This is a genomic window from Pseudomonas sp. GW458-11-26-14-LB4, from assembly GCF_059423925.1.
The window spans coordinates 171,587-225,492 of sequence record NZ_JBWKYU010000010.1; the positions used below are offsets into that span (position 1 = coordinate 171,587).

The 53,906-nt window shown below is 57.8% G+C and carries 60 protein-coding genes and 1 tRNA gene (2 of these 61 running past the window's edge); 40 read left to right on the plus strand and 21 right to left on the minus strand.

Features of this window, described 5'->3' with window-relative positions; all coding sequences use genetic code 11:
* The 4 genes from AC07XZ_RS15570 to AC07XZ_RS15585 form a co-directional block, all read right to left on the minus strand.
* A protein-coding gene (locus tag AC07XZ_RS15570) for a hypothetical protein (protein ID WP_102688273.1) crosses the window boundary here: on the minus strand, positions 1-236 show its 5' portion. The gene continues 3,448 nt to the left of window position 1, outside the view; the window shows 236 of its 3,684 coding nt (coding positions 1-236); it begins with the start codon at positions 234-236; the stop codon falls past the left edge of the window.
* A gap of 199 nt (positions 237-435) precedes the next feature.
* Entirely contained in the window at positions 436-1,065 is a 630-nt protein-coding gene (locus AC07XZ_RS15575) for a LysE family translocator (protein WP_007960020.1), read from the minus strand.
* Positions 1,066-1,152: 87 nt separating this feature from the next.
* Positions 1,153-2,502: an NCS2 family permease gene (locus tag AC07XZ_RS15580; protein WP_007960018.1), complete on the minus strand. Its 1,350-nt coding sequence runs from the start codon at positions 2,500-2,502 to the stop codon at positions 1,153-1,155.
* 196 nt (positions 2,503-2,698) lie between these two features.
* A complete protein-coding gene (locus AC07XZ_RS15585) occupies positions 2,699-3,142 on the minus strand; it encodes a MarR family winged helix-turn-helix transcriptional regulator (protein WP_102688274.1) in 444 nt (147 codons plus the stop codon).
* Between the two features lie 82 nt (positions 3,143-3,224).
* Here AC07XZ_RS15585 and AC07XZ_RS15590 point away from each other — a divergent pair, with 82 nt between their 5' ends.
* Entirely contained in the window at positions 3,225-4,391 is a 1,167-nt protein-coding gene (locus tag AC07XZ_RS15590) for an aminotransferase-like domain-containing protein (RefSeq protein WP_102688275.1), read from the plus strand.
* Positions 4,392-4,422: 31 nt separating this feature from the next.
* Here AC07XZ_RS15590 and AC07XZ_RS15595 read toward each other — a convergent pair whose 3' ends face one another.
* The 5 genes from AC07XZ_RS15595 to AC07XZ_RS15615 all read right to left on the minus strand — a co-directional run bounded on the left by AC07XZ_RS15595 (position 4,423) and on the right by AC07XZ_RS15615 (position 7,193).
* Positions 4,423-4,794, minus strand: a complete 372-nt coding sequence (locus tag AC07XZ_RS15595; RefSeq protein WP_102688276.1) for a glutaredoxin family protein — start codon at positions 4,792-4,794, stop codon at positions 4,423-4,425.
* Between the two features lie 101 nt (positions 4,795-4,895).
* Entirely contained in the window at positions 4,896-5,441 is a 546-nt protein-coding gene (gene folE / locus AC07XZ_RS15600; RefSeq protein ID WP_003204506.1) for a GTP cyclohydrolase I FolE, read from the minus strand.
* Positions 5,442-5,518: 77 nt separating this feature from the next.
* On the minus strand, positions 5,519-6,076 hold the full coding sequence (locus AC07XZ_RS15605; protein ID WP_085748499.1) for a Smr/MutS family protein: 558 nt from the start codon (positions 6,074-6,076) through the stop codon (positions 5,519-5,521).
* A gap of 74 nt (positions 6,077-6,150) precedes the next feature.
* Complete coding sequence (locus AC07XZ_RS15610) at positions 6,151-6,471, minus strand: hypothetical protein (RefSeq protein ID WP_007960009.1); 321 nt, start codon at positions 6,469-6,471, stop codon at positions 6,151-6,153.
* Positions 6,472-6,602: 131 nt separating this feature from the next.
* Positions 6,603-7,193, minus strand: coding sequence for a cysteine hydrolase family protein (locus AC07XZ_RS15615; protein WP_011333204.1), 591 nt, complete (start codon positions 7,191-7,193; stop codon positions 6,603-6,605).
* Between the two features lie 239 nt (positions 7,194-7,432).
* Here AC07XZ_RS15615 and prmB point away from each other — a divergent pair, with 239 nt between their 5' ends.
* Positions 7,433-8,341, plus strand: coding sequence for a 50S ribosomal protein L3 N(5)-glutamine methyltransferase (prmB, locus tag AC07XZ_RS15620; protein ID WP_007960007.1), 909 nt, complete (start codon positions 7,433-7,435; stop codon positions 8,339-8,341).
* Between the two features lie 108 nt (positions 8,342-8,449).
* Here the strand turns inward: prmB and AC07XZ_RS15625 are convergent, their stop codons facing one another.
* Together AC07XZ_RS15625 and AC07XZ_RS15630 are read right to left on the minus strand one after the other, a co-directional pair.
* A complete protein-coding gene (locus AC07XZ_RS15625) occupies positions 8,450-9,241 on the minus strand; it encodes a hypothetical protein (RefSeq protein WP_102688277.1) in 792 nt (263 codons plus the stop codon).
* A gap of 96 nt (positions 9,242-9,337) precedes the next feature.
* Entirely contained in the window at positions 9,338-10,291 is a 954-nt protein-coding gene (locus AC07XZ_RS15630) for an alpha/beta hydrolase (RefSeq protein WP_102688278.1), read from the minus strand.
* Positions 10,292-10,421: 130 nt separating this feature from the next.
* On the opposite strand from AC07XZ_RS15630, the gene aroC reads away from it, so the two are divergent.
* The 5 genes from aroC (at position 10,422) to mtnC (ending at position 14,638) form a co-directional block, all read left to right on the plus strand.
* Entirely contained in the window at positions 10,422-11,513 is a 1,092-nt protein-coding gene (aroC, locus tag AC07XZ_RS15635) for a chorismate synthase (RefSeq protein ID WP_011333207.1), read from the plus strand.
* A gap of 31 nt (positions 11,514-11,544) precedes the next feature.
* On the plus strand, positions 11,545-12,690 hold the full coding sequence (locus AC07XZ_RS15640; RefSeq protein ID WP_011333208.1) for an MFS transporter: 1,146 nt from the start codon (positions 11,545-11,547) through the stop codon (positions 12,688-12,690).
* On the plus strand, positions 12,687-13,313 hold the full coding sequence (locus tag AC07XZ_RS15645; protein WP_007959997.1) for a methylthioribulose 1-phosphate dehydratase: 627 nt from the start codon (positions 12,687-12,689) through the stop codon (positions 13,311-13,313). Before AC07XZ_RS15640 ends, AC07XZ_RS15645 begins: the two co-directional genes overlap by 4 nt.
* Positions 13,314-13,404: 91 nt before the next feature.
* A complete protein-coding gene (locus AC07XZ_RS15650) occupies positions 13,405-13,950 on the plus strand; it encodes a 1,2-dihydroxy-3-keto-5-methylthiopentene dioxygenase (RefSeq protein ID WP_039770173.1) in 546 nt (181 codons plus the stop codon).
* A 4-nt stretch (positions 13,951-13,954) separates the two neighbouring features.
* A complete protein-coding gene (gene mtnC, locus AC07XZ_RS15655; RefSeq protein WP_102688279.1) occupies positions 13,955-14,638 on the plus strand; it encodes an acireductone synthase in 684 nt (227 codons plus the stop codon).
* Between the two features lie 78 nt (positions 14,639-14,716).
* Here the strand turns inward: mtnC and AC07XZ_RS15660 are convergent, their stop codons facing one another.
* The gene (locus AC07XZ_RS15660) at positions 14,717-14,995 is read right to left on the minus strand and encodes a DUF3509 domain-containing protein (RefSeq protein ID WP_039769924.1); all 279 of its coding nucleotides are present in this window, start codon (positions 14,993-14,995) and stop codon (positions 14,717-14,719) included.
* Between the two features lie 390 nt (positions 14,996-15,385).
* Here AC07XZ_RS15660 and AC07XZ_RS15665 point away from each other — a divergent pair, with 390 nt between their 5' ends.
* The 10 genes from AC07XZ_RS15665 to AC07XZ_RS15710 all read left to right on the plus strand — a co-directional run bounded on the left by AC07XZ_RS15665 (position 15,386) and on the right by AC07XZ_RS15710 (position 24,338).
* On the plus strand, positions 15,386-17,224 hold the full coding sequence (locus tag AC07XZ_RS15665; protein WP_102688280.1) for a long-chain-acyl-CoA synthetase: 1,839 nt from the start codon (positions 15,386-15,388) through the stop codon (positions 17,222-17,224).
* A 97-nt stretch (positions 17,225-17,321) separates the two neighbouring features.
* A complete protein-coding gene (locus AC07XZ_RS15670) occupies positions 17,322-17,840 on the plus strand; it encodes an ankyrin repeat domain-containing protein (protein ID WP_011333214.1) in 519 nt (172 codons plus the stop codon).
* 90 nt (positions 17,841-17,930) lie between these two features.
* A complete protein-coding gene (locus AC07XZ_RS15675) occupies positions 17,931-18,461 on the plus strand; it encodes a hypothetical protein (RefSeq protein ID WP_011333215.1) in 531 nt (176 codons plus the stop codon).
* A 71-nt stretch (positions 18,462-18,532) separates the two neighbouring features.
* On the plus strand, positions 18,533-18,724 hold the full coding sequence (locus tag AC07XZ_RS15680; protein ID WP_007959984.1) for a PLDc N-terminal domain-containing protein: 192 nt from the start codon (positions 18,533-18,535) through the stop codon (positions 18,722-18,724).
* Positions 18,725-18,857: 133 nt separating this feature from the next.
* Complete coding sequence (gene speE, locus AC07XZ_RS15685) at positions 18,858-19,733, plus strand: polyamine aminopropyltransferase (RefSeq protein ID WP_007959983.1); 876 nt, start codon at positions 18,858-18,860, stop codon at positions 19,731-19,733.
* A gap of 156 nt (positions 19,734-19,889) precedes the next feature.
* Positions 19,890-20,123 carry a hypothetical protein gene (locus AC07XZ_RS15690; protein WP_007959980.1) on the plus strand — a complete coding sequence of 78 codons (234 nt, stop codon included), beginning with the start codon at positions 19,890-19,892 and terminating at the stop codon, positions 20,121-20,123.
* A 210-nt stretch (positions 20,124-20,333) separates the two neighbouring features.
* Positions 20,334-20,681: a ribonuclease E inhibitor RraB gene (locus AC07XZ_RS15695; RefSeq protein WP_007959978.1), complete on the plus strand. Its 348-nt coding sequence runs from the start codon at positions 20,334-20,336 to the stop codon at positions 20,679-20,681.
* A 478-nt stretch (positions 20,682-21,159) separates the two neighbouring features.
* Entirely contained in the window at positions 21,160-22,569 is a 1,410-nt protein-coding gene (locus AC07XZ_RS15700) for a circularly permuted type 2 ATP-grasp protein (RefSeq protein WP_085748507.1), read from the plus strand.
* Positions 22,570-22,581: 12 nt separating this feature from the next.
* Positions 22,582-23,532 (plus strand): alpha-E domain-containing protein, encoded by a 951-nt coding sequence (locus tag AC07XZ_RS15705; RefSeq protein ID WP_007959974.1) that lies wholly within the window; start codon positions 22,582-22,584, stop codon positions 23,530-23,532.
* Entirely contained in the window at positions 23,529-24,338 is an 810-nt protein-coding gene (locus tag AC07XZ_RS15710) for a transglutaminase family protein (protein WP_007959971.1), read from the plus strand. Before AC07XZ_RS15705 ends, AC07XZ_RS15710 begins: the two co-directional genes overlap by 4 nt.
* Before the next feature lie 14 nt (positions 24,339-24,352).
* Here AC07XZ_RS15710 and AC07XZ_RS15715 read toward each other — a convergent pair whose 3' ends face one another.
* A complete protein-coding gene (locus AC07XZ_RS15715; RefSeq protein ID WP_102688281.1) occupies positions 24,353-25,138 on the minus strand; it encodes a c-type cytochrome in 786 nt (261 codons plus the stop codon).
* Positions 25,139-25,762: 624 nt separating this feature from the next.
* Here AC07XZ_RS15715 and AC07XZ_RS15720 point away from each other — a divergent pair.
* The 3 genes from AC07XZ_RS15720 (at position 25,763) to AC07XZ_RS15730 (ending at position 29,948) form a co-directional block, all read left to right on the plus strand.
* Entirely contained in the window at positions 25,763-26,968 is a 1,206-nt protein-coding gene (locus AC07XZ_RS15720) for an acetyl-CoA C-acetyltransferase (RefSeq protein ID WP_085748509.1), read from the plus strand.
* Between the two features lie 17 nt (positions 26,969-26,985).
* Entirely contained in the window at positions 26,986-29,130 is a 2,145-nt protein-coding gene (locus AC07XZ_RS15725; RefSeq protein WP_102688282.1) for a 3-hydroxyacyl-CoA dehydrogenase NAD-binding domain-containing protein, read from the plus strand.
* 95 nt (positions 29,131-29,225) lie between these two features.
* Positions 29,226-29,948 (plus strand): amidotransferase, encoded by a 723-nt coding sequence (locus tag AC07XZ_RS15730; RefSeq protein ID WP_102688283.1) that lies wholly within the window; start codon positions 29,226-29,228, stop codon positions 29,946-29,948.
* Positions 29,949-29,987: 39 nt separating this feature from the next.
* Here AC07XZ_RS15730 and AC07XZ_RS15735 read toward each other — a convergent pair whose 3' ends face one another.
* The 3 genes from AC07XZ_RS15735 to AC07XZ_RS15745 all read right to left on the minus strand — a co-directional run bounded on the left by AC07XZ_RS15735 (position 29,988) and on the right by AC07XZ_RS15745 (position 32,722).
* Positions 29,988-30,959, minus strand: coding sequence for a magnesium and cobalt transport protein CorA (locus tag AC07XZ_RS15735; protein ID WP_085748511.1), 972 nt, complete (start codon positions 30,957-30,959; stop codon positions 29,988-29,990).
* Between the two features lie 134 nt (positions 30,960-31,093).
* Positions 31,094-31,816, minus strand: a complete 723-nt coding sequence (locus AC07XZ_RS15740) for a 1-acylglycerol-3-phosphate O-acyltransferase (protein ID WP_102688302.1) — start codon at positions 31,814-31,816, stop codon at positions 31,094-31,096.
* 216 nt (positions 31,817-32,032) lie between these two features.
* Positions 32,033-32,722, minus strand: a complete 690-nt coding sequence (locus tag AC07XZ_RS15745; protein ID WP_011333225.1) for a crotonase/enoyl-CoA hydratase family protein — start codon at positions 32,720-32,722, stop codon at positions 32,033-32,035.
* A gap of 307 nt (positions 32,723-33,029) precedes the next feature.
* Here AC07XZ_RS15745 and AC07XZ_RS15750 point away from each other — a divergent pair.
* The 8 genes from AC07XZ_RS15750 (at position 33,030) to AC07XZ_RS15785 (ending at position 39,259) form a co-directional block, all read left to right on the plus strand.
* A tRNA-Ser gene (locus tag AC07XZ_RS15750) sits at positions 33,030-33,119 on the plus strand.
* Between the two features lie 938 nt (positions 33,120-34,057).
* A complete protein-coding gene (locus AC07XZ_RS15755; protein ID WP_102688284.1) occupies positions 34,058-34,561 on the plus strand; it encodes a hypothetical protein in 504 nt (167 codons plus the stop codon).
* Positions 34,561-34,830 carry a hypothetical protein gene (locus AC07XZ_RS15760; protein ID WP_146024035.1) on the plus strand — a complete coding sequence of 90 codons (270 nt, stop codon included), beginning with the start codon at positions 34,561-34,563 and terminating at the stop codon, positions 34,828-34,830. Before AC07XZ_RS15755 ends, AC07XZ_RS15760 begins: the two co-directional genes overlap by 1 nt.
* Positions 34,827-35,198 (plus strand): hypothetical protein, encoded by a 372-nt coding sequence (locus tag AC07XZ_RS15765; protein ID WP_146024036.1) that lies wholly within the window; start codon positions 34,827-34,829, stop codon positions 35,196-35,198. Before AC07XZ_RS15760 ends, AC07XZ_RS15765 begins: the two co-directional genes overlap by 4 nt.
* Entirely contained in the window at positions 35,195-37,432 is a 2,238-nt protein-coding gene (locus AC07XZ_RS15770; RefSeq protein ID WP_146024037.1) for a tape measure protein, read from the plus strand. Before AC07XZ_RS15765 ends, AC07XZ_RS15770 begins: the two co-directional genes overlap by 4 nt.
* 2 nt (positions 37,433-37,434) lie before the next feature.
* A complete protein-coding gene (locus tag AC07XZ_RS15775; RefSeq protein WP_146024038.1) occupies positions 37,435-37,734 on the plus strand; it encodes a hypothetical protein in 300 nt (99 codons plus the stop codon).
* A gap of 699 nt (positions 37,735-38,433) precedes the next feature.
* Complete coding sequence (locus tag AC07XZ_RS15780; RefSeq protein WP_158247734.1) at positions 38,434-38,601, plus strand: hypothetical protein; 168 nt, start codon at positions 38,434-38,436, stop codon at positions 38,599-38,601.
* Between the two features lie 19 nt (positions 38,602-38,620).
* Complete coding sequence (locus tag AC07XZ_RS15785) at positions 38,621-39,259, plus strand: helix-turn-helix domain-containing protein (RefSeq protein ID WP_102688287.1); 639 nt, start codon at positions 38,621-38,623, stop codon at positions 39,257-39,259.
* A 71-nt stretch (positions 39,260-39,330) separates the two neighbouring features.
* Here the strand turns inward: AC07XZ_RS15785 and AC07XZ_RS15790 are convergent, their stop codons facing one another.
* Positions 39,331-39,624, minus strand: a complete 294-nt coding sequence (locus AC07XZ_RS15790; protein ID WP_102688288.1) for a hypothetical protein — start codon at positions 39,622-39,624, stop codon at positions 39,331-39,333.
* 167 nt (positions 39,625-39,791) lie between these two features.
* Between AC07XZ_RS15790 and AC07XZ_RS15795 the strand changes: the two genes are divergently transcribed.
* The 6 genes from AC07XZ_RS15795 to AC07XZ_RS15820 all read left to right on the plus strand — a co-directional run bounded on the left by AC07XZ_RS15795 (position 39,792) and on the right by AC07XZ_RS15820 (position 43,670).
* Positions 39,792-40,097, plus strand: a complete 306-nt coding sequence (locus tag AC07XZ_RS15795) for a hypothetical protein (RefSeq protein ID WP_102719559.1) — start codon at positions 39,792-39,794, stop codon at positions 40,095-40,097.
* Between the two features lie 273 nt (positions 40,098-40,370).
* Positions 40,371-40,694 (plus strand): hypothetical protein, encoded by a 324-nt coding sequence (locus AC07XZ_RS15800; RefSeq protein ID WP_102688290.1) that lies wholly within the window; start codon positions 40,371-40,373, stop codon positions 40,692-40,694.
* Positions 40,695-40,983: 289 nt separating this feature from the next.
* Positions 40,984-41,187 carry a hypothetical protein gene (locus tag AC07XZ_RS15805; protein WP_102688291.1) on the plus strand — a complete coding sequence of 68 codons (204 nt, stop codon included), beginning with the start codon at positions 40,984-40,986 and terminating at the stop codon, positions 41,185-41,187.
* 32 nt (positions 41,188-41,219) lie between these two features.
* A complete protein-coding gene (locus tag AC07XZ_RS15810) occupies positions 41,220-41,435 on the plus strand; it encodes a hypothetical protein (protein ID WP_102688292.1) in 216 nt (71 codons plus the stop codon).
* Between the two features lie 54 nt (positions 41,436-41,489).
* Positions 41,490-42,044, plus strand: a complete 555-nt coding sequence (locus tag AC07XZ_RS15815; protein ID WP_102688293.1) for a tyrosine-type recombinase/integrase — start codon at positions 41,490-41,492, stop codon at positions 42,042-42,044.
* Between the two features lie 1,233 nt (positions 42,045-43,277).
* Complete coding sequence (locus AC07XZ_RS15820; RefSeq protein WP_102688294.1) at positions 43,278-43,670, plus strand: hypothetical protein; 393 nt, start codon at positions 43,278-43,280, stop codon at positions 43,668-43,670.
* Between the two features lie 123 nt (positions 43,671-43,793).
* Here the strand turns inward: AC07XZ_RS15820 and AC07XZ_RS15825 are convergent, their stop codons facing one another.
* Positions 43,794-45,272 (minus strand): site-specific integrase, encoded by a 1,479-nt coding sequence (locus AC07XZ_RS15825; protein ID WP_102688295.1) that lies wholly within the window; start codon positions 45,270-45,272, stop codon positions 43,794-43,796.
* A gap of 288 nt (positions 45,273-45,560) precedes the next feature.
* On the opposite strand from AC07XZ_RS15825, the gene AC07XZ_RS15830 reads away from it, so the two are divergent.
* Positions 45,561-45,881, plus strand: a complete 321-nt coding sequence (locus AC07XZ_RS15830) for a YbjQ family protein (RefSeq protein WP_007959944.1) — start codon at positions 45,561-45,563, stop codon at positions 45,879-45,881.
* A 53-nt stretch (positions 45,882-45,934) separates the two neighbouring features.
* Here the strand turns inward: AC07XZ_RS15830 and AC07XZ_RS15835 are convergent, their stop codons facing one another.
* Positions 45,935-46,213 carry a hypothetical protein gene (locus AC07XZ_RS15835; protein ID WP_102688296.1) on the minus strand — a complete coding sequence of 93 codons (279 nt, stop codon included), beginning with the start codon at positions 46,211-46,213 and terminating at the stop codon, positions 45,935-45,937.
* Positions 46,214-46,455: 242 nt separating this feature from the next.
* On the opposite strand from AC07XZ_RS15835, the gene AC07XZ_RS15840 reads away from it, so the two are divergent.
* From AC07XZ_RS15840 to AC07XZ_RS15855, 4 genes are all read left to right on the plus strand, one after another.
* Positions 46,456-46,644 (plus strand): hypothetical protein, encoded by a 189-nt coding sequence (locus AC07XZ_RS15840; protein ID WP_102688297.1) that lies wholly within the window; start codon positions 46,456-46,458, stop codon positions 46,642-46,644.
* A gap of 310 nt (positions 46,645-46,954) precedes the next feature.
* Complete coding sequence (locus AC07XZ_RS15845; RefSeq protein ID WP_011333227.1) at positions 46,955-47,323, plus strand: hypothetical protein; 369 nt, start codon at positions 46,955-46,957, stop codon at positions 47,321-47,323.
* A 137-nt stretch (positions 47,324-47,460) separates the two neighbouring features.
* Positions 47,461-47,889, plus strand: coding sequence for a glycine zipper domain-containing protein (locus tag AC07XZ_RS15850; RefSeq protein ID WP_102688298.1), 429 nt, complete (start codon positions 47,461-47,463; stop codon positions 47,887-47,889).
* 123 nt (positions 47,890-48,012) lie between these two features.
* The gene (locus AC07XZ_RS15855; protein WP_173892825.1) at positions 48,013-48,174 is read left to right on the plus strand and encodes a hypothetical protein; all 162 of its coding nucleotides are present in this window, start codon (positions 48,013-48,015) and stop codon (positions 48,172-48,174) included.
* A gap of 146 nt (positions 48,175-48,320) precedes the next feature.
* Here the strand turns inward: AC07XZ_RS15855 and AC07XZ_RS15860 are convergent, their stop codons facing one another.
* Both AC07XZ_RS15860 and AC07XZ_RS15865 read right to left on the minus strand, forming a co-directional pair.
* Positions 48,321-48,701 carry a UCP019853 family protein gene (locus AC07XZ_RS15860; protein WP_102688299.1) on the minus strand — a complete coding sequence of 127 codons (381 nt, stop codon included), beginning with the start codon at positions 48,699-48,701 and terminating at the stop codon, positions 48,321-48,323.
* On the minus strand, positions 48,694-53,481 hold the full coding sequence (locus AC07XZ_RS15865) for an RHS repeat-associated core domain-containing protein (RefSeq protein WP_494990245.1): 4,788 nt from the start codon (positions 53,479-53,481) through the stop codon (positions 48,694-48,696). The genes AC07XZ_RS15860 and AC07XZ_RS15865 overlap by 8 nt, the downstream gene beginning before the upstream one ends.
* A gap of 249 nt (positions 53,482-53,730) precedes the next feature.
* On the opposite strand from AC07XZ_RS15865, the gene AC07XZ_RS15870 reads away from it, so the two are divergent.
* Positions 53,731-53,906, plus strand: partial view of an HAD-IA family hydrolase gene (locus AC07XZ_RS15870; protein ID WP_085747921.1) — the start only. 520 nt of this gene lie beyond the right edge of the window; only the first 176 of its 696 coding nucleotides appear in the window; the start codon lies at positions 53,731-53,733; its stop codon lies off the right edge, out of view.

Sequence of the window (53,906 nt, forward strand, 5' to 3'; positions counted from 1 at the left end):
CCCAATGTGTCCAGCGCTCTGCGGCTAATGGAGTATTCGCCTATCAGCAGCGGGCCGAAGACTTGGTCCACGGTTTTAAGCTGCGCTCTTTTGTTTTTGAGCGCAGGAGAGAGCGGGCGGGAATTGTCGTCGTCATAGTCGATCGTTGAAGGTTGCCGTTCATTGGCGACAAGTTGCATGTCGGCAATGTCTGCGTCGTTATATTCGATCGAGGACGGGTGAATAAGCGTGGCCATTTGAACATCCTTGTTCTGAGATGAGGTTGTGCTGCGCCGTCATCTTAGGAAAAGGGTTCAAACGAAGTACATCGGCGGGGTGTTGCGGTGTGTTGCGTTTTGGAAGCGGAAGTTGCTGCCAGTTTCGATGCAGGACGTGAGTGTCGAAACTGGCAGTCAGATTCAAATCATCTGAGACTCAGAACATTGTCTGCAAGTATCAGTGCCCGCTGAGCAGCGATGCGGCACCGGCACCGCCGAACAATCCGGCGCTGATGCGGTTGAACCAGCTCTGGCCCTTGCCACTGCGCAGGTAACGCGCTGCACCATGGGCACCGAGGCCGTAGGTCAATTTGCACAGCAGATCGAGCAGCGTCCAGGTGGCGATCATCACCAGCAGTTGCGGCAGGAACGGTTGCTCGGCGCTGAGGAATTGCGGCAGAAACGCGGCGAAAAACAAAATGTCTTTAGGATTGCTTGCGCCAAGCACGAAGGCCCGGCTGAACAATGCGCGGAACTTAGGAACCGGTGCGGCCTGAGGCACTTCGGCCCCCACCGACGGCTGGCGCGATTGCTGCCAGCTCTGCCAGGCGAGGTAGAACAGGTAAATCGCGCCGACGATCTTCAGGGCGCTGAACAGTTTTTCGGACGCCAGCAGCAGGGCGCCCAGCCCCAGCGCCGAGGCACTGAGCAGGCAGATCGAGGCGAACACGCCACCGAGAAACGCCGGGTACGAACGACGCAGACCGTAATTCAGACTGTTGCTGATCATCAGCAACGACAGTGGCCCCGGAATCAGGATCACCACCAGCGCAGCGCCGCTGAACAGCAGCCAGGTTTCCAGACTCATCACTTGCTCCTTTTTATCGTTATCAAGAATGTGCAAAAGCCCCACCCGGTGGGGTGAGGCTGTTTTGAAGCGTGAACCGCGCAGCGCTTACAGGAAGATGAACTTGGCGATGAAGATCGCGCAGAGCACCCACAGGCTGACGGAGATCTCTTTGTATTTACCGGTGCCGGCCTTCAGCGCGACATAGGTAATGAAGCCCAGCGCGATACCGTCGGCGACCGAGAAGGTCAGCGGCATCATGATCGCGGTGACGATCGCCGGAATGCTGTCGGTCGCTTCGTCCCATTCGATGTGCGCCATGCCGCCCATCATCAGCATCGCTACGTAAATCAGCGCGCCGGCGGTGGCATAGGCGGGAATCATGCCGGCCAGCGGTGCAAAGAACATCGCGGCTATAAATAGCACACCCACGGTGACTGCGGTAAGACCAGTCCGACCACCAGCCGCTACACCGGCGGCACTTTCCACGTAACTGGTGACCGGCGGAACGCCGACCACTGCGCCGAAAACGCTGGAGGCGGAGTCGGCTTTCATGGCGCGGGACAGGTTTTCGATGCGGCCGTCAGCGTTCACCAGGTTGGCGCGCTGGGCGACGCCCATCAGGGTGCCGGCGGTGTCGAACATGTGCACGAAGAGGAAGGCCAGGACCACGCTGATCATGCTGACGTTGAACACGCCGGCGACGTTCATGGCCATGAACGTCGGCGCCAGGCTTGGCGGGGCGGACATGATGCCCTCGTAGTGCACCAGACCAATCCCCCAGCCAGCCAGGGTCACGGTGATGATGCTGATGAGGATCGCGCCGAACACTTTGTGATAGCTGAGGATCGCGATCATCAGGAAGCAGATGGCGGCAAGCAGCGGACCGGGTTCACGCAGCGAGCCGAGTTTGATCAGGGTGGCCGGGCTATCGACGACGATGCCGGCGGTTTTGAGGCCGATCAGCCCGAGGAACAGACCCACACCGGCGCCCATCGCATAGCGCAGGCTGACCGGAATGCTGTTGAGCAGCCATTCGCGAATCCGCGAAAAGGTCAGGATCATGAACAGCACGCCCGAGACGAACACCGCACCGAGCGCGGTTTCCCAGTTGTAGCCCATGGTGCCGACCACGGTGTAGGTGAAAAACGCGTTGAGGCCCATGCCCGGCGCCAGGCCTACCGGCCAGTTGGCGTAGAGGCCCATCAGCAGGCAGCCCAGCGCGGCGGCGATACAGGTGGCAACGAAGGCTGCACCGTGATCGATCCCGGCATCGGCCATGATGTTCGGGTTGACGAAAATGATGTAAGCCATGGTGATGAAGGTTGTCAGACCGGCAATCAGCTCGGTCTTCACCGTGGTGCCATGCAAGCTGAGTTTAAAGATGCGCTCCAGCAGGCCATTGCGTAACGGCGGCGAGAGTTCCAGCGTCGATGCTTCGGATTTGCGGCTTTCCACAGCGAGTACTCCTCAAGAGTTTTATTGTTATTTCCAGGACCGGACCCATGAGGGGTGGCAGCGGCCCTTTGAGGCATACGCGAATTTGTTGACCATGCGGTCAGGAACTCGCACGCTGTGGATTATGCTTTTGTGTACAAATAAAGCAAATATTGTTTTTGGTTTTGTAGACGAAAAGACTGGTGATCGAGCTATATCACTCGGTTGGGCGGTTGGTTCCCAGCGCCAGATTCACCGCCAGCCAGCCGTTGACCGCCGTTTCGCCCGCTTCGGCAAAGACGCGCTCAAGCAATTTCACCTGCTCGCGGCGCAATGCCTGTTCAAATTTCGCGCCTTCAGCGGTCAGCTCCAGCAGGCGTTTACGCTTGTCGGTCTCGGACGCCACGCTGTCCACCAAGTGCATTTCCTGCAATTGCCGCAACGGCATGTTCAGCGCCTGCTTGCTGACGCCGAGTAGCGCGAGCAATTCCTTGACGCTCAGGTTCGGATAGCGAGCGATGAAAAACACGATGCGTTGATGCACGCGGGACAAGCCGCGACGCTCGAGCATTTCATCGGCCTTGGCGGTGAACGCCTGGTAACCGAAGAAAAACGCTTCCATGGCTTGTTGCTGGCTGGCGCAGTTTTTAAGGTCAAGCATATTGACGTTTCCAGAGAGGGTGTCGTAATTTCAGTCAACAAGTTTGACTCATTTTTTCCATGCCTCGCTAGCGGTGACTTCCATGGCTTTTTCCGAACGTGTCTCGCGCCTCAAAAGTTCTCTGATCCGTGAAATCCTTGCCGCGGCCCAGCGCCCGGAGGTCATGTCATTCGCCGGTGGTTTACCGGCCGAAGCGATGCTGCCGAAAGTTGAATGGGCTGAGATGCCGCTTTCTCTCGGCCAGTACGGCATGAGTGAAGGCGAGCCAGCACTGCGCGAAGCGCTGGCGGCAGAGGCGAGGGCGCTGGGTTTGCCGTGTGAGGCGAGTCAGGTGCTGGTGGTCAGTGGCTCCCAGCAAACCCTCGATCTGGCGGCCAAGCTGTACATCGACAAGGGCACCGAAATCCTGCTCGAAGCGCCGACCTATCTGGCGGCCTTGCAGATCTTCCAGTTGTTCGGCGCCGATTGCCTGACCGTGCCGCTGGAGGCTGACGGCCCGAACCTTGCGCAGTTGCGTCAACGCCTGGAGCAGCATCGTCCGGCGTTCATCTATTTGATTCCGACCTTCCAGAACCCGTCCGCCGTGCGCTACAGCGAAGCCAAGCGCGAAGCCGTTGCGGCATTGCTCGACGAATTCGGCGTGACCCTGATCGAAGATGAGCCTTATCGCGAGCTGACCTTCGATGGCGGCAGTGCCCAGCCGATTGCCGGACGCCTGAAGAAATCCAGCTGGATCTACACCGGCACCGTGTCGAAAACCCTGCTACCGGGTCTGCGCGTCGGCTACCTGATCGCCAGCCCGGATCTTTTCCCGCATCTGCTCAAGCTCAAACAATCGGCGGATCTGCACACCAACCGCATCGGTCAGTGGCAGGCGTTGCAGTGGATTGGCAGTGAGAAATATCAGCAGCACTTGAGTGAATTGCGTGGCTTCTACCGTCAGCGTCGCGATGCATTTCAATCAGCGCTGGAAACTCACTTCGGCGATCTGGCGGACTGGAACACACCCCAGGGCGGGCTGTTTTTCTGGCTGACCCTGAAGCAACCGCTGGACGCCCGCACCTTGCTGAACACCGCGCTGGCCAATGATGTGGCGTTCATGCCGGGCGAACCGTTCTTCCCCGAGCCGGATCGCAACCCCGGCCACCTGCGCCTGAACTTCAGCCACATCGATCCGGCCCGACTGGACGAAGGGCTCAAACGTCTAGCGGCGGTGGTGCGCCAGGCACAGGCCGCGCAGGCAGCATGAAAAAACCGGCCTTCAGGCCGGTTTTTTTGATTCAGACCGCTGCGAACCGCTTGTTCAGATATTCGATGATCGTGTTGGACTCATACATCCAGGTGGTCTGGCCGTTCTCTTCGATGCGCAGGCACGGCACCTTGATCCTGCCGCCCTGTTCCAGCAGGGTCTGGCGATCCTGCTCGTTGTTTTTCGCATCCTTCAGGGCCACCGGAACATTCAGGCGACGCAGGCTGCGGCGGGTCTTCACGCAGAACGGGCAGGCGTGGAACTGATACAGGGTCAGGTCCTTTGCGGCGGCATCAACCTGAGCCTGGGCAGCGGCGGGGCGCTGTTTCTTGCCCGGGCGGGTGAGGAAATCAACGAAGATGATCAGTTGGCCGAGGCCGACACGAAGCGCTTTGACGAACACGTTACAAGCCTCACAGGGACATTGAAGAAGGCGCGCAGCTTACCCGATTTTTCACGGACGAAAAAAACCGGCGATCAACGCCGGTTTTTTTGTGTCACGCATTACTTGATCAGGCTGAGAAACTCGCTGCGGGTCGCCGCGTTTTCGCGGAACTCACCGAGCATCACCGAAGTGATCATCGACGAATTCTGTTTCTCGACACCGCGCATCATCATGCACATGTGCTTGGCCTCGATCACCACGGCAACGCCCAGCGCGCCGGTGACCTGCTGGACCGCATCGGCGATCTGGCGGCTGAGGTTTTCCTGGATCTGCAGGCGGCGGGCGTACATGTCGACGATCCGCGCGACCTTCGACAGGCCCAGCACTTTGCCGCTCGGGATGTACGCGACGTGGGCCTTGCCGATGAACGGCAGCAGGTGGTGTTCGCACAACGAGTAGAGCTCGATGTCCTTGACCAGCACCATTTCGCTGTTGTCGGAGCTGAACAGGGCACCGTTGGTGACCTCTTCGAGCGTCTGTTCATAACCGCGGCAGAGGTACTGCATGGCTTTGGCGGCACGCTTTGGCGTGTCGAGCAGGCCCTCGCGGGAGACGTCCTCGCCCAATTGGCCGAGAATCGCGGTGTAATTCTGTTCCAGGGACATGAAACTACCTGTGGGGATTTTCGCAAAGGGCAAGGGTACGGTGGCGGACACGACCCTGCAAGTTCGGTGTGACGGGATTATTCGTCGCGGCCTTCCATCATGGTGCGTTTGAGCATCACGTAAACCGCGCCGGCGCCACCGTGTTTCGCCTGGCACGAGCAGAAACCGAGTACTTGCGCATGCTGGCGCAGCCAGGTGTTGACGTGGCTTTTGATCATCGGCCGCTTGCCGTCCAGACGCACGGCCTTGCCGTGGGTGACGCGCACGCAGCGGATTTCGAATCTGGTCGCTTCGGCGAGAAAGGCCCAAAGGGTTTCGCGGGCTTTTTCCACGCTCATGCCGTGCAGGTCGAGGCTGCCTTCGAACGGAATCTGCCCGATCTTGAGCTTGCGCATCTGGCTTTCCTGCACCCCGTCGCGGGCCCATATCAGCTCGTCTTCGGGACCGACGTCGATCACGAACTGATCGGACAGGCCGTCAACGGTAGTGGTGTCGGTGCGCACGGTGGCGGACTGGCGCAGCTTGGCGATCCGGTCACGGTCAGCCTTGGGTTTGCCGGTGTCGGCGCGGTCGTGCTTGATCGGCTTGACGCCTTGGATCGCACTTTTGAACAGGGAAAAATCGTCGTCTTGCATGTCAGCCTCCGCGAAGGGCGGCCAGTTTACCCAAACAGACACAAAACGGCCCGGCAAAAAGCCAGGCCTTCGATTCAATCGTGTTTTTTCATCAGATGCGGGGACATGTTCAGCTCCCGCGATTGCCGTGCGCGACGCCGGCAACGACGCCACAGGGCCACGCCGAAATACAGGAACAACAGGCCGACCGCGAGAATGATCGCCGAGCCGAGCGGTGTTGCATTCAGATCGCCGAGCGCCGGCGGGCGCCCCAGCAGGCTGGCGGCCCCGGCCATCGCCAGCAGCACGCCGAACGTGGCCAGAATGGCCGCGATCGCCGCGCCGAATCGAAATCGCCAGTTGCTTTGGCCTTTGGGCCGCAAGCGGCGTGCGTCAAATCCATCGGATAACTTCATTCCGACCTTCCTCAATGGGTATCGGCCCTTCGACCGGGAGTTGACCGGGTTGTTCCTGAGGCTAGGGTAATTGAAGCAAATGCGAGGTTTTTGCAGATGAGCGGCGAGCTGAGCCGCTCATTTACGGTCGATCAGATCAGGTCCTGAGTCAGCGCGAGGGTGGCGAAGTTGTCGGCCATGATCGCCATTTCCGCTTCCTGTACCTGTTCGGCGCTGAGTACGCGGCCCTTGAACGGCAGATCGCGGGTGGCGCAGGCGTCTTCGACCAGGGTGCAGCGGAAACCCAGGTTCTTCGCCGCGCGCACGGTGGTGCTGACGCTGGAGTGGCTCATGAAACCGCAGACGATCAGGTCCAGCGAGCCGATGGTTTGCAGACGATCGTAGAGTTCGGTGCCGTGGAAGGCGCTCGGCAGCAGTTTGCCGATGATGGTTTCATCGCCCTGGGGTTCCAGGCCGGGGATGAACTCGCCGCGTTCGCCCTGCGGGTCGAACAGACCGCCGACGGTGCCGAGGTGGCGCACATGCACGATCGGTCGGCCGGCTGCGCGGGCGGCGGCAACCAGTTGTTTGATGTTCGCGACAGCCGCGTCCATGCCGCTCAGGGCCAGCGGGCCGCTGAGGTACTCTTTCTGGGCATCGATGATGACCACGGTGGCATGGCTCAACGTGGCCGCTGCGTAACCGCGACCGCTGAGTTGAAACATCGTTTTTGGAACGGACATTCTGGGGCTCCTTCGGGTGGGGCTTTTGCGACATTGTCCTCTGGCTGAGCGGTTCTGTGAATCGCTACCATCGTAGACACCGTCGTTGCTGGCCTGCAGCCTTGTCAAGTTACACGATCTGTTCAATAGCCGAGGGGAAAATCGGAAGCGTCCTACCGTCGCCCCGGAATCTTTCCTGCGTCGTCGCGGCGCGTTTTGGCTGCTAGAATCGCCAGTCGTTTTTTCTGGAGTTCTGCCCCGTGATCACTTCCCGACTTCGTACCCTGCGCGACCACATCCGTTGGGCCGTCAGCCGCTTCCATGGGGAGGATCTGTTTTTCGGCCATGGCACCGACAATGCCTGGGACGAAGCCCGGCAGCTAGTGCTCGGTGCCTTGCACCTGCCATGGGAAATCGCCGACAGCTATCTGGATTGCGCGCTGGAGGACGATGAGCTGGTCAATCTTCAGCGCCTACTCAAACGCCGCATCGAAGAACGCATTCCGACCGCTTACCTGCTGGGCGAAGCCTGGTTCTGCGGCATGTCGTTCATCGTCGATGAGCGCGTGCTGATCCCGCGTTCGCCGATTGGCGAGCTGATCGAAAACCGTTTTGCCCCATGGATCGGTGACGAACCTGCGCGCATTCTCGACCTGTGCACCGGCTCCGGCTGCATCGGCATCGCCTGCGCCTACGAGTTCCAGAACGCCGAAGTGGTGCTGGCGGATCTGTCGTTCGAAGCGCTGGAAGTGGCGAACCAGAACATCGAGCGTCATGGCGTCGATGAGCGTGTGTTCACTGTGCAGGGCGATGGTTTTGATGGTCTGCCGGGTCAACGTTTCGACCTGATCGTGTCGAACCCGCCCTACGTCGATGCGGAAGATTTCGCCGACATGCCGGACGAATACCAGCACGAGCCGGAACTGGGCCTGGCCTGCGGCGATGACGGTTTGAATCTGGTGCGCCGGATGCTCGCCGAAGCGGCGGATCATCTGACCGAGAAGGGTTTGCTGATTGTCGAGGTGGGCAACAGCCAGGTCCACGTCGAGGCGCTGTACCCGGAAGTCGATTTTGCCTGGCTGGAGTTCGAGCGCGGCGGGCATGGCGTGTTCATGCTGACCGCCGAACAGTGCCGCGCCCATCAGGCACTGTTCGCCTCCCGCGTCTGACTGACGTCGATCGTTCCCACGTCGAGGCGTCGAACCGTCTGCGTGGGAATGCAGCCCGGGACGCTCCGCGTCCCATCCGAGTCAAACGCGGAGTGTGGGAAAGATCAGTCAGCGGTGCGTTGCAATCCAGATCAGCAACCCGGCCTGAAACACCGCAAACGCCACCAGGCAAGTAATGGTGAAACGCAAACCGGCGTCTTCACGCTTGAACTTGCTGACCTTGTCTTCCTGCTTCTTCAGCTTCACTTCCTGCTCGGCCAGATTCTGCTCAGCCTGCTGCAACATCTGCGCGGCTTCAAGAATTTCGACGATCTGCAGCTTTTCGCTGTTCCAGTCGCCCAGCAAATCGCCGACCTGCACTTCCTTGACGCTGCCCTTCAAATGCTGGGCGTCGGCGTAAACCACATCAAAGCCGTGCACTCGCAGAAAGTGATCGCGGCGCAGGCGAGTGTCTTCGTTCAGCGCGTCCTTGTTGTTCAAGTCCATGCCGTCGACGGTGTAGGTGGGCCAGCGCTTTTTCGCCCAGCTGATGCCCTGGGCAGCCATGAAACGGCCGATGCCACGGTTCATCGGTTCGATCTGCAAACCGCTGTCCGGACCGAAGTGCACGCGTTTGGTCGTGTGATCGACCCACACGTCCAGATGATTCTGTTCTTTACGCACGCGCTGAGCGGGCAACTTGATCGCCATGCGCATCAGGCTGTGTTCTTTGCCGTTGCGCTCGGCGTAACCGAATTCAACGAAGCGCAGCGGCCGCCCGCCGGTGTTGCGGTCGGTCTGCAACGGCGCCAGGCGGAGCATCTTGTGGTGCTCGACGTGGACATCCGCCCATGGCAGCTCGACCGCTGGCGGTGCGTCTTTTTCAGCGGTGGTGTCGGGTGAAGTCTGGGTATCAGTCATAACGGCGAGATCCTGTCCAAGCTGCTTGCCGCCAGCCAGTACGCTGGCGACAAAGGCTTATCGGCCGTTTTTCAAAGTCCTAGAGGGTAAAAGAGCTTAACGGGTGCGAAGTCCGTCAATAAATTCAAGAACGCGTGTCCCCAGTTCAGCCGCCAGGGGCAAATTCGGGTCCTTGTAGGAGGCCAGTTGCCGCTTCACGTCGTTGGGCACGATGCGCAACACGTGGTTCATGCCTTCGATCAGCGCCAGTTGCGCGTCCGGTTTGGCGGCCTTGAGCAATTTCGCATCATCGACCTGAACCTGAATGTCGTTGCTGCCTTGCACGATCAGCGCCGGCATTTTCAGCTGGGCGAAGGCCGCCGCCGGATCCTGACGGAACAGCGAAATCAGGTACGGCTGCACACTCGGACGGAAGATCACCTGCAACGGCGCCGGCACATTGTCGTCGGTGCGCCCGGCCTTGAGGCTGTCGAGCAGTTCGTTGCTGCGCAGCATCAGCGGGGGAGGGAGGCTGCGGGCCAGTTGCCGACGCAGCACCTGATCGATCGGTCGGGCCGTGCCGGAGAGCGAGATGACCGCCGCCGCGTCGACCTTTGGCGCCGCCAGGCTGGCAATCAGCGCGCCTTCGCTGTGGCCGAGCAGGATCAACGGGCCGAAGCGCGGATCGGCTTTCAGCTTCTGGCCCCAGGCCACGGCGTCCGCCACGTAGGCTTCCACCGACAGGTTTCGCTCGTCCGGAGTTGCCGCCAGGCTGGCCGCCACCCCGCGCTTGTCGAAACGCACACTGGCGACGTTGTGTTTGGCCAGCACCCAGGCCAGTCGCTTTAGGCTGTCATTGCGCCCGCCATCGGGGTTGTTTCCGTCACGATCGGTAGGACCCGAGCCGGAAAGGATCAGGACAACCGGCACGGGGCTGTCGGATTTCGGCAGCAACAGCGAGCCGAAAAGTTCGCCATTGTCGGTAGTCAACGTGACCGGTCGTTGCAGGACAGTTGCCTGGACGAAGCCGGTAAACAGGGAAAGGCTCAAGATCAAAACTCGCAGCATCATCACGCCATCATTTGCCAAGGTGCCGGTTGGACTCACCCACACCGCTAAGGTTCGAGGATGAACTACTCGGTTAGCCTGCGTATACTGGCGCGCATCACGAATTTGGGTTCGATTTCACGGAGCGTCCTGCATGTCCGGCAATACCTACGGCAAGCTGTTCACTGTCACCACCGCGGGCGAAAGCCATGGTCCGGCGTTGGTCGCCATTGTCGACGGCTGCCCGCCGGGCCTGGAGATTTCCCTTGAGGACCTGCAACGCGACCTCGATCGTCGCAAGCCGGGCACCAGCCGCCACACCACCCAGCGCCAGGAAGCCGACGAAGTCGAAATCCTTTCCGGCGTGTTCGAGGGCCGCACCACCGGCTGCTCCATCGGCCTGCTGATCCGCAACACCGACCAGAAGTCCAAGGACTACTCGGCGATCAAGGATCTGTTCCGCCCGGCCCACGCCGACTACACCTACCACCACAAATACGGCGAGCGCGATTATCGCGGCGGCGGTCGCAGCTCGGCGCGGGAAACCGCCATGCGCGTCGCGGCCGGCGCCATCGCCAAGAAGTACCTGGCCAGCCAGGGCATTGTCATTCGCGGCTACATGAGCCAGCTCGGCCCGATCGAGATCCCGTTCAAGACCTGGGAATCGGTCGAGCAGAACGCCTTCTTCAGCCCGGACCCGGACAAGGTGCCGGAGCTGGAAGCCTACATGGACCAGCTGCGTCGCGATCAGGATTCCGTCGGGGCGAAGATCACCGTGGTTGCCGAAGGTGTGATGCCGGGCCTGGGCGAGCCGATCTTCGACCGTCTCGACGCCGAACTGGCCCACGCACTGATGAGCATCAACGCGGTCAAAGGCGTGGAAATCGGCGCCGGTTTCGCCTGCGTTGCCCAGCGCGGCACCGAACACCGTGATGAGCTGACTCCGGAAGGTTTCCTCAGCAACAACGCCGGCGGCATTCTCGGCGGGATCTCTTCGGGTCAGCCGATCGTCGCGCACCTGGCGTTGAAGCCGACCTCGAGCATCACCACCCCGGGCCGTTCGATCGACATTGACGGCAACCCTGTCGATGTCATTACCAAGGGCCGTCACGACCCATGTGTCGGTATCCGCGCTACGCCGATTGCCGAGGCGATGATGGCCATCGTGCTGATGGATCACCTGCTGCGTCACCGTGGCCAGAACGCCGATGTGCGCGTGAGCACCCCGGTGCTGGGTCAGCTTTGATGGGTGATCTCAAAGCCGCCGCGGTCTGACCGTGGCGGCGCTCCCGTACTGGCGGCTGTCCAGTTTCTATCTGTTCTATTTCGCCTTGCTCGGTTCGACGGCGCCGTTTCTGGCGCTGTACTTCGATCACCTCGGATTCAGCGCCGCGCGCATCGGCGAGCTGGTGGCGATCCCGATGCTGATGCGCTGCGTGGCGCCGAACATCTGGGGCTGGCTCGGCGATTACACCGGCAGGCGCCTGGCCATCGTGCGCTTCGGCGCGGTGTGTACGCTGCTGACGTTCTCATTGATTTTCGTCAGCAAGACCTACGCCTGGCTGGCGATGGTCATGGCGTTGCATGCGTTCTTCTGGCACGCCGTGCTGCCGCAGTTTGAAGTCATCACCCTCGCGCATCTGCAAGGCCAGACCTCCCGCTACAGTCAGATTCGGCTGTGGGGTTCCATCGGTTTCATCATCACTGTGGTCGCCCTCGGTCGCCTGTTCGAATGGCTCAGCCTCGACATCTACCCGGCGGCGCTGGTGTTGATCATGGCCGGCATCGTGCTCAGCAGTCTGTGGGTGCCGAACGCTCAGCCGCCTCAGGGCAACCGGCCGACAGGCGAGGGCTTTCTCAAGCAATTGCGCAATCCTGGGGTGCTGGCATTCTACGGTTGCGTGGCGCTGATGCAGATGAGCCACGGGCCGTATTACACGTTTTTGACTCTGCACCTTGAGCGACTGGGTTACAGCCGTGGCGTGATCGGCATGCTCTGGGCGGTCGGCGTGGTGGCGGAAGTGCTGATGTTCATGGCCATGAGCCGGATCCTCGCGCGTTTTTCCCTGCGGCGGGTGCTGATGGCGAGTTTTCTGCTGGCGGCGTTGCGCTGGTTGCTGCTAGGTTCGTTCGCCGAGTTCCTCTGGGTCTTGCTGTTTGCCCAAGTGCTGCACGCGGCGACCTTCGGCAGCTTTCATGCGGCTGCCATCGCGTTCGTGCAACGTAGCTTCGGCGCGCGCCAGCAAGGGCAGGGCCAGGCGTTGTATGCCGCGCTGGCCGGCACCGGCGGTGCGCTCGGCGCGTTGTATTCCGGTTACAGCTGGAATGCCCTCGGCGCGACATTGACCTTTAGTATTGCCAGTCTCGCAGCGCTCGCCGCTGCCGTTATCATTGCCATTCGAATGCAAGAGGACAGGCCATGAGCCTTACCCGTGAACAGCTTGCCCAGCAAATTGTCGACGCCGGGCGTTTTCTTTATGGTCGCGGCTGGTCGCCGGCCACCAGCAGCAATTACTCGACGCGTCTGTCGCCGAGCGAAGCGCTGCTGACCGTGTCCGGCAAGCACAAGGGCCAGTTGGGCCTGGACGACGTGCTCGCCACCGACCTGTCCGGCAACAGTCTTGAGCCCGGCAAAAAGCCGTCCGCCGAAACCTTGTTGCATACCCAGCTCTACAGCTGGCGCCCGGAGATCGGCGCGGTGTTGCACACTCACTCGGTGAACGCCACGGTGCTGTCGCGACTGACGCCGCAAGACTTCATCGAGTTCGAAGACTACGAACTGCAAAAAGCTTTCAGCGGCATCTCGACCCACGAATCCCGGGTGCGCGTGCCGATCTTCGACAACGATCAGGACATTGCGCGCCTCGCCGCCAAGGTGCAGCCTTGGCTCGACGCCCATCCCGATTGCGTCGGTTATCTGATTCGCGGCCACGGCCTCTACACCTGGGGCGCGCAGATGAGCGACGCGTTGCGTCAGATCGAGGCCTTTGAATTCCTGTTTGAATGCGAGTTGAAGACCCGCAGCGTCATGAACCGCCAAGGCTGACTTCACCAGAACCAGCCCCTTTGCCTGATGAATGCAGTGCCCGACCGGTCTCGAAGAACCGGACGGCAAGGCCGATACCGAGGAATGCCCCATGAGCAGCCTGTCCGTCTATCACGTTTCCAGCCCCGAGATTCCGAACAAGGTGCTGACCCATTTCGAAGACATCGCTTCGACCCTGGCCGAGCAGGGCGTGCGCTTCGACCGCTGGCAAGCCGCCGCAAAGATCCAGCCCGGCGCGAGCCAGGAAGAAGTGATCGGTGCCTATAAAGAGCAGATCGACAAACTGATGACCGAGCGCGGTTACATTACGGTCGATGTGATCAGCCTCAACAGTGACCATCCGCAAAAAGCCGAATTGCGCGCCAAGTTCCTCGAAGAACATCGCCATGGTGAAGACGAAGTGCGTTTCTTCGTCGCCGGTCGTGGCCTGTTTACCTTGCACATCGACGATTACGTCTACGCCGTACTGTGCGAGAAGAACGACCTGATTTCGGTGCCGGCCGGCACCAAACACTGGTTCGACATGGGCGAGAATCCGCACTTTGTGGCGATCCGCCTGTTCAACAACCCTGAAGGCTGGGTCGCCAACTTCACCGGCGAAGACATCGCCGGCCGCTTCCCGCGTCTGGAGGACTGAGCCGATGTCGATCAAGGTCATTCTCACCGACATCGAAGGCACCACCAGCGCAGTGAGTTTTGTGTTCGACGTGCTGTTCCCGTATGCGGCGAAGCACCTGCCAGACTTCGTTCGCCAGAACGCCCAGCGTGCCGACGTTGCCGAGCAACTGGACGCCGTGCGCCGCGACAGCAACGAACCGCAGGCTGATGTCGAGCGAGTCGTGGAAATTCTGCTGGCCTGGATCGCCGAAGACCGCAAGGCCACGCCGCTGAAAGCGTTGCAGGGCATGGTCTGGGAGCAGGGTTATCAGGCCGGGCAGTTGAAAGGCCATGTTTACCCGGACGCCGTTGAAGCGCTCCAGCGCTGGCATCAGGCCGGTCATCAACTGTTTGTATATTCGTCCGGTTCGATTCAGGCGCAAAAGCTGATTTTCGGCTGCTCGGAAGCAGGGGATCTGACGCCGCTGTTCAGTGGCTACTTCGACACGACGTCGGGCCCCAAGCGCGAGGCGCAGTCGTACAGCAATATCCAGCAGGCCATCGGTGTCGAACCGCAGGAAATCCTGTTCCTCTCGGACATCGTCCAGGAGCTCGACGCCGCCCAGTCAGCCGGCTTGCAAACCTGCGGCCTGGCCCGTGAAGGCGGGGAACTGGCAGGGCATGTGACCGTCGACAGCTTCACCGGGATTGAGCCGGAAGCGTTCTGAGTTCACACAATCGACGCGCAAAAAAAACAGGCCGTGAAGCGAAAGCTCCACGGCCTGTCTGTTTATACGGTGTTCGAATTACATCGAGTGATAGGTCGGCAGGGCAAAACGCTGCTGGCTTTGCAGCATGCCGATCTGTGGCAGCTCGCTGGCCTGTTCCGCCAGATCACGACGGATCGCGCTGATCGCCCACGACAGTTGATCACCGGTATGCAGTTGCTGATACGTGAGCGCACGCTTGAACACTTTGCCGTCGGCACTCTTCAGCGTCAGCAGGATCCCGCCATCGGGACGGGGCTGGGTGGTGACGGCGAAGTTGGAAAACAGGGAGGTAAATTTTTCTTGGATCAGGTTCATGTCTTTCAGCTCCGTATGCACTTGAATGGCAAGCATGTATAGGGAGTTGCAGCGATTGTGCCAGTATTTGAGTTTCTAAAAATCCTTATAAATCAGTAATTTATAAAATCTGATGGTTTTGGCTGTCGTGCAATCTGCATGAATGGCCATCGTGCATCCTGCATTTTGCGGGATCATTGTCGATTCGATTGAACCAATACCCTTGGCTGTAATCATGTGGCGTTTAGTAGTGCCGGGACGGATACAAAACATTGCAAAAACCGCGTGTACAGCCCGCGAAGCCCTGACGTATTTTCGGCCTCGACCCTCGCTCGAGAAGCGCCGGTTGTCTCACCCGATTGCCCGACAATAAAAATCCGGCCTGCACGTCAAGGTCGAACGGGAGCTGCCATGCACCAAGCGCCGAGCGACACGATTACCTGGGGCATGATGCTCCGCAAACTGCCGATGATTGCCAAAGCCATTCCACGGGTGGTGAAAGGCATGAAGGTGGCCAACGTCACGGATCCGACCCAAACCTGTGGCCTGGGCTGGACATTCGAGCAAGCGACCCTGCGCAATCCCGAGGGCCCCGCGCTGCTGTCGGGCGAGGTGGTGCTGAGTTATTCACAGGTCAACCAGTGGGCCAACCGCATCGCCCACTATCTGATCGGGCAGGGCATCGGCAAGGGCGATGTGGTGGCGGTGTTCATCGAGAACCGTCCGGAACTGCTGGTGACGATTCTGGCGCTGGCCAAAGTCGGCGCCGTCAGCGCGCTGCTCAATACCTCGCAGACCCGCGATACGCTGATCCACAGCATCAATCTGGTGACCCCGGCGGCGATTGTTGTCGGTGATGAGTTGCTGCCGGCATTTGCGGCGGTACGCGAGCAAGTAGCGATCCCGGCAGCGCGCGCCTGGTTCGTCGCCGATCAGGATACCTTCAGCCATCCGGGCATCGCGCCCGAGGGCTACATCAACCTGATCAGCGCCAGTGCCGACGCCTCGGGCGACAACCCGGCCAGCAGCCGGCAGATTTTCTTCGACGACCCGTGCTTCTACATCTACACCTCCGGCACCACCGGTTTGCCCAAGGCCGGGGTGTTCAAGCACGGCCGCTGGATGCGCAGTTCGGCGAGCTTCGGCATGATCGCCCTCGACATGCGCCCGGACGACATCGTCTATTGCACCTTGCCGCTGTACCACGCCACCGGGCTTTGCGTGTGCTGGGGTTCGGCGGTCAATGGCGCGTCGGGTTTCGCGATTCGCCGCAAGTTCAGCGCCCGGCAGTTCTGGAGCGATGTGCGTCGCTATCGCGCAACCACCATCGGTTACGTCGGCGAGTTGTGCCGGTATCTGGTGGATCAGCCGCTCAGTGCCGACGACAGTCGTCATGATGTGCGAAAGATGATCGGCAACGGCCTGCGGCCCGGTGCGTGGGCCGAGTTCAAGACCCGCTTCGGCGTGGATCACATCTGCGAGCTGTACGCCGCCAGCGACGGCAATATCGGCTTCACCAACATCCTCAATTTCGACAACACCATCGGTTTCTCGCTGATGGCCTGGGAGTTGGTGGCCTACGACCAGGGCAGCGGCGAGCCGATTCGCGGTGACGACGGGTTCATGCGCAAGGTCGACCGGGGTGAGCGGGGGCTGTTGCTGGCGCGGATCGACGATAAGGCGCCGCTGGACGGCTACACCGATCCGCAGAAAACCGCCAAGGTCGTTCTGCAGGACGTGTTCACCAAGGGCGACCGCTTCTTCAACACCGGCGATCTGCTGCGCAACATCGGTTTCGGCCACGCACAGTTTGTCGACCGCCTCGGCGACACCTACCGCTGGAAGGGCGAAAACGTCTCGACCACCGAGGTCGAGAACCTGCTGCTCCAACATCCGCACATTTCCGAAGCCGTGGCCTATGGCGTGGAAATCCCCAACACCAACGGTCGCGCCGGGATGGCGGCGATCACCCCGGCCGAGTCTTTGGCGACCCTGGATTTCGCCGAACTGCTGGCCTTCACCCGCGAACGCCTGCCGGCCTACGCGGTGCCGCTGTTCCTGCGGGTCAAGGTGAAAATGGAAACCACCGGCACCTTCAAATACCAGAAGACCCGCCTGAAAAACGAAGGTTTCGACCCCGGCCAGACGGGGGATGACCCGATTTATGCCTGGCTGCCGGGAACCGAAACCTACGTGCAGGTGACGAATGAAATCCTTGTCGACATCCGGGCAGGCAAGTATCGCTATTGATATTGGCTATCGGTCATCTTGGAAAAAAGGGGATGACAGCTATCGCCGCGCTCGGGAAACTGTCGGCTTTCCGAACGACCGAAAGTGGAGTTGCCCCATGTCCGACCAAAGCCGCCAGATGACCCCCGAGGAAGCAGCCGAATTCACTGAACAGGTGTTCAACAAGGCGCGCGAGGGCGACGCGGTGATGCTCGATCGCCTGATCACTGCCGGTCTGCCGGTGAACCTGACCAACAGCAAGGGCGACACCCTGCTAATGCTTGCCAGCTACTACGGGCATGTGGATGCGGTGCAAGTGTTGCTCAAGCACAAGGCCGACCCGGAACAACGCAACGGCAACGGCCAGAGCCCGATTGCCGGCGCGGCGTTCAAGGGTGATCTGGCCGTAGTCAAGGCTTTGGTCGAGGGCGGTGCGCAGATTGAGGGCGCATCCTTCGATGGCCGCACGGCGCTGATGATGGCGGCGATGTTCAACCGGGTTGAAATCGTCGATTACCTGATCGACCAGGGCGCCGACCCGAAAGCCAAGGATGCCAATGGCATCACCGCGCTGGACGCGGCCCGCACCATGGGCGCCGTGGACACCACCGCGCAGCTGGAAAAACTGCTGGGCTGAGGCCGCTGGCCGGAACCCGATCTGTGGCGAAGGCGAGAATGCGCTATCCTTCGCGCCCTCAAAATTCCCTTCGCCACAGGATCCGCCCCCATGAAAGCCGCACTCGCCGAACTCATCAGCAAAATCAGCTCCGGCTGCATGGGCGAAGACGAGATCCTGAAAGTCGCGGATGAAGCGGCGCAGGCTTACGCCGATGCCGACGCATTTCTGACCGCCAACCCGGACATCAACTACGACGATACTTTCCCGATTCCGCTGGGCGAATGGGTGGTGGTCGGCAGCCTGCCGGAGACCGTACTGTTTCAGGCGGACACCTACGTTGACCTGTTCGCACAGATCGTGGCTTCGTTCGGCCCGGGCGTCGAGTTCAACCTCAAGCCCAAGCAACTGGCCAAGACCGAGGCGCTGACCGCGCTCAACCGCATCCAGGTGCAGATGAGCAGCCTGAACAAGGAAAACGGTGGTTACACGCTGATGAACTTCAGCCAGCTGCTCGACGACGAGCTGCAAGTGGTGCTGGTCTACGGCAACGACGTGCCGCGCGTACTGGAACTGTGCGCCGAAGTCGGCATTGCCGCCGCGCCGTCGCTGGAAGCCCTGAAGGTCGCCGTTCACGTCTGAACGCAATAAAAGGGAACCCTGAGCGCGACCGTCTATCCTAAAAGTGCATGCCACTATTCTGGAGCGACACCATGGGTTCCACGTTCAACGGCCTGGTCGGCCTGATCATTCTTGCGCTCGACATCTGGGCGATCATCAATGTGCTGAAAAGCGGCGCCGAGACCGGGATGAAAATCCTCTGGGTGCTGTTGATCATCCTCCTGCCGGTGCTGGGCCTGATCATCTGGGCGATTGCCGGGCCGCGGGGCAATGTGCGGATCTGACCGTTCGCACCGTGATTGGGTCGGACCGATGAACTGAGGTTCGACCTGTCATCTTCGGCAACGTAGAATGCGCGCCTTTCCCGGGCAATCGAACCTGACGATTGGCGCCCGCGCATTCATCGGAGCACTCACCATGACCGTCACCAAGACCAGCGAATACCTGGAAACCCTCTACGAAGGCTACGGCCAGCGTTTTCGCATGGAAAAACTGCTGCACGAAGTGCGCACCGAACACCAGCACCTGGTGATCTTCCAGAACCCGCGCATGGGCCGGGTGATGGCGCTGGACGGCGTGATCCAGACCACCGAAGCCGATGAATTCATCTACCACGAAATGCTCACCCACGTGCCGATCCTCGCCCACGGCACCGCCAAGCGCGTGCTGATCATCGGCGGCGGCGACGGCGGCATGCTGCGCGAAGTGACCAAACACGCCAGCGTCGAGCACATCACCATGGTCGAGATCGACGGCACCGTGGTCGACATGTGCAAGGAATTCCTGCCGAACCACTCCAAGGGCGCCTACGACGATCCACGCCTGAACCTGGTAATCGACGACGGCATGCGTTTCGTCGCCACCACCACCGAAAAGTTCGACGTGATCATTTCCGACTCCACCGACCCGATCGGCCCGGGCGAAGTGCTGTTCTCGGAAAACTTCTACCAGGCCTGCCACCGCTGCCTGAACGAGGGCGGCATCCTCGTGACCCAGAACGGCACGCCGTTCATGCAGATCGAAGAAGTGAAAACCACCGCCGGCCGCCTGCGCAGCCTGTTCCCGGACTGGCACTTCTATCAGGCGGCCGTGCCGACCTATATCGGCGGTTCGATGACCTTCGCCTGGGGTTCGACCAACCCTGCGTACCGCAAGCTGAGCCGCGAAGTGCTGCAACAGCGTTTCATCGGCAGCGGCATCGTCACCCGCTACTACAACCCGGAAATCCACATCGGCGCCTTCGCCTTGCCGCAATACGTGCTGCAGGCAGTGAACAAGCCAAGCAACGACTGATCGATCACGGGTCAGAAAAAGCCGAGGCCGGTGTGCGAAAACACGTCGGCCTCGGCTTTTTTCATGTTGCATCGGTGTAAACCTTTTGAACGATCAATCCTGACAAAAGTCGAGATAGGTGTAAGCCCATTTGCGGGTTTGATCGAGGAGGCTCCGATGTCAAAGTGGAAAGTCACTTTCGTGGACGATCATGGTGAAACGATCGACGAAGTCTTCGAGTGCGAGGAATGCCCCAGCCATGAACGGGCAGCTCGCCTCATCAAGGAGCGGTTGTTGCCGGTCGCCGCCGAGCTTGACCTGAACGATCTGGAAGGGCGCACCGCCGATGCCGGCGTGAAAAGCCTGAAAACCCAGAACAGCATCGAAATCCGCAGCATCACCCCAATCTGAATCTTCATTTTCTTCATGTACCAGGCCTTGGCAGCGGCTCTATCTTGGGGCTACTCTGCAAGCGAGATCAGCGAACGGATCGCTAAGGTCTGGTCTTGTCAGCTACATGCTTGTTTCCCGCCGGCAACGCGGTTGCCGTAAGCACCCGGGCCCGTTGGGCCAGTGCAGGGAATACGGAAAGTCTATCCATCTATGCGAGGGGGACGATTCATGAGCACAGCCTATCAAGAAGACATCAGCAGCAGTGTGCTGCGCCGCATGAAAGAAGGCGGTTTCGATTTTTCCCGATTCCATCCCATCGAGTTCTACGCCATTTTCCCGGACGAGGAGCGGGCGCGCAGGGCGGCAGGCAAATTTCGCGGTGAATCCATCAATGCCCAGGTCAGTGCGCGCGACGACGGCGCCTGGTCTCTGGAATTGAGCAAGGTGATGTACGCAACCTACGACGACATTGGCGATTTCGAGCAGGGCTTTTCGGCGGTGGTCGAGCCCTTGGGCGGCATCATCGAAGGCTGGGGCGTGAAACAGGAGATCCGCAACCGGCACCGTTTGAACTGATCACTCTCGCAACACGTCGAGCTACGGCTGACCTTCGGGTCGGCCGTTGTCGTTTCTGCCCCCCTGAACACCCCATGGCAAAACCCTGAAACAAGAAACCGGCGCAAAAAAAAGCCACCTGAAAAGGTGGCTGAAAGGGAAGACCGCAAGGAGAGGAAACCGGTCAGGGTTACGGCCGGGATGGCTGCCGAGGCAAGCCGGATCAGTGGGGCTGCGTACTTCGTCAGCGACGTTTTTGCAGCGGATGCGCGGATTATCCGCAGCCGGCACCGAGCAGTGAAATCAACTCTGACTATGCTGGTGATAGGCGACGGGACTGCGTCGCAATGAAGCGGGGGCGATCAGGTTGGAGCATTTGCCGCACAGGAATGGTGCGGTGCATGTGACGTGAATATCCAACCGATTGAAATCAAAGCGTTTATGCCGATGGCACGGGCCTTGCGAAGGCCTGTATGTCCGGAGTGACAAGGAGTACGGCATGATCCGCACCTATTTTGATGAAATGTACGATGCCGGCGGCCAGATCCGCCCGCATTACCGGGAGTTTGCCCGCTGGCTGGCCGAAACGCCTGACGAACTGCTGGCCCAGCGGCGGCGCGAGGCCGATCTGCTGTTCCATCGTGCCGGGATCACTTTCACGCTCTACGGGGACGAGCAAGGGACAGAACGCCTGATTCCCTTCGACACCATTCCGCGCAGCATTCCCGCCAGCGAGTGGCGGATCGTCGAGCGCGGCTGCATCCAGCGGGTCAAGGCGTTGAACATGTTCCTCGCCGACCTTTACCACGAGCAGCGCATCATCAAGGCCGGGATCATTCCCGCCGAACAGGTGCTGGCCAACGAGCAATATCAGTTGGCGATGCAGGGACTGGATCTGCACCGCGATATCTATTCGCACATTTCCGGCGTCGATCTGGTGCGCGACGGCGACGGCACGTATTACGTGCTCGAGGACAACCTGCGCACGCCGAGCGGTGTGAGCTACATGCTTGAAGACCGCAAGATGATGATGCGCCTGTTCCCCGAACTGTTCGCGGCCCAGCGCATCGCCCCGATCGACCATTACCCGAACCTGCTGCTCGACACCCTGAAAAGCTCAAGCCCGATCGACGACCCGAGTGTGGTGGTGCTGACACCGGGACGCTTCAACAGCGCGTTTTTCGAGCATGCGTTTCTCGCCCGGGAAATGGGCGTGGAGCTGGTGGAGGGTGCGGACTTGTTCGTGCGCGACGACAAAGTCTTCATGCGCACCACCGACGGCCCGAAAGCCGTGGACGTGATCTACCGCCGCCTCGACGACGCATTCCTCGATCCGCTGGCGTTCCGTCCGGACTCGATGTTGGGCGTGCCGGGGCTGTTGTCGTCTTATCGCTCCGGCAATGTGGTGCTGGCCAATGCGATCGGCACCGGCGTGGCGGACGACAAATCGGTGTACCCGTTCGTTACCGAGATGATCCGTTTCTACCTCGACGAAGAACCGATCCTGAAGAATGTGCCGACCTGGCAATGCCGCAATCCGTCTGAACTTTCCCATGTACTGGCCAATCTTCCGGAGCTGGTGGTCAAGGAAACCCAGGGCTCCGGCGGTTACGGAATGCTTGTGGGGCCGGCGGCGACGACCGCGGAAATCGATGCGTTCCGTGAGCGGATCAAGGCCAAGCCCCACGCGTACATCGCGCAACCGACGCTGTCGCTGTCGACCTGTCCGACCTTTGTCGAAAACGGCATTGCGCCGCGCCATATCGACCTGCGCCCGTTCGTATTGTCCGGCCGCGAAACCCGGGTCGTGCCCGGCGGTTTGACCCGTGTCGCCCTGCGTGAAGGCTCTCTGGTGGTGAACTCATCCCAGGGCGGCGGAACCAAGGACACCTGGGTGGTCGAGGATTGAAGGAAGCCTGCCATGTTAAGTAGAACTGCCTCGGATCTGTACTGGATGTCGCGTTACCTGGAGCGGGCGGAAAACCTCGCACGGATGCTCGATGTCAGCTATTCGCTGTCGCTGATGCCGCAGGACGGCCGTGGCGACGGCCTGCACGAACTGGCGATGCCTCTGCTGATCACCGGCACGCTGGACGATTACCTGGAACGTCACGGAGAGCTGCATGCCGAGCGCTTGCTGCACTTCTTCGCCCTCGACGCGGCGAATCCGGCGAGCATCTACAGCTGCCTCGGCGCGGCGCGAGCCAGCGCCCATGCGGTGCGCGGGCGAATCACTGCCGACATGTGGGAGAACATCAACGCCACCTGGCTGGAGATCCGTGGGATCGCCAATCAGGGCCTCAGCCGCTACGGCATGAGCCGTTTCTGCGAGTGGATCAAGGAACGTTCGCACCTGTTTCGGGGCGCGTCCTACGGCACCATCATGCGCAACGACGCGTTTCGTTTCATTCGCCTGGGTACGTTCATCGAGCGGGCGGACAACACGTTGCGCCTGCTCGATGCCCGCTACGAAATGGCCGGCGATCAGGCCGAAGCGGTCAGCGACGGCACGGCCCACGCCTATTACCAGTGGAGTGCGCTGTTGCGGGCGCTGTCGTCGTTCGAGGCGTACACCGAGATCTATCGCGATGCGCCCGGCGCCCGGCATGTGGCCGAGCTGCTGTTGTTGCGCGCCGACGTGCCGCGTTCGCTGCGGGCCTGCACGGAAGAGATCGACCAGATTCTCGCGCAACTGCCGGGGGCCAACGGTCGTCCCGCGCAACGGCTGGCGGCGGAAATGGACGCGCGTCTGCGCTACACCGGTATTCAAGAAATCCTTGAGGAAGGGCTGCACGCCTGGCTCACCGAATTCATCCCGCTGGTGCGCCAGTTGGGCAACGCCATTCACAGTTCCTACCTGGAGGCCGCATGAGACTTTCCATCAGCCACGAGACCACCTATCACTACGAAGATCAGGTGCGCGCGAGCATCCAGTACCTGCGCCTGACGCCCCACGACAGCGAGCGTCAGCACGTGCTGAGCTGGCAGCTCGACCTGCCGCGCCCGGTGCGCGCCCAGCTCGATCCGTTCGGCAACATTCTGCACGTCCTGACCATGGACGAGCCTCACGAAGCGATCATCATCGGCGCCCGGGGGCAGGTCGATATCGACGAGTTGCGAGAAGCCGAGCACGAGAGTCAGTCGGCGCTGCCGTTCCTGCGTTTCACCCGGCTGACCGAGGCTGATGAGGCGCTGCGCGCGTTTGCCGAAAAATCCTGCAAGCAACGACGTGACCGCAATGCACTGATCGACCTGATGCATGGCCTGAACCAGCACATGACCTACAAGCCGGGCGCCACCGAAGTCGATACCAGTGCCGCCGAGGCGTTTGCCGGCCGGGCGGGTGTTTGCCAGGATCACGCCCACGCGTTTCTCGCCTGCGCGCGCAGCCTTGGAGTGCCGTCACGTTATGTGTCGGGCTATCTGTACAGCGAGGATTGCGAGCATCTGGCCAGTCACGCCTGGGCCGAAGCCTGGATCGATGACGCCTGGTACAGCTTTGACGTGACCAATGAACTGGCGCGGCCGGAGCGGCACCTGAAACTGGCGGTGGGTCTGGATTATCTGGATGCCTGCCCGGTGCGCGGCATGCGCCGGGGCGGCGGCTCAGAGCAGATGCACGCGAAAGTGCTGGTGTCGCCGACACCAGCGCCAATCATCTCGGTGCAGCAGCAGTAAGCGGCGTAATTGGATTACTTGGCCGGCTCAACCTTGCGCCCGGCCATGTGCCGCAAATACCCGATCAGCTTCTGCAGATCCGCATCCGGCAACACCTCGGCAGAAAACCCTGGCATCTTCGCTTGCGGCCACTGACGCAGACTCTGTGGGTCGCGAATGTAGCGCTTGAGGAAGTCCGCGCCGAAGTACTCGGTCGGGTTGTACGGAATATTCAGGTCCGGCCCGAACTGCGCATCGCCCGCGCCATTCAGGCGATGGCAGGCCAGGCAGTTCTTCTGGAACAGCGCAAAACCCTGATTCACCGGGTCATCGGCCTTCAACGCAGGATCCGGCAGCAGGGCAGGGAAGCGCTCGGCCACCGGCGCCATGCGCTTGATGCTCGCCACTTCGAACGGCCATTGTTCCGGGCTGATATTGCCGGCCTGCGGATCGGTCCACACCAGATAGAACGGCCCGGCGCTGTGCTTGCCTTCCGACAGCGGCGGCCAGGGTTGCGCCGGATCTTCGATGGCGAGCCAGGCGCGTGAGCCTTTGTCGTTCAGTAGCGGTGCGGCGGACAGCTCTGCGGCAAAACCATCCAGTGCCACGGCTTGCAGGTGATCGTCCGGTTTGATGCCGGTCAGCAGCGCGGCCATCGGTACGGCGCGAAAAGTCATGTCCTTCTTGTAGGACACATCATTCTTGACCGTGAGGGTTTGTACCTGAGGATGCTTGAGCAACTCCTCGGTCTGCCAGGTGCGGCTGTTCGCGCCCAGCTCCAGATTCAGCTGCGCGGCAGACAGGGGCATGCTCAGCAGCATGGCCCCGAATAGAATGAGCGTTTTCAAGTGATCGCCGTCCGTGTCGTGGAAGTGCGCAAAGGTTGGCACAGCCACGCTGGCCCGGGTAGCGGGCCAGTCACATTTTCAGTGGCGATAAACAATACCTGCCGCTTGAATCAGCCGATGACCTTGGTCAGGTTCGGCAGAATCAACAACAGCGTCGTGGCGAAAAGAATGAGCCCTGCTTGCCGTACTTTCGGTTGTTTGAACATGGCTTGACCGCCTTTTTTGTTATTTCCTGATGCCTGCCTGCATATCCATGACGGCAAGCGCTGCACTTCCTGTAGCGAACGCCTGTCTCGGCAAAACCCGACGACAACGACGTACATCTTCACCTTAGGGCCCGCGTCACGCTTCGCTTAGATCCATTTCGTATGTATTTGCTACCTGTCGCGATTAAAAAGGCATGAGGCCCATTGCCAGCTTCTTTGCCGCCCGTTTGCTAGACAGCTCGCGCACCTGAACCGGTTAATCAAGCCACGGATGACCGTCCGTCTGAGCGTGCGCGTCAACGTCATTGAGCGCTGTGGTCATTGAATCGATGGCCTGCGAAGACAACAGTGACAGTACGAATTTCACTCACCGCACAGGTTCGAGGACGTCATGACCCAAGCTTTGATTTTCGACGCGTTACGCACGCCCCGTGGCAAGGGCAAGGCCGACGGATCGCTGCACAGCGTCAAACCGGTGAACCTGGTGGCCGGGCTGCTGACCGCTTTGCAGGCACGTACGGCGCTGGACACCAGCCAGATCGATGACGTGGTGCTCGGTTGCGTCACGCCGATTGGCGATCAGGGCTCGGACATCGCCAAGACCGCCGTGCAGGTGGCTGATTGGGACGTCAGCGTCGCGGGCGTGCAGATCAACCGCTTCTGCGCCTCGGGGCTGGAAGCGGTGAACCTGGGGGCGATGAAAGTGCGCTCCGGGTTCGAAGACCTGGTGGTAGTTGGTGGCGTCGAATCCATGTCCCGAGTGCCGATGGGCAGCGACGGTGGCGCCTGGGCGCTGGACCCGCAAACCAACCTGCACAGCCACTTCACACCACAAGGCGTCGGCGCCGATCTGATCGCCACCCTTGAAGGCTTCAGCCGGCAGGACGTCGATGCCTACGCGCTGCACTCGCAGCAGAAAGCTGCCCGCGCCCGGGCCGACGGTTCGTTCAGCAAGTCGCTGGTGCCGGTGCAGGACCAGAACGGCATCATCCTGCTCGATCACGATGAATTCATTCGCGCCGAGTCGACCCTTGAAGGCCTGGGCAAGCTCAAGCCGAGTTTCGAAATGATCGGTCAGATGGGCTTCGACGCCACGGCATTGCGGGTCTACAGCCATGTCGAGCGAATCAATCATGTGCACACGCCGGGCAACAGCTCGGGGATCGTCGACGGCGCGGCGCTGATGCTGATTGGCTCCGAAGCGAAGGGGCGTGCGTTGGGTCTGCAACCTCGGGCGCGGATTGTCGCCACGGCGGTCACCAGCACCGACCCGACCATCATGCTCACCGGCCCGGCGCCGGCCACTCGCAAGGCGCTGGCCAAGGCCGGGCTGCGGGTGGAGGACATCGACCTGTTTGAAGTCAACGAGGCGTTCGCCTCGGTGGTGCTCAAATTCATCAAGGACATGGCTGTCGACCCGGACAAGGTCAACGTCAATGGCGGCTCGATCGCCATGGGCCATCCGCTGGGCGCCACCGGTTGCGCGATCCTCGGCACCTTGCTCGATGAACTGGAAGCCCGGCGCCTGCGCTACGGCCTCGCGACGCTGTGCGTCGGCGGCGGCATGGGCATCGCCACCATCATCGAACGCCTCTGACCCCAAGGAATCCTGTCATGACCCAAGCCATTCGTTACGAAAAAGGCCAGGACGGCATCGTTGTCCTGACCATCGACATGCCGGGCCAGAGCGCCAACACCATGAACGCGGCGTACCGCGAGGCCATGGCCGAAAGCGTCGCCCGTTTGCAGGCGGAAAAAGATGACATCGCCGGGGTGATCATCACTTCGGCCAAGAAAACCTTCTTCGCCGGTGGCGACCTGAATGAACTGATCAAGGTCGGCAAGCCCGAAGCCAAGGCTTTCTACGACATGGTGCTGACCCTCAAGGGTCAGTTGCGCACCCTGGAAACCCTCGGCAAACCGGTGGTCGCGGCGATCAACGGCGCGGCGCTCGGCGGTGGCTGGGAAATCTGCCTGGCCTGCCACCACCGCGTGGCGCTGGACGATGCGTCGGTTCAGCTCGGTCTGCCGGAGGTGACCCTCGGCCTGTTGCCGGGCGGCGGTGGCGTGGTGCGGATGGTGCGCATGCTTGGCATCGAAAAGGCGTTGCCGTACCTCCTTGAAGGCAAGAAAGTCCGTCCGCAGCAGGCGTTGCAGGCCGGATTGATCGATGAGCTGGCGGCGGATCGCGATGAGCTGCTGGCCAAGGCCCGGGCCTGGATTCTGGCCAATCCTGCGGCCGTGCAGCGTTGGGATGTTAAGGGTTATCAGATTCCCGGCGGCACGCCATCCAATCCGAAAGTCGCGCAGATGCTGGCGATTGCGCCGTCGATCCTGCGCACCAAAACCCAGGGCACGTTGCCGGCGCCGGAGAAGATTCTGTGCGCGGCTGTGGAAGGCGCGCAGGTGGATTTCGACACGGCGCACCTGATCGAAACCCGCTACTTCACCGAACTGACCACCGGCCAGATCTCGAAAAACCTGATCGGCACGTTCTGGTTCCAACTCAATGAAATCAATGCCGGCGGTTCACGGCCGCAGGGTTTGGCACCTTATGTGACGAAGCGAGTGGGCGTGCTCGGCGCAGGCATGATGGGCGCCGGGATCGCCTATGTCAGCGCATCGGCCGGGATCGACGTGGTGCTCAAGGACATCAACCTCGCGGCTGCGGAAAAGGGCAAGGCGCATTCGGCGGCGTTGCTGGACAAGAAAGTCGCTCGCGGGCAGATGTCTGCGCAGCAGCGTGAAGCGGTGCTGGCGCGTATTCACCCGACCGAAAGCGATGCCGATCTGGCAGGTTGCGATCTGATCATCGAGGCGGTGTTCGAGGATCGTCAACTAAAGGCCAAGGTCTCGGCAGCAGCGCAACAGATGGTTGGCGCCGACGCTGTGATTGCCTCCAACACGTCGACCTTGCCCATCACTGGCTTGGCGACCGCAGTACCGGATCAAAGCAAGTTCATCGGCCTGCACTTCTTCAGCCCGGTGGAAAAGATGCCGCTGGTGGAAATCATCAAGGGCGCGCAAACCAGCGACGAAACCCTCGCACGCGGGTTTGATTTCGTACTGCAAATCAAGAAAACCCCGATTGTGGTCAACGACAGTCGCGGATTCTTCACGTCGCGAGTATTCGGCACCTTCACCAATGAAGGCATTGCGATGCTGGGTGAGGGCGTCAGCGCGCCGATGATCGAGACCGAAGCGCGCAAGGCCGGCATGCCTGTCGGACCGCTGGCGATCTCTGACGAAGTTTCCCTCAGCCTGATGAGCCATATCCGTCAGCAAACGGCCAAAGACCTTCAAGCAGAAGGGAAACCGCTGATTGAGCACCCGGCGTTCGCCGTGATTGACTTGCTGCTCAACGAATACAAGCGGCCGGGCAAGGCAGCGGGAGGCGGTTTTTATGAGTACCCGGCGGGTGGTCAGAAACATCTGTGGCCCGAGCTGAAAACCCGTTTCGAGAAAGCCGACGGGCAGATTTCACCGAAGGATGTACGTGATCGACTGTTGTTCGTGCAGGCCATCGAAACCGTGCGCTGTGTGGAGGAGGGCGTGCTGACGTCGACGGCGGACGCCAACGTCGGCTCGATCTTCGGCATCGGCTTCGCGGCATGGACGGGCGGCGCGTTGCAGTTCATCAACCAATATGGCGTGAAGGACTTTGTCGCGCGGGCACAGTATCTGGCGGAACAGTACGGCGAGCGTTTTGCACCGCCAGCGCTGCTGCTTGAGAAGGCCGCGAAGGGCGAGTTGTTCTAACGGGCTGGGGATGCATTTCGGGGCTTGCCTTGCCGGGGGGTTTCAAGGCAGGCTCTGGGGTGTGCATTATTCCCATCACGTGTCAGGTATTTTTTATGTCGCTACGCATCTGCATTCTGGAAACCGACATCCTGCGTCCGGAACTGGTCGATGAATATCAGGGTTACGGGCAGATGTTCCAGCGCCTGTTCTCGCAACAGCCGATCGCCGCCGAGTTCACGGTGTACAACGTGATGCAGGGCGATTATCCGAGTGATGACCTGATCTTCGATGCGTATCTGGTCACCGGCAGCAAGGCCGACTCGTTCGGTACCGACCCGTGGATCCAGACCCTCAAGCAATACCTGCTGACCCGCTATGAGCGCGGCGACAAACTGCTCGGCGTGTGCTTCGGCCATCAACTGCTGGCGCTGCTGCTGGGCGGCAAGAGCGAGCGCGCCACGCAAGGCTGGGGTGTCGGCATCCACAACTACAAACTGGCGGCCAAGGCGCCGTGGATGAGCCCGGTGCGTGAAGAGCTGACGCTGTTGATCAGTCACCAGGACCAGGTGACGGCGCTGCCGGAGAATGCAACGGTGATTGCGTCGAGCGATTTCTGCCCGTTTGCCGCGTACCACATCAACGATCAGGTGCTGTGCTTCCAGGGTCATCCGGAATTCATTCACGACTACTCGCGGGCGCTGCTGGATCTGCGTCAGGAAGCGCTGGGCGAGCAGGTTTACAGTAAGGGTGTGGCCAGTCTGGAGCATCAGCACCACGGCACCACCGTCGCGGAATGGATGATGCGTTTCGTGGCGCACAAGCCGACCGCTGCTTGAATCCAGACGCCCCCGTGTTTTACACGGGGGCGTTTTTTCTTATAGCCAGCCGGATTTCTTGAAGCTCGCCCACAGGCTCACGCAGCCGACCGTGATAAAGCCCAGCACGCCGAAATAGCCGTAGTGCCAGCTCAGCTCCGGCATGTTCTGGAAGTTCATCCCGTAGATCCCCGCCACCGCTGTCGGGAACGCCAGAATCGCCGCCCATGCAGCGAATTTGCGTTGCACCACGCTCTGGCGTGACGCCTCTAGCAACACGCCGATTTCGATGGTCTGGCTGGCGATATCGGCCAGGGTGGTCAGATCTTCCATCTGCCGATTCACGTGGATCTGCACGTCGCGAAAGTAAGGGCGCATGTTCTTGTCGATGAAGGGAAAGCTCAGCTTCTGCAGTTCTTCGCCGATTTCCACCATTGGCGCGGCGTAACGGCGCAGGCGCAGGACGTCGCGACGCAGGCCGTGCAGCTTCTGGATGTCGTATTCATTCAATGCGCTGCACAACACGTTGCGTTCCAGTTCATCGATCTCGGCGTGGATCGCTTCGCCCACTGGCTGATAGTTTTCGATCACGAAATCCAGCAGCGCATACAGTACGAAATCTTCCCCGTGCTCCAACAACAGCGGCCGCGCCTCACAGCGTTGGCGGACGTGGGCGTAGGACGCCGAGTGGCCATTGCGGGCAGTGATGATGTAGCCCTTGCCGGCGAAGATGTGGGTTTCGATGAACTGCAGAATCCCGTGTTCGCGCACCGGCGAGTAGGTGACGATGAACAGCGCGTCGCCAAAGGTTTCCAGCTTCGGCCGGCTGTGCTTTTCCAGGGCGTCTTCGATGGCCAGTTCGTGCAGGTTGAACTGACGTTGCAGGTTGGACAGTTCCTGGGCGCTCGGCTCTTCGAGGCCGATCCAGACGAAGTGGCCGGTCTTGGCGGCCCAGGCCGCGCCTTCGTCGAGGGAAATATTGGTGACTTTCTTACCGGCGCTGTAAACCGCAGCAGCAACAACTCGACCCATGGTGGTGATTCACTTCTTCTTGGCAGATGGCAGGGGAGACATGGCTTCAGCTTAGCCGTGTCGCTGCTTGAGAGTCAGTGAAATCTGCACAGTTCACCGGGCAAAAGAAAACCCGCACAGGGCGGGCTTCTTTTTCACGCAGCTTGCAGCTGCCGGTCCATCGCATCGATGCATTCGCGCATCTGTTCGCGGCACTGGTTGATCAGCATGGGCATGTCATCCATGGTCAGGCCGACGGTAGGAATTGCCGGCAGCGAGCGTATGAGAACGTTCCCGCTGTGCCAGCGGTTCAGACGCATGTGCTTGATGTAGCTGCTGACACACACCGGAACGATCGGCACCCCGGCGGCGATGGCCATCTGGAACGCGCCTTTCTTGAATGGCAGCAGTTCCTCACCCAGGTTGCGCGTGCCTTCGGGGAACACCCAGATCGAGGTGTCTTTGTACTGCAAGGTGTCGGTGGTGGTCAGCATCGACTGGCGCGCCTTGTGCGCGTTCCCACGATCGATCAACACATTGCCCGCCAGCCAGAACAGCTGCCCGAACAGCGGCACCCACTTCAGGCTCTTTTTGCCGATGCACACCGTCCGACGCGGCACCACGTTGCCGAACACGAACAGGTCATAGTTGGACTGATGATTGGCGATGATCACGCAGCTGTCGGGTTTGTTCATCAACGGGCCGACTTCGGCCTTCACTCGCAGACGCAAAATGCACATGGCCGGCAGTGCATAGAGGCGGGCGCACAGGCGACTGTTGTCCGGATTGAATGGCCGGCACACCCCGAGGATCACTCCGAGTATCCCCGCCAGAATAAAGTGCAGGCCCATCAATAACATACGAAACACAAACAGCATTTTCAGGCCCATCGGGACAAAAGGTGGCGCAGTGTACGGATGTGCACTGTTTTCGGCAATTGCCGCTATAGAGTCCGGAGATGGACGATGTTTAAGCGCATGTTTCCGACTTGTTGGTCAGAGGCGTCCTAGAGCTGCCGCGGAGTTTTCAACAAGCCGCGTAAGAAAAAGCCCGACACGACGGTCGGGCTTTTCTGAATCGGTATGAGCCGGGTGTCAGCCCAGATGCTCCTGATCCTGGATGATTGCGTTGTCCAGGGTTTCCAGCAGCGCCTTGCGCACTTTCAGCTTGGTGTTCTTGTGCGCAGTCATGTTGATCTTCTTCAACTGACGCGCGGCGGCGAGGGCAGCGCCTTGCAGTTCTTCGGCTGCGACCACCTTGTCGAGGAAACCGGCATCCACTGCGCTTTGCGGATCAAACATCTCGCCGTTGATCACCGAGCGGTGGAAGGCCGAGCGACGCAGGCGATCACGGGCCAGCTCGATGCCGGCGTGGTGCATGGTCATGCCGATCTGCACTTCGTTCAGACCAATGCTGAACGGGCCGTCGACACCGATCCGGTAATCGGCGGACAACAGAATGAATGCGCCTTTGGCTACGGCATGCCCCGGGCAAGCAACAATCACCGGGAACGGGTGCGACAACAGGCGGCGGGCCAGGGTCGAGCCGGCGGTCACCAGCGACACGGCTTCTTTAGGGCCGGCAGTCATCACTTTCAGGTCGTAGCCGCCAGAGAGAATGCCCGGCTGACCGGTGATGATCACAATGGCACGATCCGCCACCGCCTGATCCAGCGCCGCGTTGAAGGCCGCGATCACGTCCGGGGAAATGGCGTTGACCTTGCCGTTGCTCAGGGTCAGGGTCGCGATACCGTCTTCGAGGTGGTAGGCAATCAGGTCGCTCATGGCGCAATTCCTTATAAGAAAGATGGGCAGACGTTACCCACCGTCGCCGGTCAGGTAAAGCACTGTGACTGACCCGCCAGTCACCGTTTACCGGCCGATGCGCTGCAACACGCCCCGCGCCTGACGCCTGCGCACCTATATAGAAGGGCTGCGCCCACCCGAGATTGGCCGGATTGCCATGGCCCCTAGAAGGTGGAAGCGACTTTTTCTCTTAACCGCATGAAAATTCTGAAAAAAAGTTTGCCATCAGAAAAGCTTTCGACTACATTAGCGCGCCTCGACAGACAGAACATGTTTGAAGAGATACGGTGAAGTGTCCGAGTGGCTTAAGGAGCACGCCTGGAAAGTGTGTATACAGGAAACTGTATCGAGAGTTCGAATCTCTCCTTCACCGCCAAATTTAGAAAACCCCGTGAATTCAGTTACTTAGAGTTCGCGGGGTTTTTCGTTTGTACTACTAAATTGTATTACTCCCGCCTATCAGAATGTGCTTGGTGAGAATCGTCATTTCGGCCCCAAGTACTCTCTCATCCATTTCGTGTCATTTCACCATTCTCTCCGAATCAAACACTTCTAAACCATTTCTCCACTTGTCGGAATTTTTAGAAATGATTTGCTTTTTTGTTGAGTATGTGATTGCAATTTTAAGATTCTCGTGGTATAATGGTGTACCAATAAGGAAGTTTTATTGGTGTTGTACCGTCTAGTTCTAAAACCATTCAAACTTTCACTAACCGGCGACTAAGCCGAGTGGTGCTTTTGGCCGTCTGTAATTGCAGATTCCTTCACCGTCTCTGACCGGTGGGCCAATTTCAGAGAGGCGGTTGCGAGCTGCCGCGTCGCGTCTACGGCGATAGCCTCTAGGCATAGACCTATAATTTATTAAATATTTGCACCGAGAAGTAGTTGCCGCTGTGCTCGGTGTTTTGTGGCCTGTCTGTATCCAGCACTTCCAAGGGTGTGGCCAAACTTGGAGACGGGACTTGTGACCCCGTCGCTATCGCCGTCTACGATAGTTTCCCGGTGCCTGCTTTCACCGATAGACGCTCGAATTCGTTTCAAACTCACGTAACTTCGAATGACTCGTGCACTCATTAACCGGACATCGTTCCGGTTATTTTTTGTATTTAATCTCTTATTCTCACACAACTTAATCTCACCGGAGGCCATATGGCTATAGCCGTCGAAAGACCTTGCAGGGTTTGTAATGCACCCATGCAGACACAAAGAGCTTCAAAGCAAACCTGTAGCCATAAGTGCTACATGCAACATCATCGCGCCCAACAGCGCCAAAAAGTAACACAATCCACTATAAAAGCAGAAGGAAACAAAACCATGAGTCAATTGTTCCAGCCAGATGCAGTGCATCTAAAACGTTTACAGGATGTAGAAGTTGAGTTCTACAAGAATCGCACTCAGTGCAATATCCAAGGGCGTGAGCAACTTGGAATGATGGAGTCTTTCGAGATTCAAGGGCTACAACAAGCCTTGGACAAGTATGCTGAGTTGATCAGCGAAGGTTACACACCGTCAGCGGAGATCGAGCATCTACCTAAAATGGTAGCCGGGCCATTGGTTGACTGGGTAAATCTGTCTTTGCGTAAGCCAGAGTCGCAAGTTGAACAAGAAATTGCACAGATCAAGGCCCAAGTGGAATCTGATTACCTTGCTCGTCTAGAGGCTGAAAAAGCAGCCTGTGTGGCTAAAGAAGTGGAATCACTTTTGGCCAGTGAGCGCCGTAAGCGTCAGCAAGCTGAGTTGGATGCTAAGGCAGCACAAGAGGCAGAAGAATACGCAAGGGTAGAGGCTGAAGTGCTAGCAGCGCTTGGAGGTAAGTAATGGCTGATACCAAGCTAATTGATCCAGCATCATTGAATGGGACAGAACTTCTACTACGTCAGAAACATTGTCCAGAGACACTTGCTGCAAGCTCTCCAGAGGCCCCGCAAGGCCTTGTAATGGCTGATGTGCCACCAGTGCATCAAGAAGTAATTAAAGCGTCTGATATGAGTGTGGAAGAGCTTGCAGAGATGATTGAGGTGGAGTTGCGTAATCAGAAATTAATAGAGCTTGCAAGGCAAGCCCAAAAGAACAAAGGGAATAAATGACAAAAATTGCTACACCGATTCAGGAGCTGAAAAAATCTCCGCAACAATACTACGCTGTATATAGAGTTTCAAATCCCGCAAGTGTTTCCGTCTTTTTGGGTCTTGCCCATGCATATGTCCAGCGTCGTAGCGGAAGCACGATAGACTTTGCCCACCACTGGTTCGCTTTGGATGGAGATACAACCATCATCACCGTACAGGGTAGTCGTAATGCCCTGAGTTTCCTTGGTGAATACATCAACACTCACACACGCTATGTCTCTGATGTTCAAGTGGTCTACCACGGGTGGGGTTTTAAAACATTCAAAGCCATCGCAGATGATCTTTATGCCCGCCGCCTAAGCCTTCGTGAAGGGGCTAGTCGATGAGTGTTAACGAAGAAATTGCACGCCTAACCGGCAAGCTAGTCTTTGACGTTTCAAGCGCTCCTCTGACAAGGTTTCTCGGAATGCTCAAGACTGCCGAAACGGCTATGGCTCGTGTTGGGAAAGAAGCCCAACAGCTACAAGCTAAGTTGAACAAAGCATTTAATGTCACCGGTAAAGGCATGAGTGCGGAACGGGTGAAGCTCAATGCCGAAATTCGTAGGTCGTTGGACAAAGAACTTGCCATCGAAACCAAGCTTTCCAAACTTCGTCGTCAACAGTTTGCTGAAGGGTCGGCTCAGCAACGTTTGATTGCAGCAGGCACACGTCAAGAGAGCTGGATGCAGAGTGCAGCGCTTAAAGATCAAATTCAGCGTGCAGTCGTTGCTGCGAAATTGCAGAAGGTGCAGCAAGAAACGCTCAAAACCAAGTTGGGCGAGGCCAAGCTACAAGGTGCTGCCGAACAGTCGGCACTCCGCCAAGCACGACTGGCTGACATCCTGCAAAAGAGGCAAGCCAGAACTGTGCAGCTTCAACAGCAAGCTGTATTAGCTCAGAACAAGTTTCAGAGAGCTGAGGCAGCGCTGAACAACGCTCGTGCTAGTGGCATTCGCCAAGCCGAGCGATACGAGGCCTCTAAGGTGGCAGCGGCTGTACGTGAGGCGCGTGCGGCGGTACGGCAAGATCAGGCGACCCAGCGTTTCACCTTTGCGGCTGAGCGTCACGCGGCTTGGAAGGCCCGTCAGGAGGCACCAAAAGAAATGGATTTCGGCGGTCTCGCCGTTGGCTTCTCAGCAGCTTCAGCAGCGGTGTACAGCCTTGTGAAAGGCATCGGATACCTGAACGAAAGGATTCAACAGCGTCAGGAGAGTGCGAGTACGGCAGAAAGCTTTAACTCAGCACTCCAGTCAGCCGGAGGCAAGAACCCAGCAAACCAGAAATTTGCTCGTGATCAGTTTGTAGATATCTCGAACAAGTATGGTCAGGAGATATCGGTAGAGACGGCAAAGTCCTTCGCTCTATTCATCCAAGGTCAATTGGCACTCGGTAAGACACTCACCCAAGCTACCAAGATGTTCGAGGATCAGTCTGCGACATTCCGTGCTGCTGCCCTTGATAAGGAGGCTCAGAAACGAGCGGCTTATCAGTTGAATCAGATCAGGGCAAAGGGGAAGCCTGAGGGAAGCGACGTAAACGATTTGTTTGACGCCGTGGGCGGTGTTGTCGCCGCTTCAATTCGTCAGGCAGCGGCCACACGGTTGAACTTCAAAGGCAAAGTGGAAGAGCAAGCAGGATGGTTCAAGCAGGCTGTAACCGATGGGAAGATTAAGGCTGCTGATTTTGATCAGGGTATGACCAACTTCCTGAACGGTAATAGAGATCTGTTGGAAAGACAGATGAACTCTATTGCGGCGAATCAACAGCGTACAGAAAACCAAGCGTATCTGAACGACAACACAGTCAACACTAATGCTGAATTGAAAGCAGTAATTCTTGATCGGATCAAGGCAGAGAATGAACTCAACACAGCGTTGCAGCCATTGATGAACTCACTCCGCGATTTCGACCAAGGGCTGACAAAATTCAATACGTCGTTGATCCGTATGCTAATCGGACACGATGCAAATGGTAATGCTGTACCAAATGCCATGCAGAAAGATCCGAATGCTCTACCGGGTACGGTTGGTGCTGCTCTTGGCCCAAGACTGAAGCCAGAGTCGCCAGATGAGCAAGCAACTTTGGATGATCGTGCTAAGCCCGGACTATTGAATGGCTTACGCCGTCTATTCACGGGTGTATCTATTGAGGATGATCAAGCAGTAGCTAAAGAAAATAGAGAGCGTTGGGGTGGCGGTAAATTCAAAATCAACCCCGTCGAGACAGGAAATTTTGACGTTTTCTCTTTGAAGCTGAATTTGCCAGCTTTTGAAGAGAAATTCGCTGATCTTGCTGAACGAGTTGGGGAGTACACCCGCTTTCGCGAGGACTCAATACAGCCGATTACCTCAAGAGAGCTAATGAGGGCTTCTGGTTCTTCTGTGCAGTACCCAGTGCAGCAAATCACAACGACAAATGAGCATGTTACAAATAACAACAATAACGAAGTGCGTAACGAGATCACAGTCAATATAACTGCTCCTGCTGGTGCGGATGCTCCCGAGATTGGTAGGGCTGTTCGTGAGGAAGTTGGGAAGATGTTGCGTGAAACTGGCATCAACCAACAAGAGGTGCAATGAGGATGCTGTCTATCATCAAGGCAGTCATGCTTGGTGCGTTGTTGCAGATGGCGGTGGGAACTGGTCTCACCGTTTATTTGTTCAATCATGCAAGCGATATGGCTTTGCAATATGCTCAGATGGCTGAGCGTAATGCTAACGCTTACACGGATATGGCTAAGCACAGTGTGACCAAGGCTGTACATGATCAATACAATCGCCTCCAGCTTGAGCAGAGTAGGGAGCGTGAGGATATGAAGAATTGGGTTAATCGTCGTATAGATTTGAAGGTGTCTCAGGCGTTAAGGGGGATCAAGTATTGAAATACGAAGATATCGCTAACGAAGCCAATCACAATCAAGCGTGCCGTGAGTACATTGGTGAGCGTTACGGAGTTTCTGTAGTGCATCAGCTTCCCTCTGTAATTGAGACTCTGTGGGATTGCGTCCTATTCGGTATGCCCGAAGGGCTGGCACACATTGCCATCTTTGCTCAGCACGGATTAGCGACACCAAAGAAGAACTAATTGCACTCCATGCATATAAAAGACCTTGACAAAATAGGGCAAAAAAGCGTATAAGAGGCGCTCTTCCCAGTAGTCCGCACCGAACGTTCTCGACACGCCATAGAGTGATGTCAGGCGTCGGTTTTCGTTCGTCTGGAATTTGGCTATAGCGTTTGCACCGGATACCTACAGGGGGGAAATTTCCCTATGTACGCAGGGGAAAATCCACTACGTCACAGAGGGGAAAATCCACTACTAATAAGATAGATAATAAAAAGAAAGAAATAATAAGATTGAATATGGTGTGTGAATTCGCTCACTGCGTTCGCTGCGCTGTGTACGCCCTCTGGGCTTCTTGCACCTACAAAACAGAAGAGCTTTTCTTGTTCTGTGTGAATATATTTATTGATCGTGCAAAGATCATCAAACAGCGGTGCAATCGCCCTATAGAAGCAAAATTGAGTTTGCACAGGTCATTCTGACCTTTGTGAGGATTTACCGTGCAGGAGAAAATAAAATGAACATTCAATTTCGTCAACACAGCCGAGAATGGTTAAAGGCCGGTAATGGCAATGGTGGCCCCAGTGCAGCAGCTCGTGTTGCACAGATGATTGAAATAATTGCCCTCTACCGAACTGGGGCAATGGAAGAGTCCAAGTTCCTAGAACAAATTAGAAACCTTTAACAGGAAAACGAGGAATACGATGGCCGAAAATTTTTGCCAAATTACGCATGAAATGATGCGTGCTACTCACTGGGTCAGCAAGACAACTGGTGAACATTTAAAACTCAGCCCTGCTCAGAAAATTATCTGGGTGCATATGAATAATCGTTACAATTTTTTTCGCTCGCTTGGTAAGGAGTGGTTTGACTCGCAGGAGGATATTGCCTTTGCCACAGGATGCGATGTTAGTACGGTGAAGCTATTCATTAAGCAGCTAGTGGAGCATGGCTATATGAAGGTTGAACGTAAGAAAATCCGTGGTTTTATACACTCAAATAGTTACAAGATCATTGCTTTCCTACAATTACACAACAAGCACGTGCCTGTAAGCGCTCCCTTGCAGCCTTCTAGCGAAGTGGTGGGATCAGGCAGTGCATTAACAGCCCTTGCAGATGGCGGTGCTGTAAGCGCTTCACAGGAGGTCGTAGAACAACCAGTTCCATTTTTTGAAGATATCCCTATTGGAGCGTATGCCGACATGCCATTAAAAGCCACTGTAGTCGTGCATGAAGCATCTCGGGGATTCGCTGATACACTGGATACGGTGGTGCAGTATGAGGTTCCTAGGCTTACCAAGGGGCTCGCTACTAGCTCAAGTGAGTCGGATCTATGGGGGTGAGATCCTCAGCCAGTTCGTGGCCCTACGATTTTAGGGCCAGCGTTCTTGGGGGAGGGCGAATTATCAAGAGGTTAGTTAGATAGTGACTCGTGAGCAGTCCACACTTCGATATCGTTTTCTATAACTTGGACTTGGGACGCGCTGAATACATTAAGATCTAGGACAATTACCTTATAGTCCTTGTTAGTAAAACCACATCCGCCTATGAGTTTGTTCACGCCTTGCACAATGTATTTGAGCTGTTTGTCGTAAGCTTCCTCAGTCGGGCAAATGAGCGATCCTTGCTTGAGTGTCTGAGGGGCTGCCATAGCGTTGTCGGAGAGGATTAAACTGAGGGCGAGCAGTGCAGATTTAATGGCATTCATACGCAATCCCTACGTTGTTGATGCTGATGTGCCATCAGTGTAGACCCGCATTCCTTTGCGCGTAACCACTTTGGTAGTGGCGCATTGATATATCGTCTACGCTTGCTGTAGAAGGTAGGTAATGCTCGCTTCGCTTGCGGAACAACCAATGACATAGGGACGTGACCATGACGTATTGCATGCTATCGCTAGACCTTGCGAACGCTGATGACGAACAGCGCACCAATTTTTATGCCGTGCTTGAGGTTGATGACTGGGTGAAGCTCGCTGACGTAGATACCGTTTGGCAGAAGCGTTTCGATGACACATTCGTTAGACCGTCCATCCAGCGACGTGTTATCACGGTCTTGGAAAGAGCTGCCGATACAGCAAGAATCAGGCTCGTAACGTTCGCTGCTCAGATCGGCGACAACCCGGCTTCTACAGGTAGAACTGTGAAGGTTGTGGGTGGGTTCGAAACCTCGTTCAACTAGTCTACGAATACGATAGGACAACGGTTTGCGGGGTGGCTGGAGGATGAAAATCCCAGCGTCAGCACTGACTCCGCCTTGTAAATAATCATTATGCGAGTTTGGAAGTAATAACTATATCAAGGTAACTGTGTCAATTTTTAATCATAACTAACGCTGGTAGGTCGTTAGTAATAACTGTATCAACTACGCAGTTTGGAAAATAAACTTGCAGAGAGATGAAGGTAGGTATAGCGTTTACTTAAAGTCTCCCGCATTAACCAAGAGATAATTGATATGCATACTCACGTGCTGCTTTCGTTCGACTTGAAACAGAACACTGATACAGAGCATCGCGACCTTTTCGATGAGCGTTTGGAGGGGTGCGGCTGGATGGACTGCCCCGATGTAAGCAGCACCAAGACCAAAGTGTCCAAAAGTGGGGATGTGGAAGAGATTAAGGTTGCTGCACTAATGGAGATCTACGAAGCTGCACTCCACGCACGCATCAAAGAAATTTCTTTTATTGTGCAGTGTGGAAACTTAGAGCCAGTCAGCAAAACGTTTCTCAATCCCAAGCTCAAAATGTCGCTCAGCGAGCGCCTTGGTCTTCTATCGTAAAACCTCGGTCATAACTCAAAACAACTAGGGTGAAAGCCCATCAAAACCTGTCGTTTCGGTGGTTTTGATAGATTCAGCAGATGATTTGCAATCAGCTACAAGCCAGCATCCACGTGGGCTGTAGCCAAAACGGATAAGTTGGCTTCGGTGGATATGCCCTAACTCGCACCAAAACGGTAGTTTTGAGCTGGAATCACTAATTTGTGCGGAGCTGCTCTATCTGGCCCGGTGCTGGTGCCAACTACCACTGATCCTCTGCACTAGAGGCCCACTATCAGGAAGGATTGTCATGCCCATATTTACGAAAGAAGAAAGCCTGCTGGTTTGGATTCACGAGAAACGAGCAATCGAGGAGCGCCATCTACCAGTGTTCGGATCTTTGCTCTTCGCCGGGTGGGTGACTGCTACCCAAGACGGTGACGGTCAGTACAGTGACATTGCCCTGACTCCCAGAGGCCAAGCCAAGGTTGATGAAGCGATATTTCGCGATTGATCCTCCCGTCCACACCCCTCAAGGATGACCTCATGACCTCCCAAAATCAGGCCGTAGCAATGGCCGATGCACTGACGCTGCTGCTCCACCAGCAACACGGTATCGCCGCTGCTGTTGAAGAACTCGCCAAATGGGTAGCGAGCCAAGGTGGCAGTGTCGCCGCTGACAACGCCCTAGTGGCGCTCGAAGGATTGGACTTGCACAGTCAGGCGCTGATCGATGCGATCAATATGGTGAGGGTGGGGTAGTCGCCAGCGCTCTAATTAACACATCGTCATCCAGTGATCGGGGTGTTAACTAGAATGAATGTCGTAGAGGCGGTGAAAACAGAGGGTGAGGCTAGGACAGTTAGTCGCAAGCTCACGCTCAATGCCAAGGGCAATACCCTATACGCAGACATCTGGGAGTTCGGTATCAACACCGCACTCCGTATCAGCGACTTGCTCACGCTCACATTTGAGGATGTGCAAGGTGACAAGCTGGTGATCAAGGAAGCGAAGACAGGCAAGACCCGCCAAATCGATTTGAACAGTGGCGCGAAGGCAATCATTGCCCGGCGTCGTCAGGCCAACCCTGACCACATCTTTCTTTTTCAAGTGAACAGCAATCGGGCCAAGGGCAAGGCTGTCAGTCGTGTAGCCGTAGCCACTGCATTCAAGGCTGTCGGTGATGAGATGAGTATCCAGCTTGGTACGCACTCAATGCGGAAGACACGCGGCTGGCTCATGTACAGCGCAGGTAAGGGAATCGAACTGATTTGTAGGGTGCTGAATCACAGCAGCCCTGCTGTCACCATGGCGTACATCGGTATCACCCAAGCCGAGGTTGATGCCACTTACCACGAGTTCGTGTTCTAACCATTGCAAGACTGCACCTAAGCCCGCCTTGAGCGGGCTTTGTTGTGTCTATCGCTCGCTTCGTCTGTAGGGTTGCATGCCTCTGACGGCCTTTGAGAGCGCTACAGGGCGTCAGATTATTTCTACTTTTTCAGCGTTTGGATAAGCCCTTGTCGCAGGCCGCTTAACGGCGCAGGCAAGACCGAGCCGATCTTATTTTTCAGACGCAAACGCAGAAGCTGAGCAAGAGTGCTCAGTGAGTTTTGGAGGGGGCTAGGTTCTGGAAATATTGTGCGGGTAGGGCCACCAAATCAGCACAAGCTTGGTGGCTTGTCACTAACCGTTAACGGGGAGGGCTACGGTGGTGGTGGCACACATCCTCCCATTCGCCGAAACGAAAACGGCGATACTGACGGACAGGGACAGTCTTCTTGCCAACGGTGTTGCATTCAAAGCTAGGCATATGGTCATTCCTTATGCGATTGGGTTGATCGCACACATCAAGATCCGGAATGACCGCCGATCAAACACCGATTGACGTAGTGGCATCAATTCGGTTAAATGGCGTCCTTCTCTTGACGGTGCTAACGCTAAGTCGAAGAGGCGAGTAGTTGTGTCTGTCCTGAGAAAACGTGACATGGCTGCTCGTGAACTTTTTCAACAGAGCTGCCCCCATGGGCGGCTTTTTTGCGTCTGCTGAATTGTAATCGCATTTCCGAATGCGCTGCAAGGCTTCTGAGGTGCTTTCTACGCATCTTTCGCAATTAGTTGCCCTCCGACCCCTCATAACTATGTCAAATCGCTTCTGAGGGCCTCTTGGGGGCCTAAAAAGGCCTTTGGTGGCACCATCCGTTGCATTATTGAGACGAGCGACTTCCCTCCGATGAAAGAGCTTTCTCACGAATTGAGAGTCCGAGGAGGCTTAAACCCCAACATGTAGGGTTTCGTAGGGAGGCGACCACAAGATAATGCGTTTTAGGCGGGTGTTGCAACGTACTGCCTGTGGATAACCCTGTGTAACGAAAGTGAGAAAGCAGTCAATCCGCTGGCGTTGAGCCTTCGTCACTCATTTCTGGGCATACGTCTTTTTTGCGCAAGCGAACCCTTTCACAAAAATCCTTCTATATAGAGGGCGCGATTAGTGCTCGTTTCGATGGGCGGAAATGCTCATGTCTTTTCGGTCGGTGGGCACCGTGCCATCACACGTGTTAACTGATAGCATCCGCCTGAATAACGATAAGGATGGCGGTGGCTATGGAGTATTTACCTTGGGTGGTGATGGCATTTGGTCTGTTTCTGCTGTTTGTGACGCGCCAAGTCCGTCAGCGTGGAAATGTTGCAGATGAGGCAACGTACAGCGACAACCATACTCACACTCACACTCACACTCACACGCACATTGCGTACTCCCAGCACCCGGGCAGAAGGGAGCTACACGTAAACACAAAAGATCTTAAAGATCCGACCGTTCTACATGCTCCACAAAAATCGCATGGGTCAGAGATCTGGATGCCGATCATCTTGTCCTTGTTTATTACGGGTGCGGCATTGGTTGTAATCCTGCTACCCGGCTACTACGGTGAGGCTCAGCAGAAATGGGCTTTTGGCGTAATTGGTCTGATCCTGGGTTACTGGTTCAAGAAATGATTTATTCTGTTTCCATCTCGAAATTTGCACCATAATTCTTTTCTGGAATAGCGTCGCAACATACATAGGCGAAGCAACAGATCCCTGATACCTCCTTGCAGGCACTACGCGAGATCCTACGCGTCAGTCTGTGCGGAGGTTTGGAAGCTTCGATATGGCGTCAAGCTTCTGTTTGGTCGAGGCGCCCTTTGAATAAACATCATGGGTAACTGATCCCGTCTCATGCCCCACCAACTCTTTCGCCAAAGCGTCTGGCACGTCTGCCCTGATTAGCTCGGTCACAACTGTGTGCCGGAAACTGTGAAAGACATGAAGTCTGCTGAACCCTGCTGCTGTACGTAACCTGCCAAATGCTTTCGAGATTGCGTGAGACCGTTTGCCGTAGTGGTCGTGTGAGGAAGTGGGAATAAGGAAGGTGTCGGTGCTGTCCTTGGTCAGCCGGTTAACCGTGGATAGCAGGCTTGGGTGAATTGGTACTACTCGCTTGCTCGCCTTACTTTTGGTTTTCGGGAAATCAAAGCACCGGATGCCATCCACTGTAATTACGGTGTCTTTTTTTAGTTGGCAAAGCTCCTCGATCCTCGCCCCGGTGTACCAGCCTAACTCGATGAGATCAGCTAGCGCGTTATCACCGTTTTCTAACGCAGCCTGATGTAGCTTAAGTGCATCCTCGCGTGTGTAGATTTCTCGATCTTGCCCAGCGAGTTTTGACCCTCCGCCTTGCGGTATGTCGTGACCTAGAAATGGGTTCACCTTGTCCTTGTACTCTTCTCGCCACACTGCATCGTATTTCATCGCCCATTTCCAGAACGCAGTGCCTGCCATGAGGTACTGCCCTAAAGTTGCAGGCGATCGATCCAAAGAGTTAAGCCACTTGTCCACCGTGTCGAAATTGAGAGGTAGCTCCTCACGCTTCAGGAAGGCAGACAACCGTTCCATTTTGCCCACTTGCTGATCGACATGCTTAGGGGCACCGCCACGGCTCTCTCTGAATTCACGATAGGTTTTCAGCCGACTCGTTGTGATAGGAGATTTAGGTTTGTGTGCTTTGGGATCATTGAGTATCAGTTGCGCTTCTAACTGCTCCGCCGGAGAGAGGTCGTGCATTTTTCCGAAGCGCCTAACCATGATCGCTGAAGCTATTTCACCCGCAAAATCTATCTTAGAGAACTGACCGTCTATTCCCGTTTTGGCATATACCCTCTCAGCTTGCTCCTTACGTGAGTCCAGCTCTGGGATGCGACTAAAGGATGAGAACTCGCTCTTTAAATCGAAAGGGGCTGGTTTGCTCAGATCTTCTTCACCTAAAGCTATTGCTGTTTTCATCTCGCGTACTTTTTGTGCGAGATCTTGAGCCGCTGTCGCTACCGGATCTTTCCAAGCGTCACCCCTCTCTGCTCGCTTTCCTCTTGCTTGTGCAATTGCTGCTTTCCACTTCGCTAAAATCGCAAGCCGTCGCTCCATCGCTTCGCTGCGTAACCCTGTTTGCAAGGAGCGGATAAGCACAGTCTTCCCACCCATAGCTGCACGTACATCAGCAGGGACGGCCAGCCGGACATACCAAGTAGATTCGCCTTTCTTCTGTATCAGATTGTCAGCCATAGGTGCGCCGTGGGAAGGGGGGTGATACAGTCGAGTGTACTACTCAGTTGTACTACTCGCTACGCCAAAACCTTTGAGTTACGGGCCTTAAAGGGCGGGAAGCACTATAAATTCGAATCTCTCCTTCACCGCCAAATTCGATGTAAACAAAACCCCTGGTTTCGAAAGAAGCCAGGGGTTTTGTGCATTCTGGCGTCCGGATTTTTTTGGTCACAGAGATCGGTTCGGCTTCCCTTTGCCAGGGCATTACAATCGCGGCTTTATCCGGCAAGTAAAAGGACGACCTCCATGATCATTTCCACCACCCACTCCATCGAAGGCCGGCAGATTACGGCATATCTGGACATCGTCAGTGCCGAGTCGGTGCAGGGCGTGAATGTGATTCGCGATATGTTCGCGGGCATGCGGGACTTTTTCGGCGGGCGTTCGCAGACGCTGGAGCGGGCGTTGAAGGAGGCGCGTGTTCAGGCGACTGACGAGATCAAGGAGCGCGCGCGGGCCTTGCAGGCGGATGCGGTGGTCGGGGTGGATTTCGAGATCAGCATGCCGGCAGGGAAGGGCGGCATGGTGGTGGTGTTTGCGACCGGTACAGCGGTCAAGTTGCGCTGAGCATTGGTTTCCGCTTGTGAGCCCATTCAACGGAATGGGCTCTTTGCTGACAATCAGCCCTGTGGTTTGAGCAGGATAGTGCCTTTCGAGTCATAGGTCAGCGGTGTATCGATCGCAACGAGAGGCGGGGTATCGCCCGGCTGAGCTGGTTGGGCCGGGTCCGGGTGGTAGATGACGCCAGGCTGCAACGGGTTCGGTCCAGTCGGTTGCTTGATGACGATTTCGCCCGAAGCGACTTTTTCCTTGAATTTCTCTGCCCCGGCTTTGCCGGCGGCGATCTGTTCATCCGTGAGCTTTACAACGGGCAGTGTGGGGAATCCTTTGATTTCCATGTTCTCTCCTTGAGATTCATTGCGTACGAAAAAGGGCAGCGGCCGGTCGCCGCAAATCTTTAGCCGCGTGGGACCAACGGTTCCTCAATGTGTTTAATTTCCTTAGGCCATTCGTCGGGCTTCGGGTGATCTGAATCACAAGTCCAGGAATGACCGGCTAGTCTCAAAAGCCTTGGAGGTCGATATTTTTTCAGGCAAAAGGGTTTGCCGGTGTCGGCCCGCATTTGGAAAGGGGTGAAGAGATGACTGATCCGTACATCGAAGACGACGGGGCTGAGTTTTCATTCAACAATTGCGTGCGCTGCGGCCAGACGGAGTACCAGGCCGGGTTTGGCGAGGACCCGGTGCAGACCGGCAAGATCAAGTCGGCTGCACCCAAGGGGCCTAAAGCAAAATTTCTGCCCAAGGTGACGGCGCGTTCCAGGAAGTAATCCGGATGCCACACAGCCCCGCCATTGAGCGGGGTTTTTTGTTTCTGTTTTTTGAGAGGCGTCCTACAGAAATTGCAGATTCGTGTGGTTTCTTTCACAAACTTTTCACACCCGGCTGGGTAGGGTGAAGCCATCCGTTAGAAAGCAAGTCTCCAGCCCGTCTCCCCAGCGGGCTTTTTTTTGCCTGCCATAAAACCTTTTCCATATTCGCTGTCCAATCGGCGCCAAGTGCGCTGCAACGCTGGACATTGCCGCGACAACAGCATTCAATCTGCGCCCTTTTTTATTCCTTCTGTTGAGGTTTTTCGTCATGCGTTTAACTCTGCCTGCTCTGGTTCTGGGGCTTCTGGTTGCTCAAGGTGCAATGGCTGGCGACGGTACCGCCGCATTGGGTGGCGGTCTCGGCGGCGCGCTGGGTAACGTGGTTGGCCAGAAAATGGGCGGCAGCAACGGCGCGGCCATTGGCGCTGGCCTGGCCGGCGCGGCTGGCGGTGCGTTGGCAGCGAAGAAGGGAGCCCGCACAAAGGCGGCTATTGGCGGTGGTGTCGGTGCAGCGGGTGGTTCTATCATCGGCAACAGCCTGGGTGGCAAGAACGGTGCGACTATCGGTGCCGGCTTGGGCGGTGCTGCTGGCGGCGCAGTGGGCAGCAACTTGTCCAAGGGTCACAAGCGTCACTGATTGCGAATGCATGTCTGAAAAGGCCCGGCTTTATGCCGGGCCTTTTCGTTGCTGAACGTTTTTCTCGAATTCGCCTCCAATGCCACATAGCCCCCTCCGCGGGCGAACCGTCCCGATCCGGGACCTGTGAGGTCTGTATGCGCTCGACTTTAACTGCAGCTGCGTTGGTTATAGGACTGCTCGTGGCTCAAGGCGCCATGGCTGCCGGCGATGGTTCCGCGGCTGTCGGTGGTGGGCTGGGCGGTGTACTGGGCAATGTGGTCGGCGGACAGCTCGGCGGCAGCACCGGTGCTGCGGTGGGTGCCGGCGTTGGCGGTGCGGCCGGTAGTGCCGTCGGAGCGAACAAACGCAATCGCACGGAAGCCGCCATTGGCGGTGGCCTCGGCGCCGCAGGCGGTTCAGTGGTCGGCAACAGCCTCGGCGGCTCCACCGGTTCGACCATTGGCGCAGGGTTGGGCGGCGCAGCGGGTGGTGCGGTCGGCAACAACCTGGGTGACGATGGTGGCAAGTCGCACTCTGGGGGCGGCCACAAGCACAAGAACAAACACAAGAACCGTCATCGTTGAGTGACCGGTTCTACGGAAACCCGGCTTTATGCCGGGTTTTTTGTGCCTGCGCGTCATGCGCAGGAACGAATGGCGACCATACTTTTCGAACGTCCTATACGAACGCGATTGACGAGGTGCGCCATGACTCCGGAAACCGAAGGCAAGGAAGAGAAAGGACCGAGCGGATTGCCGTTTATCAATGATCCGGGGAATGAAGATCCGGGGTCGTTGATGGATGATGCGACGGTTCCGCTTTTGGAGGGTGAGGACGAGCTTGAGTATGAGGATTTTGATGATGAGTGATAGGGTACTCGCCTTGTTGAACTTGGTGTGCGCCTACTCGACAGCCTTATCCTCCCGGACCTCAATGCGCCGCGGCCAATTGGTCAACGCTGACTTCCCTGTCCGCACCAATGCTTGTGGAGCAGCGGTCTAATCCCTGCCATTCGCTATCGAACAAACGAAACATCAATCCTGTCCGCGTTAATTTTGACAAATTGCCCATTTAGATGTGGAAATTCGTAGTGGATATCCTGATCAGTAAAATCAACTAAAGACCGGAAAACTTCGCCATCCAGGTAGCCATAAATCTCACAGGGGAATCCGCTACCGAGCATCTTGATCTGCGTTTTTTCGCATTCTGAAGGTGATACACATTCTTCATCAGATAACACCATTTCGAACTCAACTTCGTAAGTTTTTCCCACCTCAATTTCTGAAGGGCTGTAGCTTACGAAACATCTGACCGCTGTGCCCTCCACGACCAGCAAAATAGCTTCTTCTACATACGGGTCTATTTCGACAACCAGTGCTTTGTACGTCTTAGTCATGAGCGGGTCTCACTGTTTTATCTCGTGCATTACCATTGATTGTCCGCCAAAACTCTTTCCCACTTTTGGTGTGTAGAGTCGTAATTTCATCATTGGTGTTGGTGCCAACGAAAGCGAATTTCGCTTCACCTTTTCGGTTAGTCCCCATCAACTGGATATACCCTGCTCGCAGCTCTCCCTTGTATAAGTACTCCACACGCGTGCCTTGATTCACAACGCCTCGCGCGGTGAGTAAGTACTCTTCGTTGCTCATCGCTTTGAATTCGGCGCCATGCTTTTCAAAATGCCCGGTAAGCTTTTCATCACTCCCAAAATTTTCGGGTCGAGATTTTGGCTTTGGAATCAGCGGCTCACCTTCGTCAACAACCGAGCCACCCACCCCATCCGGCACCGAACAACCCGGCTTATTCGGCGGCGGACAGTTGGACGTCAACCCCAACGGATCCACCCACCCCGTCGGATTCGGCACGTACCGGTACTGATTCAGCCCACCCGCCAGCTTCACCGGATCCGGCGTCAGATACCGTCCCACGTCCGGGTCGTAGTACCGGTGCCGGTTGTAATGCAGCCCGCTTTCGTCATCGAAGTACTGCCCCTGAAAGCGCAGTGGCTGGTTCAGGTAGTCCTCGGTCGCCAGTTCCAGTGAGGTGACCTTGCCGTAGGCGCTGTATTTAGCGGACCAGACGATCTCGCCGCTGTAGTCGGTCAGTTCCTGCGGGGTGCCGAGGTGGTCGAGCTGGTAGTAGAACGGGCAGGCGCGTTTCGGGCCTTTGCCGTCGAGCATCGCCAACGGGCGGAAGGTGCCGGGTTCGTAGATGAAGCTGCGGTGTTGGGTCGGGCTGCTTTCGGCGATCAGGTGGTCGCCTTGCCAGAAGAACTCGGTGGTCTGGCCGTCGACGGTTTTGCGGATGCGCCGGCCGAAGGCGTCGTATTGGTAGGTCGCGGTTTTGCCGTCGGGGCGGGTCAGGCCGATCAGGCGGTGCTGGCTGTCGTAGCGGTATTCGGTGACAAGGGTTTGCGCGCGGCCGCGGCGTTCGCGGATCAGGTTGCCGAAGGCGTCGTAGTCGTAATGACGATCGCCCTGCATCAGCAGGCGATTGCCTTTGATCTGTGTCGGGCCTGGACGGTCCTGCATCAGCAGGTTGCCGGCCGGGTCGTGGGCGAAGTTTTCCGGCACATCGTCGCGGGTGTGGCGTACGCGGATCAGCCGGTCGAGGGCGTCGTACGTGTAGCTGCGCTGGCCGTGGCGGGTGTCGGCGATGTGTTCGAGGTTGCCGTTGGCGCTGTAGGCAAAGTCGCGGCGGTACAGCGCGCTGCGTTGATGGCCTACGGTGTGGGACTTCAAGCGGCCCTGTTCGTCGTAGGTGTATTCGCTGAGCAGCAGGCCTTGCTGGCGTTGCTGTTCGCGGCCGTGCTGGTAGACGTGGCGGGTCAGCAAGGCGCCGTTGAGGTCAATCGCGGTCAGCGCACCTCCCTTGGCGTAGTGGTAATCGAGTTTGCTGTTGTCCGGCAGGCGCAGGCGGGTGAGCTGGCCGCAGGCGTCGTAGGTGTAACGCAAGGTGCCCCATCCCTGATGCTCGCGCACCAGCCGGTCCTGCAGGTCGTATTCGAAGGCCAGCGGGTGATCCTGGCCGTCATCCACGCCGACCAAACGGCCTAAACGGTCATAGCGGTAGCTGACCTCGACCCCGTCCGGCAGGGTCTTGAGCAGCAGACGCCCAGCAGCATCACGTTGATAGCCGGTGACCAGCGTGGTGCCGTCATCGCCGAACTCGGTCTTTTCCAGCAGGTGGCCGTTGCGGTCGTAGGCATACGCCGTGCGCCGACCATCGAAGCCGGTTTCCTGTCGGATCAGTCCGGTCGGCGTGTAGTCCAGCCGGTATTTTTCGCCGGATTCGTTCTCGATTTCCGTGAGCAGCAGCTGCGCATGGTCGTAGCGGTACTGCAGCCGCGTGCCGTCGGGGTTGATCCGCCGGCTGACCAGGTGCAGGTCGTCGTCATATTCGTAGCGGGTGATACGCCCCAGTTCATCGCGCTCGGCGGTGATCTGGCCGTAGGCGCTGTAGGACCAAGCGCGGGTGGCGCCATTCGGCGAGGTGGTCTGGATCAGCCGGCCAACGGCGTCCCACGCGTGGCGAGTGATCGCGCCGTTTTCGTCCTGCGCAGTAATCCGCCGCCCCTGAAGGTCGTAGGAAAACTTCCGAACCCCACCGTCCGGCAGACTTTCCTCGACCAACTGACCCAGGTCGTTCCACACGAACACGTGCCGGCCAGAATCCGGATAACGGACCGACAGCAACCGCCCCTGTGCATCGCGGTGGTAATGGGTGACATGGCCATCGGGATCGACCGCTTCGGTGATGTCCCCTTGGGCATTGCGCCGGTACGTCCACACCGCATCGCCACATGAGCGGCTGTGCAGGAAACCGTTGCGGTACTCGTAGGACGTCGGCGCATCGTCCGGCGGAATCAGCGCGATCAACCGCCCGGCGTCGTCATAGCGGTACTCGGTGACCGCGCCCAGCGCATCCTGCTCGGCGACCAATCGGCCCTGCGTGCCGTAGGCCTTGAGCTGTTCGCCCCCGTCCGCCGACACCTGACGCACCAGCCGCGCGGTGTCATCGTGGACGTAAGTCTCTTCAGTCCCATCAACGTAATGCACCGTGACACGGCCGGCGCCATCCCAGACGTAACGCGTGTCCATCTGCGAAAACGACGCCCAGTGCCGCACACAGCGCGCCGCCTTGCCGGCACGTTCCCATTCCCAGAAGAAGCTCGCACCGCCGGCCAGTTGCCGTTGCAGGATGACGTGCTGGTCGTCGTAGTCGTAACGCTCGGTCTCGCCGACGGCGTTCGACGCCTCGATCAACCGATGGCGGGCATCAAAGCGGTAGCTGGCCAGCGTCTGCTCGGTGCGCCAGGCCGCATCGCGCCACACCTGATAATCGACCGCGATCAGATGCGCCCGCTCATAGCGCAGCAACAGGGAACGACCGGCCCCGTTATCGAGGCGCTCAACGCGATCCAAGCGGTCCCGCGTAATACGCAAGCGGTTGCCATAGGCATCGCTAACAGCCGTCAGACGCCCCGCCCGAAAGTGATAAAACCGCGCCGCGTCCCCCGCCAGCGCAACAATCAGCTCCTCAGGCTCATCCCCGAGAAAGATCGCCGCCCGCGACAAGCTGTTGTGGATTTCCGGCCGCTCAACGCTCGGCAACGGAAACCGCGTGCGGCGGTTCTCGTGATCCACCCAGACCACCGAAGCGCCATCAACCTCCAGCCGATGCGCCAGCGAATGACTCCAGCCAAACCCTAGCCCGACATCAATCTCGGCCGCGCTGCTGCGGTACAAGCGGCTGAACTCGAACGGCAACAGCCCATCGAGCACACCATCGGTGAGGGTCAACAACTCTTCGCCGGTGACCATCGACACCGGACAGCCATTGGTGCAGGTCCGCGGCGCACAATCGGCACTGTCACCGTTGGGATTTTTCGCCTGATCCGAAGCATCATCGCGAGGCTCATGCCGCTCCATTCGCGTCATGCCATGGGACTTGTCGCGGGCAATGGCCGCCGGATTGGGCACCTTCAGCACCAGCGCATCCGCCGTGCGAACCTCCAGCGGAATGGCCGGTGTCGGCCGCAACGGTGCCGGACCTGCATTGACCATCAGCGGTTTCAACGCGCTCGCATGCCGGGTCAGATCAGGCGCGGAGGTCAGCTCCGCCAGCCGCAACGCCGATGCCGCAAGCCATGCCCGCGCACGGGGTGACTTGATCTTGCCCAATACCTTGGTGCTCAACCGCAGCGGCACACCCATGCCACCCGACACGCACATCAGCAGAAAACTGACCAGCAATTCGGCCCGAACCTCAGCCACCACCTCGGCCAGATACTGCGGCGGCAGCATCTTCAGCCAACTGGTAAAGGCCGCCAGATAAATGAACAGCAACGGCTCATCGCCGAGCATCAGCAGGCCATTGGCGATGGCCTCGGAGGACGCCGCAAGCAAGGCATCCAGTTCAGCGCTGGACAGGTACTGCAGAAGCTTTTCGCTGTTGGCCTGCAAGTCTGCAAGCAGGGCAAACAGCTGCTTCACGTCGTCCCAGACGCCATTCAGGGCGGATTCAAAACCGTGCCAGTCAGCCTGTTGCAACTGCCCGTAACGCTCGGTGAAACCGGCGCTGGAAAACGCCGTCCACTGCGGTTGAAACCCTTTCCATTCCTCACGTAACCAGCCTTCCAGACCATCGATGAGGCCTTGATACGAGGCGTATAACGTCCGGATATGCGCAGTGGAAACATCCGGAAAGTAGGTGATGCGATAACGCTGGCCCCGGTCGCAGTCGTCGACCTTGAGAATGCCACTGGGGCCGATGGTGTAATGCAGTGGATCGCCGAAACCCAGAACACCGTCGACATCGGAAATGACCGGTTCAAGGGTCACCGGCGTATCGCCGATCGGCACAAACCGCGCGGCTTCGAACATGTGCACCAGCGTCAGGGAGCCGCTGGCGGAACACATGGCCACGGAGGAACTGATGGGTTTGCGGCTGGCAACCGGTGCACTGAGCCGGACATCGTTGCCGACCTGGAACACTTGCTCGACACCCAGCGCGGTGCCCGTCCAGAACTGCTCGGCCCAGGCGTCATAGTTGTTGAGGCAAAGGCGAAACTCCTGAAACAGCTTTTCGACGTCGGGCTGATCAGGGTTCAGCGCAGCGACCACCAGCAAACCAATGCTGTTGTTCAGTTTCAGGAGTTGGTCAGATGGAAGCATTCGCAGTCACTCGCGCGCATCAGGGGAATGGCGCGAAACTTTGCGGGGGATCAAACAGGAAAGAAGTCAGCCGAGTAGGCGATGTCTGTAGGGCGATTCTCTAAATGTGCGAGAGGGCGTTCGGCGGACAACCGACATTGCCCGTTGCTCAACCTTGGCCGGGCTCGTTATGCTGCTGAACCCTTTAATCAGATCCGAGCAGCGGCGCTATCCACGCCGCCCGGGATGTCTTTGATAACGGATCCGATGATGAATGCACCGCTGAAGGCGTTCGGCCCGATCAAGGCCGTGATTTTCGATATGGACGGTTTGCTGCTGGACACCGAGGGCATCTACACCGAGGTTACCTCGCTGATTGCCGAGCGGTACGGGCGCACTTTCGACTGGAGCATCAAGCAGAACATCATCGGGCGTGGCGCCGGCGA

Excerpts from the sequence above, each read along its gene's own strand:
- AC07XZ_RS15575 (WP_007960020.1), bottom strand. The coding sequence starts at position 1,065 with ATGAGTCTGGAAACCTGGCTGCTGTTCAGCGGCGCTGCGCTGGTGGTG.
- AC07XZ_RS15585 (WP_102688274.1), bottom strand. The coding sequence starts at position 3,142 with ATGCTTGACCTTAAAAACTGCGCCAGCCAGCAACAAGCCATGGAAGCG.
- AC07XZ_RS15590 (WP_102688275.1), top strand. The coding sequence starts at position 3,225 with ATGGCTTTTTCCGAACGTGTCTCGCGCCTCAAAAGTTCTCTGATCCGT.
- folE (WP_003204506.1), bottom strand. The coding sequence starts at position 5,441 with ATGTCCCTGGAACAGAATTACACCGCGATTCTCGGCCAATTGGGCGAG.
- AC07XZ_RS15605 (WP_085748499.1), bottom strand. The coding sequence starts at position 6,076 with ATGCAAGACGACGATTTTTCCCTGTTCAAAAGTGCGATCCAAGGCGTC.
- AC07XZ_RS15610 (WP_007960009.1), bottom strand. The coding sequence starts at position 6,471 with ATGAAGTTATCCGATGGATTTGACGCACGCCGCTTGCGGCCCAAAGGC.
- AC07XZ_RS15615 (WP_011333204.1), bottom strand. The coding sequence starts at position 7,193 with ATGTCCGTTCCAAAAACGATGTTTCAACTCAGCGGTCGCGGTTACGCA.
- AC07XZ_RS15625 (WP_102688277.1), bottom strand. The coding sequence starts at position 9,241 with ATGACTGATACCCAGACTTCACCCGACACCACCGCTGAAAAAGACGCA.
- AC07XZ_RS15630 (WP_102688278.1), bottom strand. The coding sequence starts at position 10,291 with ATGATGCTGCGAGTTTTGATCTTGAGCCTTTCCCTGTTTACCGGCTTC.
- aroC (WP_011333207.1), top strand. The coding sequence starts at position 10,422 with ATGTCCGGCAATACCTACGGCAAGCTGTTCACTGTCACCACCGCGGGC.
- AC07XZ_RS15645 (WP_007959997.1), top strand. The coding sequence starts at position 12,687 with ATGAGCCTTACCCGTGAACAGCTTGCCCAGCAAATTGTCGACGCCGGG.
- AC07XZ_RS15650 (WP_039770173.1), top strand. The coding sequence starts at position 13,405 with ATGAGCAGCCTGTCCGTCTATCACGTTTCCAGCCCCGAGATTCCGAAC.
- mtnC (WP_102688279.1), top strand. The coding sequence starts at position 13,955 with ATGTCGATCAAGGTCATTCTCACCGACATCGAAGGCACCACCAGCGCA.
- AC07XZ_RS15660 (WP_039769924.1), bottom strand. The coding sequence starts at position 14,995 with ATGAACCTGATCCAAGAAAAATTTACCTCCCTGTTTTCCAACTTCGCC.
- AC07XZ_RS15665 (WP_102688280.1), top strand. The coding sequence starts at position 15,386 with ATGCACCAAGCGCCGAGCGACACGATTACCTGGGGCATGATGCTCCGC.
- AC07XZ_RS15670 (WP_011333214.1), top strand. The coding sequence starts at position 17,322 with ATGTCCGACCAAAGCCGCCAGATGACCCCCGAGGAAGCAGCCGAATTC.
- AC07XZ_RS15675 (WP_011333215.1), top strand. The coding sequence starts at position 17,931 with ATGAAAGCCGCACTCGCCGAACTCATCAGCAAAATCAGCTCCGGCTGC.
- AC07XZ_RS15680 (WP_007959984.1), top strand. The coding sequence starts at position 18,533 with ATGGGTTCCACGTTCAACGGCCTGGTCGGCCTGATCATTCTTGCGCTC.
- speE (WP_007959983.1), top strand. The coding sequence starts at position 18,858 with ATGACCGTCACCAAGACCAGCGAATACCTGGAAACCCTCTACGAAGGC.
- AC07XZ_RS15690 (WP_007959980.1), top strand. The coding sequence starts at position 19,890 with ATGTCAAAGTGGAAAGTCACTTTCGTGGACGATCATGGTGAAACGATC.
- AC07XZ_RS15695 (WP_007959978.1), top strand. The coding sequence starts at position 20,334 with ATGAGCACAGCCTATCAAGAAGACATCAGCAGCAGTGTGCTGCGCCGC.
- AC07XZ_RS15700 (WP_085748507.1), top strand. The coding sequence starts at position 21,160 with ATGATCCGCACCTATTTTGATGAAATGTACGATGCCGGCGGCCAGATC.
- AC07XZ_RS15705 (WP_007959974.1), top strand. The coding sequence starts at position 22,582 with ATGTTAAGTAGAACTGCCTCGGATCTGTACTGGATGTCGCGTTACCTG.
- AC07XZ_RS15710 (WP_007959971.1), top strand. The coding sequence starts at position 23,529 with ATGAGACTTTCCATCAGCCACGAGACCACCTATCACTACGAAGATCAG.
- AC07XZ_RS15715 (WP_102688281.1), bottom strand. The coding sequence starts at position 25,138 with ATGCTGCTGAGCATGCCCCTGTCTGCCGCGCAGCTGAATCTGGAGCTG.
- AC07XZ_RS15720 (WP_085748509.1), top strand. The coding sequence starts at position 25,763 with ATGACCCAAGCTTTGATTTTCGACGCGTTACGCACGCCCCGTGGCAAG.
- AC07XZ_RS15725 (WP_102688282.1), top strand. The coding sequence starts at position 26,986 with ATGACCCAAGCCATTCGTTACGAAAAAGGCCAGGACGGCATCGTTGTC.
- AC07XZ_RS15730 (WP_102688283.1), top strand. The coding sequence starts at position 29,226 with ATGTCGCTACGCATCTGCATTCTGGAAACCGACATCCTGCGTCCGGAA.
- AC07XZ_RS15735 (WP_085748511.1), bottom strand. The coding sequence starts at position 30,959 with ATGGGTCGAGTTGTTGCTGCTGCGGTTTACAGCGCCGGTAAGAAAGTC.
- AC07XZ_RS15740 (WP_102688302.1), bottom strand. The coding sequence starts at position 31,816 with ATGCTGTTTGTGTTTCGTATGTTATTGATGGGCCTGCACTTTATTCTG.
- AC07XZ_RS15745 (WP_011333225.1), bottom strand. The coding sequence starts at position 32,722 with ATGAGCGACCTGATTGCCTACCACCTCGAAGACGGTATCGCGACCCTG.
- AC07XZ_RS15755 (WP_102688284.1), top strand. The coding sequence starts at position 34,058 with ATGAGTCAATTGTTCCAGCCAGATGCAGTGCATCTAAAACGTTTACAG.
- AC07XZ_RS15760 (WP_146024035.1), top strand. The coding sequence starts at position 34,561 with ATGGCTGATACCAAGCTAATTGATCCAGCATCATTGAATGGGACAGAA.
- AC07XZ_RS15765 (WP_146024036.1), top strand. The coding sequence starts at position 34,827 with ATGACAAAAATTGCTACACCGATTCAGGAGCTGAAAAAATCTCCGCAA.
- AC07XZ_RS15770 (WP_146024037.1), top strand. The coding sequence starts at position 35,195 with ATGAGTGTTAACGAAGAAATTGCACGCCTAACCGGCAAGCTAGTCTTT.
- AC07XZ_RS15775 (WP_146024038.1), top strand. The coding sequence starts at position 37,435 with ATGCTGTCTATCATCAAGGCAGTCATGCTTGGTGCGTTGTTGCAGATG.
- AC07XZ_RS15780 (WP_158247734.1), top strand. The coding sequence starts at position 38,434 with ATGAACATTCAATTTCGTCAACACAGCCGAGAATGGTTAAAGGCCGGT.
- AC07XZ_RS15785 (WP_102688287.1), top strand. The coding sequence starts at position 38,621 with ATGGCCGAAAATTTTTGCCAAATTACGCATGAAATGATGCGTGCTACT.
- AC07XZ_RS15790 (WP_102688288.1), bottom strand. The coding sequence starts at position 39,624 with ATGAATGCCATTAAATCTGCACTGCTCGCCCTCAGTTTAATCCTCTCC.
- AC07XZ_RS15795 (WP_102719559.1), top strand. The coding sequence starts at position 39,792 with ATGACGTATTGCATGCTATCGCTAGACCTTGCGAACGCTGATGACGAA.
- AC07XZ_RS15800 (WP_102688290.1), top strand. The coding sequence starts at position 40,371 with ATGCATACTCACGTGCTGCTTTCGTTCGACTTGAAACAGAACACTGAT.
- AC07XZ_RS15805 (WP_102688291.1), top strand. The coding sequence starts at position 40,984 with ATGCCCATATTTACGAAAGAAGAAAGCCTGCTGGTTTGGATTCACGAG.
- AC07XZ_RS15810 (WP_102688292.1), top strand. The coding sequence starts at position 41,220 with ATGACCTCCCAAAATCAGGCCGTAGCAATGGCCGATGCACTGACGCTG.
- AC07XZ_RS15815 (WP_102688293.1), top strand. The coding sequence starts at position 41,490 with ATGAATGTCGTAGAGGCGGTGAAAACAGAGGGTGAGGCTAGGACAGTT.
- AC07XZ_RS15820 (WP_102688294.1), top strand. The coding sequence starts at position 43,278 with ATGGAGTATTTACCTTGGGTGGTGATGGCATTTGGTCTGTTTCTGCTG.
- AC07XZ_RS15825 (WP_102688295.1), bottom strand. The coding sequence starts at position 45,272 with ATGGCTGACAATCTGATACAGAAGAAAGGCGAATCTACTTGGTATGTC.
- AC07XZ_RS15830 (WP_007959944.1), top strand. The coding sequence starts at position 45,561 with ATGATCATTTCCACCACCCACTCCATCGAAGGCCGGCAGATTACGGCA.
- AC07XZ_RS15835 (WP_102688296.1), bottom strand. The coding sequence starts at position 46,213 with ATGGAAATCAAAGGATTCCCCACACTGCCCGTTGTAAAGCTCACGGAT.
- AC07XZ_RS15840 (WP_102688297.1), top strand. The coding sequence starts at position 46,456 with ATGACTGATCCGTACATCGAAGACGACGGGGCTGAGTTTTCATTCAAC.
- AC07XZ_RS15845 (WP_011333227.1), top strand. The coding sequence starts at position 46,955 with ATGCGTTTAACTCTGCCTGCTCTGGTTCTGGGGCTTCTGGTTGCTCAA.
- AC07XZ_RS15850 (WP_102688298.1), top strand. The coding sequence starts at position 47,461 with ATGCGCTCGACTTTAACTGCAGCTGCGTTGGTTATAGGACTGCTCGTG.
- AC07XZ_RS15855 (WP_173892825.1), top strand. The coding sequence starts at position 48,013 with ATGACTCCGGAAACCGAAGGCAAGGAAGAGAAAGGACCGAGCGGATTG.
- AC07XZ_RS15860 (WP_102688299.1), bottom strand. The coding sequence starts at position 48,701 with ATGACTAAGACGTACAAAGCACTGGTTGTCGAAATAGACCCGTATGTA.
- AC07XZ_RS15865 (WP_494990245.1), bottom strand. The coding sequence starts at position 53,481 with ATGCTTCCATCTGACCAACTCCTGAAACTGAACAACAGCATTGGTTTG.